This window comes from Pseudomonas sp. GD04015 (genome assembly GCF_029837675.1).
GTDB lineage: Bacteria > Pseudomonadota > Gammaproteobacteria > Pseudomonadales > Pseudomonadaceae > Aquipseudomonas > Aquipseudomonas paralcaligenes.
The window spans coordinates 1-45,040 of sequence record NZ_JAOEEE010000036.1 but is presented as its reverse complement, the minus strand read 5'-3'; the positions used below and the strand labels follow the sequence as shown (position 1 = coordinate 45,040).

Genomic DNA, 45,040 nt, shown 5'->3' with positions numbered 1-45,040 from the left:
ATTGGCTCGCCGCTGCTCAGTAGCCACCTTTCTTGCCGATGCCGGCGTAGGTGAAGTTGTATTCCAGCTCGCAGGGCTCGAACCAGGGCGCCACGCCGGTTTCCTTGTCGGTGTGGCGGCCGAAGGCGTGATGGCCGCCACCGGGCGCGGCGACGCGGTAGGTGAGCCGGTACTTGCCGGGGCCATCCAGCTTCACGTTGTCGCCGTAGTGCGGGCCGTCGCTGGCGACCATGGCGTGGAATTCGCCCTGGATCAGCTTGTCGCTGCCCACCCGCTGCAGGGTGTAGCTGATGGACAGATAGGGAACGAAGCTGCCTTCCTGGAAGCCGTGACGGTTGCTTTCCAGGGCGCTGATATCGGCCTCCATGTGCACGTCGGACTCGGTCGCCGGGCGCATCATCCCGGGCGGGTCCATCTCGATCGGCTGCAGGTACACGGCGCCGACCTCCATGCCGGCGCACTGTTGGGGCTCGCCGATGGGGTATTCCTTGGCGCTGGCGGAGGCGGCGGCGAAGAGGGCGATCAGGGGCAGCAGGGTAGAGGTCTTCATGCGCTGGGTTTCCGGTTCGGAGATGACCGGGCCAGCGTAGGAAGGTTGAGGATTATCGATAATGATTCTCGTCAATTTTTATGAAGAGAGAGAGGTATCACCATCGGGGTATGGCATGTTCGCCGCCTACGTCCGATCTTGGCGAAGGCCAATTTCCCGGAGCCGACAGGTGAAAGATCAGCAAGCGTTGCTCGCCGTCGTATGGCTGCTGCACCAGAACCAGGTCGCCCTGGCGGACTCGATGCAGCTGATGTCGCGCTGGTTCCTGCGCAGCGGCGTCTCCGAACTCACCCTCGAACTGCAACCGAAAATGGAGGAGATGCTGGACAACTGCATCTCCATCAACCACGCCCTGGTGGGGCTGGAGGAGCGCTTGGCAGGGCTTGGCGAAGGGCAGAGCGCTCATGCTCCGTAGGGTGCGCCGCGCGCACCAAGGACGTACATGGGCTTGCCGGTGCGCACGGCGCACCCTACGGCAATACCGCCACAGCCAATGACGGAGCCAAAAAAACACCCTGCCGGGGCAGGGTGTGGATTGGATTCAGTCCCTCTGCGAGAGGGTGGCCGAAGGCTCAGAAATCGTAGTCGTAGTCGCTCAGCTGCTTCTGCAGGCGGCGCTCGTCGAGCAGGTTGTCGATGATGCGGCGTTTGGTCAGGTTGGTCTTGGCGACCTCCACGGTACGCTCGCCAGCGTCTTCGCTGTCTTCGGCGACGAAATCGTCTTCGAGTTCGAGTTCTTCTTTGCCGGTGCTCATAGGCCCACTCCAAAGGTTCGGAGGCTGATGGCGCACCTTATAGCGGCAAAGCAGGGGTCGGTAAAAAAGATTTTTTCAATCGACGCATTGGTCGATTCAATGGCTCGTCAATCGTCCGAAGTCTTTGCCTTGTATTCGCACAGATCCTCTATCCGGCAGGCCCCGCAGCGCGGCTTGCGCGCCTGGCAGACGTAGCGCCCGTGCAGGATCAGCCAGTGGTGGGCGTCCAGCAGGAACTCTCCGGGCACGAACTTGAGCAGCTTCTTCTCCACTTCCAGCACGTTCTTGCCGGGCGCGATACCGGTGCGGTTGCTGACCCGGAAGATGTGGGTGTCCACCGCCATGGTCGGCTGGCGGAAGGCGGTGTTGAGCACCACGTTGGCGGTCTTGCGGCCGACGCCGGGCAGCGCCTCCAGGTCCTCGCGGTTGTCCGGCACCTGGCTGCCGTGCTTCTCGACGAGGATGCGGCAGGTCTCGATGACGTTCTTCGCCTTGCTGTTGTACAGGCCGATGGTCTTGATGTACTCGCTCAGGCCCTCCACGCCTAGGGCATGGATGGCTTCCGGGGTATTGGCCACCGGATACAGCCTGGCCGTGGCCTTGTTCACGCCCACGTCGGTGGCCTGGGCGGAGAGGATCACCGCGATCAGCAGCTCGAAGGGAGTGGTGTAGGCCAGTTCGGTCCTGGGTTCGGGGTTGTCTTCGCGCAGGCGGCGGAAGATCTCGTAGCGCTTGGCGGCGTTCATCGGGCGTCGTCTTGGTTGAAATGGCGGAACAGGGCGAGCAACAGGCCGAGCAGGATAAAGGCGCCGGCGGCGTGCGTCAGCAACGGCATGCCGCTCGACCATTGCCAGCCACTGAGCGCCGGACCCGGCAGCCAGTCGGCGTGGGCGAACAGGCTGCCATGGCCGAACGTCTCGCGCAGCGCGCCGAGCAGCACGGCGGCCAGGGCGAACAGCAGGCCGGGCCGGAGTCCCGCCAGGGCGCCCGTGGAATCGCCCAGGGCCAGCGCCAGGCAGGGCAGAATCAGCAGCGGCAGGAACAGTGCCAGCGCGCTCGCCAGTTCGGCGCTGAGCAGTTGCAGGACCAGGCTGGCGGCGCTGGCCAGGATGCCGCCCAGCAGCAGGGCCGCCAGCAGCAGGGCGTTGCCCGCCAGCCGCCCGCGCAGGGGCGCCAGCGCCAGGCCGCAGAGCGTGGTCACCAGCAGGCCGGCGACGCCGATGCCGAGGCCCTTGACCAGCAGGTCGGTGGCGCCCAGCAGGGGGGCCAGGGCGAGCAGTGGCAGGGCTCGTTTCATGGTCGGGTCTCCAGCAGCCGGTCGCGCTCGGCATCGAAGAAGCGCAGGGCGCGCCGCAGGGCCTCGGTGACCGCGCGGGAGGTGACCGTGGCGCCGGCGATCTGGTCGACTTCGCCCTGGTCCGCGCGCAGGGTCCAGGCGGCTTCGCCGTCGGTCGCCGTCCTGCCGTCGAAGCCGCGCAGCCAGCGGGCGCGCTCGGGCGTCAGGAGGTCGGCCAGGCCTGGGGTTTCCTGCTGCTGCAGCACCTTGCTGCCGAGCAGCCGGCCATCCGCGTCGATGGCTACAAGCAGGCGGATCGGCCCCTCGTAGCCGCGCGCGTCGACCGGCAGCAACACGGCGCTGGGCCGGCCGCCGAGGGTGGCGAGATGGCCCTGCTGCGCGCGGGCGTTACCCAGCAGGCCTCCGGCTGGCAGTGCGATGGGCTGCTGCAGCGGACGGTTGTCGTAGCTGCCGGCGGGCAGCAGGTCGAGCAGGGCGCGCTCGGCGGCGACCTGGCGCTGGGCCTCGATGCGCGGCGCGGCGAAGTGCTGGAGCAGCGCGAGCAGCCCGGCGCCGAGCAGGGCGATCGCCAGCAGCAGCGGCGCGGTGCGCTTCATCGCGGCGCTCCCAGGCGGTCCAGGCGGGTGACGCACAGGTTCATCAGCAGCACAGCGAAGGCCAGGCCGTCCGGGTAGCCGCCCCAGGTGCGGATGGCATAGGTCAGCAGGCCGACGCCGATGCCGAAGTACAGCCGCCCGCGCGGGCTGTCGGCGCCGCTGATCGGCTCGGTGACGATGAAGAAGGCGCCGAGCATGGTGGCGCCGCTGAACAGGTGCAGCAGCGGCGAGCCGTTGGAGTCCGAGCCGGAGCCGTTCCAGCACAGCAGGCTGGCGACGAACAGGGCGCCGAGCATGCCGGCCGGCGCCTGCCAGCGGATGGTCTTCTGCTGCAGGAGGAACAGGCCGCCGGCGAGAAACGCCAGGTTGACCCATTCCGCGCCGCGCCCGCCGATGCCGCCGAAGGCAGGGTGGCTGGCGAACAGTTCGTCGACGGTCAGGCGGTCGTTGTGGCGCAGGCTGTCCAGCACGGTGGCCTGGCTCCAGCCGTCCGGCAGGCCGGGGCCTATGGCGAATATCTGCTGCAGGCCGGCCAGCAGGTCGTGTCCGCCGCCCGGCGCGGGCCAGTGCACCATCTGCGCCGGGAAGGCCACCAGGGCGAAGGCGTAGCCGAGCATGGCGGGGTTGAACGGGTTGTGGCCGAAGCCGCCGAACAGCGCCTTGCCGAACAGGCTGGCGAAGGCGGCACTGGCGACTGTCAGCCACCAGGGCGCGTAGCCGGGCAGGGCCAGGGCCAGCAGCAAGGCCGTGACCAGGCCGCTGCCCTCGGCCAGCAGCGGCTGGCCGAACAGGCTGTGGCGCCCGTCGTGGCGTGGCCGGCCACGCAGGCGCCGGGCTAGCAGGTCGCAGGCGCAGCAGGTAAGGGCGGCCAGCAGCAGCTGGATCAGCAGTCCCCAGCCGTTGAACCAGAGCAGGGCCATGGCGCCGGGCAGGCAGGCGAGCAGCACCCGCTGCATGGCCGGGCGCGGGTCGAAGGTGAGTTCAGGGCTGCTGGTGGTCATGCAGGCGTCGCTCCGCATCTGCCAGACGCTGGCGGGCCCGCTGCAGGACGTCGGCCTCGACCGCCGCGGCGTTGGCCGCCAGGCGTCGCTCCAGGCGCTGCAGCTCGGCGCGGGCATAGGCGTGCTCGGTCTTCAGCTCGCGCAGCGCGGGATCGACCGGCCGCTTGTCGACGCGCACCAGCTCGGGCGCCGGCTTGCCGCTGGCGTCCTCGGCGGCATGCAGGGCCTGCGCCGCGGCGTCCAGCGCCCGGCGCAGCGCCTGCACCGTGGCGTCGTCGGCGCCCTGGCGCAGGGCCTTGTCCAGCTCGGCGCGGCGCAGGGCGAACTGAATCTTCGCCTGCTTGAGCGCGGCGACGCCCGCGCTGGGCGCGGCCGGGGCCGGCGGGGTGGCCTGGTCGAAGGCCTGCTGGGCCCGCTCGGCGGCGCGGCGCAGTTCGTCCACCTGGCGCTGCAGCTCGGGATTGCCGCGCTGGGCCAGCTGCTTCTCGGCCTTGGCCAGCACCACCTTGGCCATGGCCGCCTCGATCTTCAGGCGCTTGTAGGCGTCGTCACCGCCGGCCGGTGGCGGCGTCGGAGCGGCCACCACCACGACGGGCGCGCGGGCGGCACGCTCGGCCTGGCGCCTGGCCTCGTCGCGCGCAAGGCGGGCGAGGTGGGCCTCGTGGCGACGGCGGAACTGGTCGGCACGCTCGCGCTGCTGCTGCGCTTGCGCGGCGGCCAGCGGCAGGATGTCGATGCAGTCCACCGGGCAGGGCGCCACGCACAGTTCGCAACCGGTGCATTCGTCGCGGATCACAGTGTGCATCAGCTTGGCCGCGCCGACGATGGCGTCCACCGGGCAGGCCTGGATGCACTTGGTGCAGCCGATGCACTCGGCCTCGCGGATCAGGGCGATCTGCGGCGGTACTTCCGGCAGTTCCAGCGGCAGTTCCGGCACCGCGAGCAACTGGGCCAGGGCGTGAATGGTGGCGGTGCCGCCGGGCGGGCACTTGTTGATCGCCTCGCCGGCGGCGATGCCCTCGGCGTAGGGCTTGCAGCCCGGATGGCCGCACTTGCCGCACTGGGTCTGCGGCAGCAGGGCGTCGATGGCCTGGACGCGCGCGTCGATGCGCAGGGCGTTGTTCATGGCCATGCACCCGCAGACACTCGGGGGAGCGCACCTGTGGGAGCGGACTTGGCCGCGAAGCTTGGGTAATGGCAGCTAGAAGCTTGCGGACAAGTCCGCTCCCACAACAGCAGGATTGCGCCAGCAACAGGCACCGGGAGCATCGTCTGGTTCATGCCGCCCCCAGGCCGCCGAAGCCGAGGAAGGCCAGGCCCGTGAGGCCGGCGACCACCAGCAGGATCGGCGCGCCGCGGAAGGCGGCGGGCACGTCGCAGCGCCCGGTGCGTTCGATCAGGTCGCTCATCAGCTGCAGCACCAGCCAGAAGCCCAATCCGCCGCCGATACCGAGCGCCATCGAGCTGGCGAAATCGTCCAGGGTTGTGGCCAGGACCATGGCGCCCAGGCCGTTGCCGAGCAGCAGCGGCCACAGGCCGGTCAGGTCCAGCGCGGGGCGCAGGCGCGCCAGCAGGGCCAGGGAGAGCCAGCCCAGACCGGCCAGCAACGGCAGGCAGGCGAGCAGGTGGAGGTAGGCCAGCCCCGTTGCCGACAGTGCCTGCTGCACCAGCCAGGACACTGGCGCGGCGAACAGGATCAGCAGCGCGCCGGCCGGGCCCAGGGCCTGGACGCGGGCATGGCGCAGGGCGTCGGCGGCCAGCGGCAGGCCGAGAATCAGGTTGCTGACCAGCGCGGCGCCGATCAGGGCGAAGAGGAAGTCGGTCATAGAGGCGGCCTCAAGTCGCAAGCCACAAGCTGCAAGTAAAAGCGGAAAAGCATTTGACGGAGTTTCAGCCTGTACACTGATTCTTGCAGCTTGCAGCTTGCAGCTTGCAGCTTGCAGCTTGCTACTTCACCCGCTGGCCGGGCCTGGCGCCGCTGTCCGGGCTGAGCAGGTAGATTTCCTCGCCGCCCGGGCCGGCGGCCAGGACCATGCCCTCGGAGACGCCGAACTTCATCTTGCGTGGTGCCAGGTTGGCCACGTACAGGGTCAGGCGGCCTTCCAGCTTGCTCGGGTCCGGGTAGGCGGACTTGATGCCGGAGAACACGTTGCGCTTCTCGTCGCCGATATCCAGCGACAGGCGCAGCAGCTTGTCGGCGCCCTCGACGAACTCGCACTTCTCGATCAGGGCGATGCGCAGGTCCACGGCGGCGAAGGCGTCGAAGTTGATCTCGGCGGCCAGCGGGTCTTTCGCCAGTTCGCCATTGCCTTGGGGCTTGGAGGCTTCGGCGGCGAGGTCTTCCTTGGAGGCTTCGGTCATGGCTTCGATCTTCGCGGGTTCGATGCGGGTCAGCAGCGGGTTGAACGGGTTCAGCTGGTGGTCGGCCAGCGGCGTGGCCAGGTCGGTCCAGCCCAGCGGAGCGACGTTGAGGAAGGCCTCGGCGTCGCGGGCCAGGTTCGGCAGCACCGGCTTGAGCAGGATCACCAGCTGGCGGAACAGGTTGATGCCCAGGGCGCAGATTTCCTGCACCTCGGCCTGCTTGCCCTCGACCTTGTTCAGCGCCCAGGGCGCCTTGTCGGCGATCCAGGCGTTGGCGCGGTCGGCCAGGGCCATGATCTCGCGCATGGCGCGGGAGAAGTCGCGGGCCTCGTAGGCGTCGGCGATGCTCGGCGCGGCGGCCTGGAAGGCCTGCCACAGCTCAGGCTCGGGGTTGGCGTTGACCAGCACGCCGGCATTGCCCTTGTGGATGAAGCCGGCGCAGCGGCTGGCGATGTTGACCACCTTGCCGACCAGGTCGGAGTTGACCTTCTGCACGAAGTCCTCGAGGTTCAGGTCGAGGTCGTCCACGCCGCGGCCGAGCTTGGAGGCGTAGTAGTAGCGCAGGTATTCCGGGTTCAGGTGGTCCAGGTAGGTGCGCGCCTTGATGAAGGTGCCACGCGACTTGGACATCTTCTGGCCGTTGACCGTCAGGTAGCCATGCACGTTGACCGCGGTCGGCTTGCGGTAGCCGGCGCCTTCGAGCATGGCCGGCCAGAACAGGGCGTGGAAGTTGACGATGTCCTTGCCGATGAAGTGGTACAGCTCGGCAGTCGAGTCCTTGCCCCAGAAGGCGTCGAAGTCCAGCTCCGGGCGGCGTGCGCACAGGTTCTTGAAGCTGGCCATGTAGCCGATCGGCGCGTCCAGCCAGACGTAGAAGTACTTGCCCGGCTCGTCCGGAATCTCGAAGCCGAAGTAGGGCGCGTCGCGGGAGATGTCCCACTCCTGCAAGCCACCGTCGAGCCATTCGGCGATCTTGTTGGCCACGGCCTCCTGCAGGGTGCCGGAGCGGGTCCACTGCTTGAGCATGGCCTCGAAGTCCGGCAGCTTGAAGAAGAAATGCTGGGACTCCTTGAGCACCGGGGTGGCGCCGGAGATGGCGGATTTCGGGTTCTTCAGCTCGGTGGGCGCGTAGGTGGCGCCGCACTTCTCGCAGTTGTCGCCGTACTGGTCCTCGGCCGCGCATTTCGGGCAGGTGCCCTTGATGAAGCGGTCGGCCAGGAACATGCCTTTCTCGGGGTCGAAGTACTGGGTCACCGCGCGGGTGGCGATGTGGCCCCGGTCGCGCAGCGCCAGGTAGATGGCGGCGGACAGCTCGCGGTTCTCTTCCGAGTGGGTCGAGTGGTAGTTGTCGAAGTCCACCAGGAAGTCGGCGAAGTCGGCCATGTGTTCGGCGCGCACGTTGTCGATCAGCTGTTCCGGCGTGATGCCTTCCTTCTCGGCGCGCAGCATGATGGCCGAGCCGTGGGCGTCGTCGGCGCAGACGTAGATGGCCTGGTTGCCGCGCAGCTTCTGGAAGCGCACCCACATGTCGGTCTGCAGGTACTCGAGCATGTGGCCGAGGTGAATCGAGCCGTTGGCGTAGGGCAGGGCGCTGGTGACGAGTATCTTGCGGGCTTCGGACATGGTGAGCGGGCCGTACAGGTGAACCGAGGGAAGTCGGCCACTATATAGGCGCGGCGGTTTTTTTTCACCCGCGCGCCCCGATGACCCGCTGCGGCGAAAAGGACCTACGGTGGTTTTCCGCCCTGCTGTAAGATGCCCGCCTGTTTTGCTCAGTCTTTCGGAGTTGCCCATGAGCGCCGTCACCCGCGAAGCGGTCGAAGCCCGCCTGCGCCAGTTCACCGATCCCCATCTGAACCAGGACCCGGTTTCCGCCGGCTGCCTGCGCGAAATCGACATCCAGGGCGGCAAGGTCGCCGTGCGCCTTGAGCTGGGCTATGCCGCCGGGCTGTTCAAGAGCGGCTGGGCGCAGATGCTGCAGATGGCGCTGGAGGGGCTGGACGGCGTGGAGTCGGCCCAGGTGCAGGTGGACGTGGTGATCGAGCCGCACAAGGCCCAGGAGCAGGTGCCGGCGCTGGCCGGGGTGAAGAACATCATCGCCGTGGCCTCCGGCAAGGGCGGGGTGGGCAAGTCCACCACCGCGGCCAACCTGGCCCTGGCGCTGGCCCGTGAGGGCGCGCGCGTCGGCATTCTCGACGCCGATATCTACGGCCCCAGCCAGGGCATCATGTTCGGCATCCCCGAGGGCACCCGGCCCAAGGTACGCGACCAGAAGTTCTTCGTGCCGCTGGAGGCCCACGGCGTGCAGGTGATGTCCATGGCCTTCCTCACCGACGACAACACCCCGGTGGTGTGGCGCGGGCCGATGGTCTCCGGCGCGCTGCTGCAGCTGGTGACCCAGACCGCCTGGGACGAGCTGGACTACCTGATCGTCGACATGCCGCCGGGCACCGGCGACATCCAGCTGACCCTGGCGCAGAAGGTGCCAGTGGCCGGCGCGGTGATCGTCACCACCCCGCAGGACCTGGCCCTGCTGGACGCGCGCAAGGGCGTGGAGATGTTCCGCAAGGTCAACATTCCGGTGCTGGGCGTGGTGGAGAACATGGCCGTGCACATCTGCTCCAACTGCGGTCACGCCGAGCATCTGTTCGGCGAAGGCGGAGGCGAGAAGCTGGCCGCCCAATACGGCGTCGACCTGCTGGCCTCGCTGCCGCTGTCGATGGCCATCCGCATGCAAGCTGACGGCGGCAAGCCGACCGTGGTGGCCGACATCGAGAGCCAGATCGCCATGATCTACCAGGCCACGGCCCGCAGCGTTGGCGCGCGCATCGCCCAGGGCGGCCTGGGCAGCGGCGCCATGCCGATCATCGAGATCAGCGACGACTGAGCCTCAGTGCGCGATCAGCGTTCCCTCTGCGGTGGGGAACGCCAGGTCGCGCAGTTCCTCGGGGGTCAGCTCGCGGCCGGTCCAGATATACAGCGTGCGGATGCCGTTGGCCGTGAACAGCTCGGTGAAGGCGCGGATTTCCACCTGGGTCAGCCCGCCTTCCAGGCGCTCCCGTGGGTGCAGGACCAGCACGGGAGGGCGGTTCCAGGGAAAGCGCGGGCGCCAGCGGCGGAGGAACAGCTTCATCGTCTGCTCCGCGACGGGAAAGTCGGCCAGCAGCGTGCGTGGGTGATCGAAGCCGTTGACGATGCGGATTTCCGACCGCTCCTGCAGCTTCAGGGCCTCGGTGCCCATGGCGACGCCCTTGCGCGAGCCGTCGCGGGCGTGCTCGATGGCCAGCATCGGCAGCTCGTCGAATGCCTTGCCCGAGGGCAGGTGCAGGCCGCTGAGGCGCCGTGCGCCGAGCTTGAGGTAGAGCGTGGAACGGGCGAGCCTGAACATGAGGGTATCCTTCCGTGGATTGAGCAGGCGCGCAGCTTAAGGCCCGCGGCCCCGTTCCGTCGACTGGCCCTTGCAATCGGGTGAAGAGCCTGTGAATTCCGTCATTCCCGCGCACGCGAGAATCCATGCGCGGTGTTTCTGGGTCCCCGCCTGCGCGGGGATGACGGGGATCTAGGATATGCGTGCAGCCGGCCGGGACGGCCTTTGCGCGAAGCTGTGACCCCGGTAATATGCGCGATCATTTTTCAGCCACTGCTTTCAGGACGCCGCCATGAGCATCAAATCGGACAAGTGGATTCGCCGCATGGCCCAGGAACACGGAATGATCGAGCCCTTCGTCGAGCGCCAGGTGCGCACCGAGGGCAGTGAGCGCCTGATCTCCTACGGCGTCTCCAGCTATGGCTACGACGTGCGCTGCGCCGCCGAATTCAAGGTATTCACCAATATCCACTCGGCCGTGGTCGACCCGAAGAACTTCGACGAGAAGAGCTTCGTCGACATCAACAGCGACGTCTGCATCATCCCGCCAAACTCCTTCGCCCTGGCCCGTACCGTCGAATACTTTCGTATCCCGCGCGACGTGCTGACCATCTGCCTGGGCAAGAGCACCTATGCGCGCTGCGGCATCATCGTCAACGTCACCCCGCTGGAGCCGGAGTGGGAAGGCCACGTGACCCTGGAGTTCTCCAACACCACCAACCTGCCGGCGAAGATCTACGCCAACGAGGGCGTGGCGCAGATGCTGTTCCTGCAGTCCGATGAGGCTTGCGCAGTGTCCTACGCGGACCGGGGCGGCAAGTACCAGGGCCAGACCGGCGTAACCCTGCCGAAGACCTGATCGCTGGAGCAAGAGGGCCGGTCCATGCCGTATCCGAAGCAGCTCGGTACCATCGCTTGCCCCTGCGTGGTTTCCGGCGCCAGACCCGTGCTGTTCGTGTCCCGCGCCGGCGGCGACTGGCAGATGTACTGCCACTGGAAGAACCACGACTTCACCTGCGCTGACACCCTGGATCAGCTCCAGCTGGTCGGAGTCGCCCATCTGCTGGCGATGGACCCGACGCTCGAGGAACTGGCCGACCTGCCCGTGGACATGGGGGCTGAAAGAACCCATGTGGGTGGGGCATGGGAGCGCTACGAAGACAGGGACGACTAGCCTCTTGGCCTATGTCGACGATTACGCGGCATGCGAGAGCACCCACGTCGCGCTGTGCATCTATACGGGCTCGGTCGATCCCGATCTCGTGACTTCCTGCCTCGGCGTCCAGCCCACGAACTGGCAGAGGGTAGGCGAATGTCCGCACGTTGCGGACTCGCCGCGAGCGGGCCGCCCGGCAAAGCTCAGCGCCTGGTTCCTGTTGTCCAGGGATGAAGTGTCCTCGGGGGATGTCCGCCGCCATATCGACTGGATTCTCGATCGCCTGGAAGGCAGGGCGGAAGCGCTGTGCCTGCTGCGGGAGAAGGGCTGCGAGATGCACCTGAGCTGCTACTGGATGTCCGCGTGCGGGCATGGAGGACCGACGCTCTCTCCCTCCCAGATGGGCCGGCTGGCAGAATTGGGCCTCGACCTTGCCTTCGATATCTACGGGGCCTGACAGCCAGGATTCGCCCCCTCGCCAAATCCTTGAATTTCTTCCGCCCGGCCGAACTCTACCCTCAGAGTTCACAGCGGAGGACCTCACACCATGTTTGCAGCAACGATTTCCCCTCGGGCCTGGGCACAGAACGGCACGATTCCCGGACAGCCCGACCCGGATACCCCGGACCTGCCTCACGAGCCGGACCTGCCGCCGCCCCCGGGCGAGCCGACCATCCCCGATCAGCCGCCGCCCGTGCCCGTTGCCCGCCATTGAGGCGGGCACGGATGGCCGTGTAGCCCGGATGCAATCCGGGAAGACAGGTTCGGCCCAGGTCAGGGAACCAGCGGCAGCTCGCGCTTGTGGCGGGTGTTGTCGTAGGTGCGCACGATGGTGGTGTAGGCCTCGTCGCTGACCTTCTCGCCATGCAGGAAGGCGTCGATCTCGGCATAGGTCACGCCGTGGGCCTCTTCGTCCGGCTTGCCCGGGCGCAATTCCTCCAGGTCGGCGGTCGGTGTCTTCTGCACCAGATGCTGGGGCGCGCCGAGGTACTTGGCAATGGCGCGTACCTGGCTCTTCACCAGGCCGGAGAGCGGGGCCAGGTCGCAGGCGCCGTCGCCGAACTTGGTGAAGAAGCCCATCACCGCCTCGGCGGCGTGGTCCGTGCCGATCACCAGGCCGTTGTTGGCGTTGGCGATAGCGAACTGGGCGACCATGCGGATGCGCGCCTTGATATTGCCGTTGACGAAGTCGCGGCGGGCCTCCGTGAGTTTCTGCAGGTGCGCGACCTGCTCACCCAGGCCGCGCACGCTGCCGGCGATGTTGACGGTGTCGTTCTCGTCGGCGCCGACGAATTTCAGCGAATCCTGGGCGTCGTGTTCGTCGTGCTGGGTGCCGTGGGGCAGGCGGACCGCGATGAAGCGATACTCCGGGTCGCCGGTCTCGGCGCGCAGCTCCTCCACCGACAGCTGGGCCAGGCGGCCGGCGGTGGTGGAGTCCACGCCGCCGCTGATGCCCAGCACCAGCACCTTCAGACCGGCGTTTCTCAGGGTGTCCTTGATGAAGCGTTTGCGGCGCTCGATCTCCGCGACCAGCGCGGCTTCGTCGGCAAAGGGCGGTACCACGTCCAGCGCGGCGGCGATTTCGGCTTGGCGGTTGCTCATGGCGAGGTCCTCATACGCGGAAAACGTGTTTCAGGTAGCTGACGAAGTTCTCGTCGCGGCACTGGGTCTTGCCCGGTGTGTCGGAAATCTTGGCGACCGGCTGGCCGTTGCAGGCGGTCATCTTGATCACGATGTTCATCGGCTCTACGCCGGGGATGTCGCAGGTCAGCCGGGTGCCGACGCCGAAGCTTACGTTGATACGACCGGAAAGTGCACGGTAGAGCTGCAGCGATTTTTCGAAGTCGAGACCGTCGGAGAACACCAGGGTCTTGCTCATGGGGTCGATGCCGAGCGTCTCGTAGTGGGCGATGGCCTTTTCCGCCCACACCAGCGGGTCGCCGGAGTCGTGGCGCAGGCCGTCGAACAGCTTGGCGAAGTACAGATCGAAGTCGCGCAGGAAGGCGTCCATGGTGATGCAGTCGGTCAGGGCGATGCCGAGCAGGCCGCGGTACTCGCGCACCCAGCAGTCCAGCGCGGCGATCTGGCTGTCGATCAGGCGCGGGCCGAGCTGCTGGTGGGCCATTAGCCATTCGTGGGCCATGGTGCCGAGCGGCTTGAGGTCCAGCTCGCGGGCCAGGTGCACGTTGCTGGTGCCGACGAAGCGACCGGGGAAGTCGCGCTTCATGATCTTCACCATCTGCTCCTGCACCCGGTAAGAGAAGCGCCGGCGGGTGCCGAAATCGGCGACCTGGAAACCGTCCAGCTCGGCGGCCGAGGCTTCGCGCTTGAGCCAGTCGAACTTGTCGTACAGGCGCTCGCTGGCCTGTTCCAGTAGCACTTCGCGGTAGCGATAGCGGTTGCGCACCTCGCTGATGATCGCCAGCAGCGGGATTTCGTAGAGGATCACGTGCAGCCAGGGGCCACGCAGGCGGATACACAGCTGGCCATCCTCGATGCCGGTCTGCACATGGCGCGGGTTGAAGCGGAACAGGCCGAGGAAGCGGATGAAGTCGGGCTTCATGAACGGGATGCGTTCGAGGAAGGCCAGCTGGTCGGCGGTGGCCTCCAGTTCGGCCAGGCGCTCGATCTGGTAGCGGATCTCGGCCAGGTAGGGCGCCAGGTCTTCGCTGTTGCGGCAGCGGAATTCCCACTCGACCTCGGCGTTGGGGTAGTTGTGCAGCACCGCCTGCATCATCGTCAGCTTGTAGAAGTCGGTGTCCAGCAGGTTCTGCACGATGCGCTCGGCGAATACGCTCTCGGTCATCTCAGTCGTCTCCAAGGTTCAGCGCTGCGTCCAGCTCGTCCAGGCTGGCGTGCAGGGCGATGCCCGCGGCGCGCATCTCGGCGCAGGCGCTGTCGGCGGTGTCTGCGGCGATGGCCCGGCAGGCCGGCAGGAACACGTCGACCGCGAAGCCGGCGCGACGCAGTTGCAGGGCGGTGGTCTTGACGCAGTAGTCCAGGGCCAGGCCGCCGACCAGCACGCGTTGCACGCCATTGTGCCGGAGAAACTCGATGGCGCCCGTGCTGCGCTTCTCGGCCAGGTCGTGGTAGCAGGCGCCGTAGGGGTGCAGGTCAGGCTCCACGCCTTTCCACACGAAGTAGTCGTAGTCCAGCGGAGCGGGCAGGCCGTCGAGCAGTTCGAAGCCCGGCGTGCCTGGCACGCAGTGGCTGACCCAGGACAGGTCGGCGTTGGCCAGCGGCAGGGGCTGGAGCATCTCGGCATGGCTCGGTGCCACCCAGGCGGCCTGCGGGCTGTGCGCGTCCTTGCTGCCCAGGCGCAGGCTGGCGCGCTCGGCCAGTTGGTTGAGGGCCGGGGCGATGGCGTCGCCGCCGGGAACCGGCAGCTCGTCCGGGCACAGGGGAGTGAAACCCTTTTGCGCATCGACGTCGAAGCTGGCGATTTTCATCTTGGCACTCCTCGTTGCCGTGAAGGTGGTTACATATTCCATCTGATGAAATAAGTTGTCCAGCGGTTTTACCCGGCAGAGGTGAAAAGTTGTGAGTTATTCGTCAAGATGAAATAAGTCCGCTGACATCGAGGAGGGAGCATGGCATCCGCGGAAGTGCTGGCCGGCGTGGACATCGTGGCCCTGCGCCTGGGCGAGGCGGGCAGGCTGGAACTGCTGCTGGGGCGGCGCGCCCAGGAGCCGTTCGCGGACCAGTGGGCGCTGCCCGGCGTGCTGGTCAACGGCCGCTGCGCCGATGCGAGCCTGGATGCCGCCGCCGGGCGTGCCCTGCAGGACCGGGCGCGGATCGTGCCGGCCCACCTGGAGCAGGTGGCCACGGTCGGCAACGCGGCGCGCGACCCGCGCGGCTGGTCGCTGTCGACCTTCTACCTCGCTTTGCTGGCTCCCGATGTGCGCCTGCCGGGCGAGGACCTGCGCTTCGTCGCCTTGGAGGAGGTGCTGGACGGGCGGCTGTCGCTGCCGTTCGACCACGCCCAGTTGGTGGCCCAGGCCACCGAGCGCCTGGCCGGCAAGGCGGTGTACACCTCGCTGCCGCTGTACCTGCTGACGCCGTGCTTCACCGTCACCGAGGCCCTGACCGCGTTTCAGGCCGTGCTGGGCCAGACGGTGCAGCACACCACACTGCGCGGGCGCCTGGACAAGATGAAGCAGCACGGCTGGATCGCCGATACCGGCGAGAAGAACCAGCCGAAGATGGGCCGCCCCCAGCACCTGCTGGCGCATCGGCCGCAGGCGCCCGGTGGCTTCATCTTCGATCGCAGCGTGCTGTCGTGAGGCGTGGTTCGGAAAATGCCGGTGCGCGTGGCGCACCCTACATGGCGCAGCGTGGGCCGAGGCCTGCCAGGCGACGGGCCTGGAGGGCGAGGTAGAAGAAGGTTTCGTAGGCCAGAGACTCTGCCTTGGTGTTCCAGCTGCGGTAGCGGCTGGTGGGCGTCGGCGAGGCGTGGGCGTGCAGGCCGATGTCCTCGGCCAGGGTCATGGCGCGTTGCATGTGCAGCGGGTCGCTGACCAGCAGGGCGCTTTCCAGGCCGTGGCGTTTCATCAGCGCGCAGGCCTCGGCCAGGTTCTCGGCGGTGACCCGGGAGGCGGACTCGGTGAGGATGCGCTCGGCTGGCACGCCGGCGGCAATGGCGTACTGGCGGGCGACGTTCGACTCGGCGCGGCCGCCCTCGGCACCGATGCCGCCGGTCAGGATCAGGTAGTCCGCGGCACCCTCCGTGACCAGTCGCACGCCGTGCCTGATCCGCTCCTCGAAGACCGGCGAGGGCCGGTCCTGCCACACGGCAGCGCCGAGTACGATGGCCGCGTCGGCCCTGGCGGGTGGCGTGCCAGGATCATGCAGCGCGATGCGCAGCGCCGCCGTGGTCGCCGCGACGACCAGCAGCGCGACCAGCACCAGGCATAGCCGCAGGAGCAAGCTCAGCGCTGCTCCACGCGCTGGTGCAACTGCTGCGACAGTTGCTCCAGGCGCTTGCCCAGGTCGACCAGCGACTCCTGGGCGTCGAGCAGCTCGGCGCTGGCGGCGCGCTGGCGCTGGCTCGCTTCCCGCTGCCCGGCGCTGTGGTCGCGCACCTGCACCAGTTGCCGGTGGGCGTTGTCCAGGGCCTGGCTGTGCTCAAGGATGGCGCTGGACAGGCTGGCGGTCAGCTCGGCGTTCTCGCTCAGCGCCTCGCCCACCTCGGTGACCTGGCGGGCGCCGGTGCCTACGGTCTGCTCGGATTGGCCGAGCACACTCTGCACGGTGTCGGCGGTCTGGTTGCTGCGCTGGGACAGCGAGCGCACCTCGTCGGCGACCACGGCGAAACCGCGGCCGTGTTCCCCGGCCCGGGCGGCTTCGATGGCAGCGTTGAGGGCGAGCAGGTTGGTCTGCTGGGCGATGGCGCTGATCATCTGCATGGATTCGGCGATGCGCTGGTTGCTCGCCTGGATCGCCTGCATGCTCTCCTGGGCCTGCTGCATGCGGCTGGCGCAGGCGTTGACCTGGCCGCTGCTGTCCTGGGTATCGCGGCTCAGCTGCTGCATGTGCTCGGTGCTCTGCGCCAGGCTGGCGAGCACCTCGTGCACGGCCGCGTCCAGCTGGTGCATGGCGTCGGCCTGGCGCTGCACGTCGCCGTCGATGCTCTGGCAGCGCTGGCGCATGTTGTCGAGGGTCTGGTAGAGCTGCTGGGAGAGCTGGCGCAAATCGCCGGCGCTGAGGCGCACCTCGTCGAGCAGGCTGGCCAGCTGCTCGGCGCCGCTGGTCGCGGCCCGGCCGACCCGTTCGGCTTCCTTCAGGTGCTGCTCGGCGCCGTCCAGCGCCTGCTGGCGCATCCGCGCGCTGTACCACTGGGCCAGCCACATGGTGATCACCGGCAGCAGGTAGCCCGAGTATTCGTTGACCAGCGCGTCGCGCGGACTCAGTTCGAACTGGGGAAGGATGGCGCCGGAGCGATCCAGGCGGATCAGCCAGAATACGAAGATCAGCTGCAGCAGCCCCCAGAACGCTGCACTGCGCCCGCCTAGCAGCAGGTAGGCGAAGCTGATCACTACCAGCGGCCAGAAGATGTGCGCCGAATGGAGCCCGCCGAGCTGGTAGATGAGGATCATCGCGTAACTGCTGATCAGCGCCATGGCGAAGTTGGCCGCGCCGCGGGCCGGCAGCCAGGCCTGGCGCAGCGTCAGCAGCGCCAGCGGCATGCCGAGAATCAGCAGCAGCGAGCCCTGGACCAGGGCGTCGTTGCCCAGGCGGGCCCACTTGATGCCGCTGTACAGGCCGATGGTGATGCCGCACAGGCAGAAGAAGGCGAGCATGCGGCTCACCAGCTGGTCGCTGGGGTTCTGCTCGGTCTGAGGCATGAGAATGGCTAACAGCCCTTGCTGCATGGGACTCGCTCCGTTCTTGTTCGTTATCGAGCGTATCGGCGAGGATCGCGTCGGCTTGACCGCGCTTCGCCGATTGATGGCACATGGCCCGCCGGCAGATTACCCAGTCCGGCCGGCGCCGGCTAACCCTTCGCGACAAAACGTCGAGGCGAACGGCCGTTTCGCTGCCGGAAAAGGCGGATAAGCCGCCTCATCCTACGCCAGCACGACCAGCCGGTCGTCGACTGGCGCAGAACCGCGTCGGCCGGGATGGGTCTTTCTGCTGCCTCGACGGAATTTTCACCTGCCGCGCAGGAGAATTCCCAATCGGCACAATGCCTTCCGTTTCAAAGACTGGACTTTCCCTAGCATGCCTTCAGTGGACGCCACCCGTTCCTCCGCTATTCCCGCTGCGCGCCTGCAGCCCAACCTCGCCAGCCACCTGACCTTCACCCTCGCCAGCGCGCTGGTGCTGATGCTGATGTACTCGTCGCTGCGCCTGGCGTTGCTTCATCACAACAGCGAGCTGATCGCCGATGTCAGCCGCAGTGACCTGTTCGAGGCGTTCTTCAACGGCCTGCGCTTCGACCTGCGGGTGGTGGTGTACGCCGTGGCGCCGTTGCTGCTGTCGCTGCTCAGCCCGCGCGCCATGGCCGCACGCACCGCCCACGTGGTGTGGCTGACGGTGGTGGCCAGCCTGACCCTGCTGCTCGGCGTGGTCGAGCTGGACTTCTACCGCGAGTTCCACCAGCGCCTGAACAGCCTGGTGTTCCAGTACCTGGAAGAGGACCTGGGCACCGTCGCCAGCATGCTCTGGCACGGCTTCCCGGTGGGCCGCTACCTACTGGCGTGGGCGCTGGCGACCCTGGCCCTGGGCATGCTCTTCCACTGGCTGGAAGGCGCCACCCGGCCTCGCCGGGCCAAGCTCGCGCTGGCCTGGTACTGGCGCCTGGCGGTGTTCTTCGTGTGCCTGGTGTTGGCGGTGATCGCGGCGCGCGGCACCCTCAAGCAGGGGCCGCCCCTGCGCTGGGGCGACGCCTTCACCACCGACTCGATGTTCGCCAACCACCTGGGCCTAAACGGCGTGCTGACCCTGGTCGACGCTGCCGAGAACAGCTTCTCCAGCCACCGCGACAACGCCTGGAAGGCCAGCATGCCGGAGGACGAGGCGCTGCAAACGGTGCGCGAGATGCTGCTCACCGAGCGCGACACGCTGGTGGATGCCGACAGTGCGGCGCTCCGCCGCGACTCCACGCCGGCCGCCGAAGGCACGCTGCCGGTCAGGCACGTGGTGGTGATCCTGATGGAGAGCTTCGCCGGGCGCTGGGTCGGCGCTCTGGGCAGCGACGCCAACATCACGCCCAACTTCGACCGCCTGAGCCGGGAGGGGCTGCTGTTCACCCGTTTCTTCTCCAACGGCACCCACACCCACCAGGGCATGTTCGCCACCATGGCCTGCTTCCCCAACCTGCCGGGCTTCGAGTACCTGATGCGCACGCCGGAGGGCAGCCACAAGTTCTCCGGCCTGCCGCAGCAGCTCAGCGCGCGCGGCTACGACGACCTGTACGTCTACAACGGCAACTTCCAGTGGGACAACCAGTCCGGCTTCTTCGGCAACCAGGGCATGCGCAACTTCATCGGCCGCGAGGATTTCGTCGACCCGGTGTTCATCGACCCGACCTGGGGCGTGTCCGACCAGGACATGTTCGACCGCGCCGCCACCGAGCTGGCCAAACTCGACCCGCAGAAACCGTTCTACGCGCTGCTGCAGACGCTCTCCAACCACACCCCCTACGCACTGCCGGAAAGCCTACCGGTGGAGCCGGTGACCGACCGTGGCTCGTTCAACCAGCACCTCACCGCCATGCGCTACTCCGACTGGGCGCTGGGGCGCTTCTTCGAGCAGGCGAAGCAGTCGCCGTACTACCAGGACACCCTGTTCGTGATCGTCGGCGACCACGGCTTCGGCAGCCCGGAGCAGCTCACCGAGATGGACCTGTTCCGCTTCAACGTGCCGCTGCTGCTGATCGCCCCGGGCATGCAGGAGAAGTTCGGCGAGCGCCGCGACACGGTCGGCACCCAGGTCGACGTGGTGCCGACCATCATGGCCCGCCTGGGCGGCGAGACCCGCCAGCAGTGCTGGGGCCGCGACCTGCTCGGTCTGCCCGAGGGCGACCCGGGTATCGGCGTGATCAAGCCCTCAGGCAGCGACCAGACGGTGGCCATCGCCAACGGCGAGAAGATCCTGGTGCAGCCCAAGGGCCTGCCGGCCAAGCTGTACCGTTACCAGCTCGGCGCCCAGCCCGGGGTCGAGGTGGTGCAGGGCGACGATGACCAGGCCGGGTTGCAGAAGCGCCTGGAAGCCTTCCTGCAGGTAGCGACGCAGAGCCTGCTGCAGAACACCGCCGGCGCCACGGGCGGCAGCGCCGTACGCTGAGCGTTTAGAGCCTGTTTACGAGCTGCTGAATTAGAGCCAGACAAGGCAAAGTCGCCGAAAAAGCGCAGTTTACGCAGTGTAAATGAGCATTTTGAGGCGACTTTCAGCGCCGTATGGCCGACAGCGCGTAGACAGGTTCTCACGCGCCGCGCTGGAAACGGCGCGGCGCCACGCCCTTCCAGCGCTTGAAGGCGTGGATGAAGTTGGACACCTCGCCGTAGCCGAGGCGTTCGGCGATCTCCTCCAGCGTCAGCCCGCCGGTGGCCAGCAGCTCCTCGGCCAGGGCCTGGCGCACCTCGTCCAGCAGCAGGCGGAAGTTGCTGCCTTCCTCGTCCAGGCGCCGGCGCAGGGTGCGCGAACTCATGTTCAGGCCGGCCGCCACCTGTTCCATATCCGGCAGGCGCCCGGGACGTTCCAGCAGCAGGGCGCGGATGCGCCCGGCCAGGCCGCCGTGCTGGCTGCGCTTGGCCAGCAGGCGCTGGCACTGTTCCTCGCACAGCTGCGCCGCCTGCGGATGGGCGCCGGCCAGGGGCCGGTCGAGCAGGTAGCGGGGGAAGACGAAGCGGTTCTCGGCCTGGCCGAACAGCGGCGCCACGCCGATCTCGTCGCGGTACACGGCGGGGTCGTCCGGCGGCGGCAGGCGCAGTTCCACCCGCAGCAGCGGCGGCTCGGCGCCCAGTACCTCGCGCAGCACCTGCAACATGCCCGCCAGGTCGCGCTCCAGCAGGAAGCCGCGCAGTTCCTCGGGCACGTCCCGGTCGTCCAGCAGCAGGTGGACTTCTTCGCCATGCTCTTCCAGCCTCATGCCGTGGTAGGCGTAGGTCAGGCCGAGGTAGCGCAGGCCCAGGCGCGCGGCGTCGCCGTAGGTCGGGCTGGCGAGCAGGGCGAAGCCCCAGATGCCGTAGCTGTTGAGCTGGTAGCGGCGGCCCAGGGGCAGGCCGAGGCCGGGGCGGGCGCCGCAGGCGGCGATCAGGTTGCGCACCAGGCGCAGCTCCTGTTCGGCGTCCACTTCGGCGGCGGGGTCGGCCAGCCGCAGCCAGTCCAGGCCGGTGCCATGCAGGCAGGCATCGAGGGACAGGCCATGATCCAGGCCGTACTGGGTGAGTAGCTGGACGCTGACGGCGCTGCGGCGAGGGCGGGGCATAGGTTGTCCGAAAGTCACAATTCTGTGGCCGACTATGCCATAAACCGGGCGCCGGGAAAGCCCTAGGATGGCCTCGACCGCACTATTGGCGGCTCATGGAGATAACAATGACCAACAACACTCCCGAGCAGGCACCCTTGCGCGTGCTGATCATCGGCGCCGGCTTCGCCGGCCTCGGCCTGGCGATGCGGCTGCGGCAGCAGGGCCACGAGGATTTCCTGATCCTCGAGAAGGGCGAGGAACCCGGCGGCACCTGGCGCGACAACCATTACCCCGGCGCCGCCTGCGACGTGCCCTCGCACCTGTATTCCTTTTCCTTCGAGCCAAAGCTCGACTGGAGCCGGCGCTACGCGCCGCAGCCGGAGATCTTCGCCTACGTGCGCCAGTGCATCGAGCGCCACCGGCTGGCGCCGCACATCCGTTGCCGCAGCGAGGTGGCGGAGGCCTGGTTCGACGAGGCGGCCGCCCTGTGGCGGGTCACCACCACGGACGGCGCTGTCTTCAGCGCGCGGGCGCTGGTCAGTGCCTGCGGCCAGCTCAACCGGCCTCTGTACCCGAAGCTGCCGGGGCTGGAGCGCTTCGCCGGCGAGAGCTTCCATTCGGCGCGCTGGCGCCACGACGTGGAGCTGGCCGGCAAGCGGGTGGCGGTGATCGGCACCGGCGCCAGTGCTATCCAGTTCGTGCCGCAGATCGTGCCGAAGGTCGCCCGGATGCACCTGTTCCAGCGCACGCCGGCCTATGTCATGGCCAAGCCGGACCGCGCCTACCGCCCCTTCGAACTGGCGCTGATGAAGCGCTGGCCCTGGACGCAGAAGCTCGACCGGGCCTGGCAGTACCTGTTCCACGAGGCGCGCGGCGTGGCCTTCTTCCTCTGGCCGTGGGTCATGAAGCTGCAGCGCCTGCTGGTGCTGCGCCACCTGGCCCGGCAGGTCCCGGAGCCGGGCCTGCGAGCGAAGCTCACCCCGGACTACCCGCTGGGCTGCAAGCGCATCCTGATCAGCAATGACTACTACCCGGCGCTGCGCCAGCCCCGGGTGGAGGTGGTGAACGAGGCGATCCGCGAGGTGACCGAGCGCGGCATCGTCACCGCCGACGGCGTGGAGCGGGAGGCGGACGTGCTGATTTACGGCACCGGCTTCGCCGCCAGCGACTTCCTGGCGCCGATGCACATCCGCGGCCTCGGCGGCCTGGACCTGAACCAGGCCTGGCGCGACGGCGCCGAGGCGTACAAGGGCATCAGCGTCAGCGGCTTCCCCAACCTGTTCATCCTCTACGGACCGAACACCAACCTCGGCCACAACTCGATCATCTACATGCTGGAGAGCCAGTTCCCCTACGTGCTGGACTGCCTCGCCAGGCTCGACCAGGGCGTGCGCTACCTGGATGTGCGCCGCCACGTGCAGGACGCCTGGAACCGCCAGGTGCAGCGCGACATCGCCGATTCGGTGTGGGAGCAGGGCTGCAGCAGCTGGTACAAGAACGCCGCCGGCAAGCACACCAACAACTGGTCGGGCTTCACCTTCAGCTACCGTCACCACACGCGCCGGCCGCGTTGGAGCGACTATGAACTGGTCCGCTGAGCTGCCCCGACCGGGCCTTGGCCAGCGCCTGCTCACCGGCTGGCTGCGGGCGAGTACCTGGCTGGTGTTCCGCAGCGGCATGCACCCCGTGGTGCCACCGCGCGTGCAGCGCGGGGTGCTGCGCCTGGCGACCCTGACCGCGCCGCGGGCACGGGGCGTGCGTATCGAGCCCGGAGTGCTCGGCGGCGTGCCCTGCGAATGGCTGAGGGGCGAGCGGGACAACGGCTGGGTGCTGCTGTACCTGCACGGTGGCGCCTTCATGGTCGGCTCGCCGCGCACCCACCGGGCGATCACCAGCCACCTGGCCAGGCAGTCCGGGGCGCGGGTCTGCGCCCTGGACTACCGCCTGGCGCCTGAACATCCCTGGCCGGCGGCGGCGGACGATGCGCTGGATGCCTACCGCGCGCTATTGGAACAGGGCCAGTCGCCAGACAGGATCGTGATTGCTGGCGACTCGGCGGGCGGGCACCTGGCCCTGACCACCGCGCTGCGGCTGCGCGACGCCGGGCTGCCAGGGCCGGCGGCGCTGGTCTGCTTCTCGCCGGTCACCGACCTGAGTGGGGCGACCTGGCACGAACCGGCGGGTGGCGACCCGCTGATCACCACGGCCTGGGTGGAGCAGGGCGTGAATGGCTACTGCCCGCCGGGCGTGGATCGCGCCGCGCCGCTGCTGTCGCCGCTGCATGCCGACCTGGCCGGGCTGCCGCCGCTGCTGGTGCAGGTCGGCGAGGACGAGCGCCTGCTGAACCAGAGCCTGGGGCTGCGCGAATGCTCCGGGCTGGACCTGCGCCTGGAGGTCTATCCGGGCCAGTGGCACGTGTTCCAGATCAACTGCGGCCTGCTGCAGGTCGCCGCGCTGGCGATGCGGCGGGTCGCCGGATTTCTTGGAGAGAGGGGCTGCCAATGAAGCACATTCTGATCACCGGCGCCGCGTCGGGCATCGGCGCGGCCAGCGCCCGGCTGTTCCACGCCCGCGGCTGGCGGGTCGGCCTGCTGGACGTGGGCGCAGAGCCGCTGGCGGCCCTGGCCGCCGAGCTGGGCGGCGCCTGGCACCAGGCACTCGACGTGACCGACGGCGAGGCGCTGAGCCAGGCCCTGGCCGCTTTCTGCGGGGAGGGCGGGGCGCTGGACGTGCTGTTCAACTGCGCGGGGGTGCTGCGTTTCGGCTTCTTCGAGGAGATCGCGCTGGAGGAGCACGCGCGCATCCTGCAGATCAATGTGTTCGGCCTGCTCCAGGCCACCCATGCCGCGTTTCCCTACCTGAAGGCCGCGCGCGGCCAGGTGATCAACATGGGCTCGGCCTCGGGGCTCTACGGCACGCCACACATGGTCAGCTACTCGGCCTCGAAGTTCGCCGTGCGCGGGCTGACCGAGGCGCTGGAGCTGGAGTGGCGGCGCCACGGCATACGGGTCGGCGACCTGATGCCGCCGTTCGTCGCCACGCCGATGGTCGACAGCCAGCGCTTCACCCCGCCGACCCTGCGCCGCCTGGGCGTCAAGTTGCGTGCTGAGGATGTAGCCGAGGCCGCCTGGCAGCAGGTCCGGGCGCCGCGGGTGCACCGGGTCATCCACTGGCTGTTCAAGCTGATGTACTGGTCCGGTCAGCTGTCGCCGCCGGCGACCAACCGGGCCGTGATGGGCTGGCTCTCCCGCGACTGAGGCCCGCGACCGGTGGTCGATGGCCGGGCACATCCGCCATTCAGGCACTACCCTCAAGGAATGGCGGCTCGGGCACGCATTCGCGAAACCAGCCGCCTGCGGGCGTTCGCGCCCGTCGCGACAGACCAGGCAGCATTGCCTGGTTCTCGGGCGGCACCCCCTGGTGTCGCGATGCCGCCAACGGCGGCTGCGGTCGATCCATCGCCTGAGAGGAGGTCCTTCCATGAGTACAGCCTTCCAAGATGATGTCAGCACTAACGTTCTGCGCCGCATGAAAGAGGGCGGTTTCGATTTCGCCCGTGTCCATCCCATCGAGTTCTACGCCATCTTCCCGAACGAGGAACGGGCCAGAGAGGCGGCAAGGCAGTTTCGCGGTGAATCCCTGAATGCCCAGGTCAGCGTCCGCGAGGACGGTGCCTGGCACCTGCAGGTGAGCAAGGTGATGTATGCCACCCATGCCGGCATCGGTGACTTCGAGCAGGATCTGGAGGCCCTGGTGATGCCGCTCGGCGGTGTGCTGGACGGTTGGGGGGTGACCCAGGAGGTCCGCCTCGACGCTCAGCTCTCCGGCCGGCTCTGAGCATGGTGGACGCCGGCCAGCCTGCGGGCGGCCGGCTGCCGGCGTTTTCCCCTGGTTGTCAGACGACGGTGCGCTGGTGCAGCGCCTCGATGAAGGCGGTCACGTCCGGCGCGCCGGCCAGGCGCAGGCCCTCGCCCAGCGCGTTGGCCTCCTCGGAGCTTTTCGGCAGCAGGAGGAACTCCGGCGCGTCCGGGTAGCGCAGCAGGGAAAGGCGGGCGTAAGGCAGGCCGTGGTCGAGCAGCAGGCTCATGAAGGCGGGTTCGCTCCAGGCCTGCACCGGCATCGCGGTCATGTGGTAGCGCCGGCGCAGCTCGGCCAGGCCGCTGGCGCTCAGCCGGTAGTGGGTCAGCTCGGCCGGCAGGGTGACTTCCAGGCCGCGCAGGCGGGCGTAGGCGATGGCGCAGGCGAACGCCTCGCCATGCTGGTCGCCTGCCCAGAAGATGCGTTCGCCGAACCAGCTGGCCTGGCGCAGTTCGATGGCCTCGGCGGCGAGGAAGCGCGGCACGGCCTGGCTGATGGTCTTGAGGAAGTCCTTGTAGCTGATGATGCGGGCGCAGCGGCCCAGCGGGCTGGCGGCCAGCTCCTCGAAGCTGGTCAGCCTGTCGTCGGTGTTCGCCGGCGGGCTGCAGAGGCCATCAATGGTGCGCAGGTCGAAGTTGTCCAGGTGTTCCGTTTCCCGCTCCACCACGCCCATCAGCACGGCGCGGGCGGCGGCTTTGTCTTCCTGCACCGGCCCCGAGAGCGCGTCGCGGGGCAGGTCGACCAGCCGGTGCAGCGGCGGTCCCGCCTGCCACCAGAGGCTCGGCTCCGGCAGCGGCAGCGGCTGGAACGGCAGTCGCAGGCCACGGGCGCGCTCGAACACCACGCGCGGCACACGCCCTTTCAGGCCCAGGCGCTGGGCCAGGGCGGAAAGGCGCGAGACGAGTGTGAGGGATTCGGTCAAGCTCACTGGCAACGGACTCCGGGTACTACCGGGTCAGTGTGGCAGAGCCGTCGATGGCGCGCACTACCCGTGCGCCCGTTGTCGCGGGGGTGGGAGCCGGAGGTCGATGCCGCCGACTGTGGCAGAATGGTGCCGATCACTACGAGGATGCCTCCATGCCCAGCCTGGTGCTGGATATCGCCTTGCCTGCGGAACGCTTCCTGGCCGTCTACCAGGGGCGCGCCAACCGGGTCCTGCTCTATAGTCGCGATGGCCGCAAGGTCAGCCTGCCGGCCCATCACCTGCGCCCGTTCCTGCGCCACGACGGCATAAATGGCGTGTTCGAGCTGGAGTTCAGCACGAGCGGGGAACTGCTCGACCTGCGCCAGCTACGATGACGATCAATGGGGCCGGCGCTCCTTATTACTCCGTTGCCTCGCCTGAGGCTAGTGCCGGTGGCTATAATCGCGCCCTGTTTCCCACTGTCTTCCTATCCGAGCCGATCCGCCCATGTACGACCTGGCCCGCGCGCTGCTGTTCCGTCTCGCTCCCGAAACTTCCCATGAGCTGTCCGTCGACCTGATCGGCGCCGGCGGCCGCCTGGGCCTCAACGGCCTGCTGTGCAAGGCGCCGGTCCGCCTGCCGGTGCAGGTGATGGGGCTGGAGTTCCCCAACCCGGTGGGCCTGGCCGCCGGCCTGGACAAGAACGGCGACGCCATCGATGGCTTCGCCCAGCTCGGCTTCGGCTTCATCGAGATCGGCACCGTGACGCCGCGCCCGCAGCCCGGCAACCCCAAGCCGCGCCTGTTCCGCCTGCCGGAGGCGACGGCCATCATCAACCGCATGGGCTTCAACAACCACGGCGTCGAGCACCTGCTGGCCCGGGTCCGCGCGGCCCGTTACCAGGGCATCTTGGGCATCAACATTGGCAAGAACTTCGATACCCCGGTCGAGCGCGCGGTGGACGACTACCTGATCGGCCTGGACAAGGTCTATGCCAACGCCAGCTACGTCACCGTCAACGTCAGCTCGCCGAACACCCCGGGCCTGCGCAGCCTGCAGTTCGGCGACCAGCTCAAGGCACTGCTCGAGGCCCTGCGCCAGCGCCAGGAAGACCTGGCCGAGCAGCACGGCCGGCGCGTGCCGCTGGCGATCAAGATCGCCCCGGACATGACCGACGAGGAAACCGTGGAAGTGGCCCGCGCGCTGGTGGAAACCGGCATGGACGCGGTGATCGCCACCAACACCACCCTGGGCCGCGAAGGCGTCGAGCACCTGCCGTTCGGCGGCGAGGCGGGCGGCCTGTCCGGCGCTCCGGTGCGCGACAAGAGCACCCACACCGTGCGGGTGCTGGCCGGCGAGCTGAAGGGCCGTCTGCCGATCATCGCCGTGGGCGGCATCACCGAGGGCGCCCACGCGGCCGAGAAGATCGCCGCCGGTGCGAGCCTGGTGCAGATCTATTCGGGTTTCATCTACAGGGGGCCGGCGCTGATCCGCGAGGCGGTGGACGCCATCGCCGCGCTGCCTAAGGCGTAGGGTGCGCCGTGCGCACCTGGCGATGTAAGGGCGAGCTTGCTGGTGCGCGCGGCGCACCCTACAACGGCGGTCTCGGGGGCATGGCCAAATGTACCCGTTACGTGTTGGTGGCGTAATTCTGCTCTTGTGGGGGCGGCTGGGCGGCATTCCGATTGGCCGCGAAATTCGCGGATAAATCCGCTCCCACAAGGCGTGCAACAACTAACGGGGACAGAGCCAATAAAAAAGGGCCCCGGAGGGGCCCTCGGGCTCTCGCCCACCGCCCGGATGGGACGGTCTGGTGAAGTCGGGGTGATCCTGATTCAGCCGACGGCGTGAAGTTCGTTGAGTCTGTGGATACCGGCGGTGCCGGTCAGTCCGTCCCAGTTGTCACCGCGGCCCTCCCGCCAGCCGTTGATCCAGGCTTGCCGAGTGGAGGGGTGGGTGAAGGGGCACATATCGCGGGATTTGCCATGAATGCCGTGCTGATAGCCGCGCAAGAATGCTCGTTCCAACGGATCACGCTTAAGTCTTCTCATAGGGTGTTGCCCTCACTGTTGACTGTTATGTCCCGTTGGCCCCTTGATGGGGCCGGGCAGAGAATGCTCTGCCAGCGGGGCCCGCTGCCGGCGTGGCGGGCCACCTCGTCGGCACCGTTGCGGTGTCGACCTGGGTTGATTTCTAGCGAATGCCTTCCACCCTGTGAATGATCGTTTTGTCATAAGGACGTAACGCGAGTGGGATGGGAGCCATAAGGTTCAACTCTTTTTTCGTTCGCCGATTGCCCTGGGCCGCGTGGTTGGGGAGTCTCGGCGGGGCAGGCAGGCGTATTGCCATTGCGAATGGCTCTCGTCTGTATGGCTCTTTTATTCCGACGAAGGGTCGCGAATGCGACCTTCCGCCACATGGGCTGGCGCCCGATTACTGGATACCTCATGTCTGACCGCTACGAACTGATCCTCACCTGTCCCAAGAGCCTGGAAGGCCTGCTGCTCGAAGAAGCCAGCGGCCTGGGGCTGGAAGAAGCCCGCGAGCAGACCGCCGCCGTGCGCGGCTTCGCCCCCATCGAGGTGGCCTACCGCCTGTGCCTGTGGTCGCGCCTGGCCAACCGGGTGCTGCTGGTGCTGCGCCGCTTCCCGGTGAGCAACGCCGAGGAGCTGTACCAGGGCGTGCTGGCGGTGGACTGGGCCGAGCATCTGGACCCGGCCGGCACCCTGGCGGTGGAGTTCAGCGGCCACGGCGCCGGCATCGACAACACCCACTTCGGCGCGCTCAAGGTCAAGGACGCCATCGTCGACAAGCTGCGTACCGCCGATGGCACCCGTCCCTCGATCGACAAGGTCGACCCGCACCTGCGCGTGCACCTGCGCCTGGACCGGGGCGAGGCGGTGCTGTCGCTGGACCTCTCCGGGCACAGCCTGCACCAGCGCGGCTACCGCCTGCAGCAGGGCGCCGCGCCACTCAAGGAGAACCTGGCGGCGGCCATCCTGATCCGCGCCGGCTGGCCGCGCATCGCCGCCGAGGGCGGCGCGCTGGCCGACCCCATGTGCGGCGTCGGCACCTTCCTGGTCGAGGCGGCGATGATGGCGACCGACATGGCGCCCAACCTGCGCCGCGAGCGCTGGGGTTTCTCCGACTGGCTGGGCCACGTGCCGGCGATCTGGAAGAAGCTGCATGCCGAGGCCGAGCAACGCACCGCCGCCGGCCTGGCCAGGCCGCCGCTGTGGATTCGCGGCTACGAGGCCGATCCGCGGCTGATCCAGCCGGCGCGCAACAACATCGACCGCGCCGGCCTGGGCGAGTGGGTCAAGCTGTACCAGGGCGAGCTGGCGACCTTCGAGCCGCGCCCGGACAAGAACCAGACCGGCCTGATCGTCAGCAACCCGCCCTACGGCGAGCGCCTGGGCGACGAGGCGAGCCTGCTGTATCTCTACCAGAACCTCGGCGAGCGCCTGCGCCAGAGCTGCCTGAACTGGGAGGCGGCGGTGTTCACCGGCGCGCCGGAGCTGGGCAAGCGCATGGGCCTGCGCAGCCACAAGCAGTACGCGTTCTGGAACGGCGCGCTGCCGTGCAAGCTGCTGCTGTTCAAGGTGCTGCCGCAGCAGTTCGTCACCGGTGAGCGTGGCGACCGCCGCCAGGCCGGCGAGGAGGGCGCCGCCGCGCCGGTGGCCAGCGAGCCGGCGCGCCTGTCCGAAGGCGGCCAGATGTTCGCCAACCGCCTGCAGAAGAACCTCAAGACCCTCGGCAAGTGGGCGAAGAAGGCCGGCATCGAGTGCTACCGCCTGTACGACGCCGACATGCCGGAGTACGCCCTGGCCATCGACCTGTACCGCGACTGGGTGCATGTGCAGGAGTACGCGCCGCCGCGCTCCATCGACCCGGACAAGGCCCAGGCGCGCCTGCTCGACGCCCTGGCCGCCATTCCGGTGGCGTTGGGCATCGCGCCGGACAAGGTGGTGATCAAGCGCCGCGAGCGCCAGGCCGGTACCAAGCAGTACGAGCGCCAGGCCGCGCAAGGCCAGTTCATGGAGGTGAACGAGGGCGGCGTGCGCCTGCTGGTCAACCTCACCGACTACCTGGACACCGGCCTGTTCCTCGACCACCGCCCGCTGCGCCTGCGCATCCAGAAGGAGGCCGCCGGCCAGCGCTTCCTCAACCTGTTCTGCTACACCGCCACGGCCACCGTGCATGCGGCCAGGGGCGGTGCGCGCAGCACCACCAGCGTCGACCTGTCGAAGACCTACCTGGACTGGGCGCGGCGCAACCTGTCGCTGAACGGCTTCTCCGACAAGCAGCGCCTGGAGCAGGGCGACGTGATGGCCTGGCTGGAAGGCGACCGCGGCGAGTACGACCTGATCTTCATCGACCCGCCGACCTTCTCCAACTCCAAGCGCATGGAGGGGGTGTTCGACGTGCAGCGCGACCACGTGCGCCTGCTCGACCTGGCCATGGCCCGGCTGGCGAAGGGCGGCGTGCTGTACTTCTCCAACAACTTCCGCAAGTTCCAGCTCGACGAGAGCCTGGCCGAGCGCTACGCGGTGGAGGAGATCAGCGGCCAGACCCTCGACCAGGACTTCGCCCGCAACCCGAAGATCCACCGGGCCTGGCGCCTGACCGCCAAGGGCTGACGGACCGCCGCCGATGATCGACGACATCCGCTACCTGATCGTGTTCGCGAAGATCGCCGAGGTCGGCTCCATCTCCGGCGGCGCGGAGGCCCTCGGGCTGAGCAGCGCCACCGCCAGCCTGCACCTGTCGCGGCTGGAGAAGAACCTGGGTTGCGCGCTGCTCTACCGCAACACCCGCAAGCTGTCGCTGACCCAGGACGGCGCCGGCCTGCTGGAAACGGCGCGGTCGATGCTGGAGCTGTACGAGAAGGGCGTGATCGAGTTCAAGCAGCGCTCCGTCGCCACCCGCGACAACCTGCGCATCGCCATGCCGGCGCTGTTCATCAACAGCGACTTCACCCGGCACATCGCGGCCTTCGCCCGGGATTACCCGGAGGTGGTGCTGAGCATCGCCTGCGACGACAGCCGCAACGACATCATCGGCGAGGGCATCGACGTCGCCTTCCGCATCGGCGAGCTGCCGGACAGTTCGCTCAAGGCGCGCCACCTGTTCGTGCTGCCGCGCAGGGTGGTGGCGACCCGGGAGTTCCTCGCCGGCTACGCGCCGCCTAGCCACCCCAGCGACCTGGCTTCTATGAAGTGGATCGGCCTGACCATGCGGCCGAACCTGCGCGTGTTCCGCCACGTCGATGGCGAGGAGGCGGAAGTCGCCTACACCCCAGGCGTGCGGGTGGACAATGTGGAAGCCTCCTGCCGGCTGGCCTGCCTGGGCGTCGGCCTGGCCGCGCCGCCCAACTACCTGACCGACGAGGCCATCCGCCGCGGCGAGCTGGTGGCCGTGCTGCCGGAGTGGGCGCTGGAGCCGCTGAAGGTCTATGCCGTGTGGCCGTCCAACGTGTCGACCAGCAGCATCGCCTACACCCTGATCAACCGCCTCTACGACGCCTTCAGCTCCCGCTCGCTGGAGTGAGCTGGGTCCACAGCATGTAGCCGGCGGTGGCGATCAGCGTGCCGCCCATCGCCAGGTTGAACAGGCGGATGCGCAGCCGGCTGCCGAGCAGCAGCGAGAGGCGGTCGCCGAGCACCGCCCAGGCCGCCAGCGACAGGTAGCAGACGACGAAGTAGATGGCCACGAAGGCGATCAGCAGCGCCGGCGTGTGCGGGCTGGCGAACAGCGCCGCGCCGGAGGCGCAGGCGATCCAGGCCTTGGGATTGAGCCACTGCAGCAGCGCGCCCTGGACGAAGCCGGGCCGCTCGGCGCGCGCCACCGCCAGCTCCGCGGGCGCCGTGGCGATCCGGTAGCCGACGTGGATGATGAACAGCGAGCCGGCCACCCCGAGGTAGCGGAAGAACAGCGGGTAGTGCTCGATCACCGCGAGAAACCAGAAGCCGACGAACACCAGCAGCAGGGTGAAGCCCAGAGTGGCGCCGGATACGAACGGCAGGGTGCGGCGGAAGCCGTGGTTGGCGCCGGAGGCGACGATCACCATGTTCACCGGGCCGGGTGAGATGGACATGCCCAGGGCGAACAGGCCCATCGCCAGGATCAGAGTCGGTTCCATGGGCGATCTCCTCTAAAGCCGCGCGCTCAGCGCAGCAGTCCCAGGTTGCCGGTCAGCCGGGTCACCAGCTGCCTGTCGCCGAACAGGCCCAGCCCCTGGTAGCGGATCGCCTCGTCCGGGCCCTGGGCCAGCACGGCGGCGTACTCCTCGTAGGAACGGGTGGTGCGGGTGGCGTCGATCAGGTCCACCACCAGCAGCTCCGGTTCGAATTCGCGCAACTGCTCGCGCATGTGCTTGAGCCGCTCGGCGGTGCCCTTGAGGATCGGCAGGGCGAGGGTGGTGATGCCTTCGTGCGCCTGGCCCCGGTGATCGACCAGGTCGTGACCGATCATCTCCGGGTAGAGTCTGCCGAGGCTGGCGGCGATCACGGCGGCGGTGTTGGCGATGACGCCGAGGGGAAGGTGTTCGTCGATGACGATGACGCACTTGTGGTCGGGCATGGGCTTTCTCGATAGCTCGTTCGCGAGAGCCCGGCCGTGTTCGCCGGCCGGGCGGTGAGCGCAACGTTATCGGGAAAGGCCCGGCGGATTAACGGGCAATCCTCTAAGGCTGTCTTTGATTCCGGCCCTTACCAGGGCAGGGTCTGGCGCTGGTAGTCGACGAAGTGGCAGCCGCCGGCGCCCCGGTGGGCGGCGATGGTGGTCACCAGGCCGGCGACGCTCTGCTCCACGCTCAGCGGCGCGCCGGTGCCGCCCATGTCGGTCTTCACCCAGCCCGGATGCAGCGCCAGCAGCGTGGCCGACGGCGGCTCGGCCGAGTGGCTCCAGCTCTGCAGCAGGCTGTTCAGCGCTGCCTTGCTGGCGCCGTAGAGCGGCATGCTGGCGGAGAGGGCCAGTTCCACGCTGCCCATCTGAGAACTCATGAAGGCCAGCACGCCGTCGCGTTCGACGCGTGGTGCCAGGGCCTTGGCCAGGCGCAGCGGGGCGATGGCGTTGACCAGGAACAGCTCGGCCAGCTCGTCGCGGGTCGCCTGGCGCTCGTCCTGGTGGGCCGGGCCGGAGATGCCGGCGTTGAAGAGCGCGACATCGAGACGGGCGTCGCCCAGGGCGTCCGCGATCTCGACCGCCGCCCGTTCGCCGGCCAGATCGCAGATCTGCACCTGGAGCTGGCCGGGATGGCGCGCGGCGAGTTCGGCCAGCGCGGCGTTGCCTGCGCTGCGCACGATGGCGTGGACCCGGTCGCCCCGGGCGAGAAAGGCCTGTACCAGGCCGAGACCGAGGCCCCGGGAGGCTCCGGCGATGAGGACGTGCTGCATGGTCGCGGTTCCTGTGTGTGGCAAGGGGAAGCGCCATGGTAGCGCAGGCGGCGCGGCCGTCGGCGGGGCCGGCGCAATCGCCATCGGCATCGTGTGGGCTTTGTCCGGCGGACAACAGCCTTTCAGCAAGCTGTTCCGCCAGGCCTATCGGCAACTGTTGGCCGTCGTCGGCAAGTGACTGTCCCGCAAGGAAAAAACCTCATGGCACATGGGTTGCTCAAGGACCCGGCGAGGGATGCGCCGCATCTTCGACAACAACATATGCAAGGGGGAGCGAATGAACAGGGCAGCACGCGAATCACGACCGGGGCGGGTGGCCACATGGGCGCTCGGAAGCCTGCTGGCGGCCACGGCCGGCGCCGGCCACGCCGCCGATGACCCGCGCCTGGCGACGGTGGTGGTGCAGGGCAGCAAGGCCAGCGAGGCCGAGCAGGCGAAGCAGGAACTGAAGAAGGTGGCCGGCGCGGTCGGCGTGGTGGACAACCGGGAAGTCGAACGGGGGCGGGCGCAGAACGCCGAGGACGTGCTGGCCTACCAGCCCGGCGTGTTCGCCCAGGCCACCAGCGGCACCGGCGCCAACAAAATCTCCATCCGCGGTTCCGGCCTCAACACCTTCTACCAGGGCTACGTCATGGGCATCAAATTCCTCTACGACGGCCTGCCGATCACCGGCCCCGGCGGCACCCAGGAAGACATGCTGAACATGGCCGGCGTCGACCACACCGAGGTGCTCTACGGCGCCAACGCCTTCGCCCACACGGCGCTGTCCCTGGGCGGCGCGATCAACTTCGTCACCCACACCGGCTACACCTCGCCGGGCGCCTACCTGCGCCTGGACGTCGGCCCCTACGGCTACCACAAGCAGCAGCTCAGCTACGGCGGCGTGTCGGGCGACAGCGACTTCTACGTCTCGCTGCTGCACAACGAGCGCGACGGCTTCCAGGACGACACGCCCAACCGCGGCAAGGACTTCATCGCCAACTTCGGCCATGCGTTCAGTCCCCGGCTGGATACCCGGCTGATCGTTCGCTACCGTGAGGAGCGGCTGCTCAACGGCAGCACCCTGACCAAGGCGCAGATCGAGGACGACCCGAGCCACAACCGACTGCTGTCCGACCGCCGCAAGGACGGCACGACGCTGGTCGCCAGCAAGACCACCTACACCTTCGATGACGACTCCAGGCTGGAAGTCGGCCTCGGCTACAACAACTACCCGCTGCTCAACGGCTGGCGCTACGCTGCCACGGCGCAGGACTGGCGTTCCACCGACCTGAGCACGGTGATCCGCTACCTGCGCAGCGGCGACCGCCTGTTCGGCCTGCCCAGCGACACCACCCTGACCTTCAGCGACACCCGCCTGATCGACGGCGACGTCACCGGCTACCGCCAGAGCGACTGGACCAAGGTGCGCTACACCGACTACACCGGCTCGCGGGACACCGTGCTCGCCCTGGGCAACGAACTGCAGCTGGCCGAGGACTACTGGCTGTCGTCCGGCCTGTCGCTGATCAACATCGACCGCACTGCGCGGATCAAGTACTCGATCAACGCCAACACCAGCGACTTCCCCGACCGCGTCAGCTACGACGAGTGGCACGTGGCGCCGCGCCTCGGCCTGCGCTACCAGCTCAGCCCCGAGGTGCAGCTGTTCGCCAACGTCAGCCGCTCCATCGACCCGCCGGTGACCTGGCAGCACGGCAGCACCGCCAACCCCTATCTGCGCCCGCTCGACCCGCAGAAGGGCACCACGGCCGAGTTCGGCATCCGCGGCGCGGCCGGCATCTTCGAGGGCACCCTGGCGCTGTACCGCTCGTGGATCAGCGACGAGCTGCTGACCGTGGTCATCAGCCCCGCCACGCCCACCGCCGACGCGGTGACGGCCAACGCCAACGCCAGCGACACCATCCACCAGGGGCTCGAAGCCGGGCTCGACACCCGGCTCTGGGAGGGCGCCGGCGGCCATCGCGTCACCCTGCGCCAGGCCTACACCTTCAACGACTTCTTCTACCGGGACGACGACGCCTTCGGCGACAACGAGCTGCCCAGCCTACCGCGCCACGTCTACCAGGCGGAGCTGGAATACCGACACCCGCAGGGCTTCTACGCGTCGCTCAACCTGCGCTTGGCCTCCGCCTACTACGTGGACTACGCCAACACGCTCAAGGCGCCGTCCTACACCCTGTTCGGCGCGAAGCTGGGCTATGACGACCCGGCCGAGCGCTGGAGCCTGTTCCTCGACGCCCGCAACCTCACCGACGAGCACTACGCGACGGCGGCCAACACCGCCTACGACCTCAAGGGCGTGGACTCGCCGAACTTCTACCCCGGCGACGGCTTCGGCGTGTACGCCGGCGCCTCGTACCGCTTCGACTGAGCGGGGCCGCCGCCATGCAGGATACCGTCGAGTTCACAGAAAACCTCCGCCGCGCCTGGACCTGGCTGGTGGCGCTGGCCTTGCTGTCGCTGCTGCTGCCGGGCTGCGGCGACGAGCCGGGGCACAAGGAGGGCACCGCCGGGCCGGCGCCCGCCAGCGCCATCTATCCCGCCAGCGACTACTTCGAGCAGGCGCCGGGCCGGCGCGGGGGCACCTTGCGGGTGTCCGTGGCGCTGGACACCGGGTCGCTCGATCTGCACGCCCTGTCCCACACCAACACCCAGTGGCTGGGCCGACTGATCCACGACAACCTGGTCTACCTGGACGAGCAGGGCCGGGTCACGCCCTGGCTCGCCCGGTCGTGGGACATCTCCGAGGACGGCAGGACCTACACCTTCCACCTGCGCGACGACGTTACCTTCAGCGACGGCGCCCGCTTCGACGCCGAGGCGGTGCGGGTCAACCTGGAGCACATGCGCGACCCCGCCACCAAGGCGCCGCTGGCCGCCGCCTACATCGCGCCCTACGTGGACGGCGAGGTGGTCGACGCCTTCACCTTCCGTGCCCACCTGCGCGAGCCGTACACGCCGTTCCTCCACGTCCTGGCCCAGTCCTACCTGGCCATGCTGTCGCCCAGGGCCATCGTGGAGAACCCAGGCGCGCTGGCCGAGGCGCCGGTCGGCTCCGGCCCGTTCGTGGTGGAGCGCTACACCCGCCAGCAGGGCATCCGCCTGGTGCGCCGGGAGGACTACCACTGGGCACCCGATCATCTGCGCCACGCGGGGCCGGCCTACCTGGAGCGGATCGACATCGACTTCGTGCCCGAGCCGCTGATCCGCTACACCTCGCTGGCGGCCGGCCAGTACGACTTCACCCTGGACGCGCCGACCCAGAACGCGGCGGCCATCCGCGCCGACGACCGCCTGCTGTTCGACAGCCGCATCCGCCAGGGCAACCCCAATCGCGGCATCACCTTCAACACCGAGCGGTTTCCCTTCGACGACGTGCGCGTGCGCCGGGCCTTCGCCCTGGCGGTGGACCGCGAGGGCATCGTGCGCATCAGCGGCTTCGGCGAGTTCAGGCCCAAGAGCGACTTCCTGGCCGCCAACACCCGCTACTACGACCCGGCCTTCCAGGATGCGCTTCGCCACGACCCGGAGGCCGCCGGCCGGCTGCTGGACGAGGCGGGCTGGCACGAGCGCGACGCGCAGGGGTACCGGATAAAGGAGGGAAGGCGGCTGGAGGCCGAGGTGCTGCTGGCCGAGGGGCTGGTGACGACCACCGACGCGGTGGCGATCCAGGCCGACGTGAGGAAGATCGGCTTCGCCCTGCGCATCGCCCAGCTGCCGCCGCTGCACATCATCGAGCGGCGCGCCGCCAACGACTACCAGGCCACCGGCTCCGGCGTCTGGCACACCAACACGCCGGACGGCCTGTACATCCTCTACCACAGCGACGAGATCATCTCGCCCAGGCGCATCGGTCAGAACGTGGCGCGCCTGCGCGACCCGCTCCTCGACGACCTGCTCGGCCGCGCCCGGCGCAGTGCCGACGACGCGCTGCTGCGCAGCCTGTACAGCCAGGCCCAGCAGCGGCTGACCGAACTGGTGCCCGGTGTGCCGCTGTACGAGAACCACAGCCTGACCGCGCGGGGCGCCCATGTGAAAGGGATCATCTACGACACCTCGCACAACACGCCGATCTTCACGGGGGCCTGGCTGGACGAGGAGGGACGCTAGGCGGGACCAATGAAAAGGCGATGTCCCCGTGAGTCGCTGCATACCTTGTGGGAGCGGCCTTGGCCGCGAATGTCGCGGCCAATCGGAATGCCGCCCAGCCGCTCCCACAAACGCAGGATTGCGCCACCAACACGCAACGGGGACATAGCCAATGAAAAAGCGGTGTACCCGTTACCTGTTGCAGCTCCTGACCCCTTCTGGATCCCCGCCTGCGCGGGGATGACGAGGTAGGGGTGGAGTTTCTTCCGCAGCCGTCATTCCCGCGCAGGCGGGAATCCAGGGCAGGCAGCTGTAGTGTCTGCAACCCGAAGCGTGGGCATGGCCAATGAAAAACTGTGTACCCATTACCTGCTGTAGCCCCCTGACCCCTTCTGGATTCCCGCCTGCGCGGGGATGACGAGGTAGGGGTGGGGTTTCTTCCGCAGCCGTCATTCCCGCGTAGGCGGGAATCCAGGGGCGGGCAGCTGTCTGCAACCCGAAGCGTGGGCATGGCCAATGAAAAGCTGTGTACCCGTTACCTGTTCGTAGCTCCTGACCCCTTCTGGATCCCCGCCTGCGCGGGGATGACGAGGTAGGGGGGAGTTTCTTCCGAAACCGTCATTCCCGCGCAGGCGGGAATCCAGGGGCAGGCAGCTCCAGCGATGACCACGCGACGCGCAGAAGTGGGTTAGGCACAGGCCTTAACCCACTCCTGCGCGGAGCATGGACTTTGTGTTTTCCAGTTGTTTATTGGCGAATAAAACAGCACCTGCTGTTTTTCGCGCACAAGCATATAACCGAAACCACTGTTCGCCGAAAAACAGTTGTTCAACATTCTGTTATCCGAATCGAATTCAAGTTTGTTCGTGAGTTTTCTCAAGATACTGATTTTGCTGGTTTTTATAAGTTGGAACGGCGCTTGCTAAATGGACAGGTAAGAGAGCTACACAACAACAAGAAGCTCATCGACATGACCTTGTCTTTATAGGAGTAAGTTTAGGTGCGCTGGGTTTCTTTGATGGGGGAAGTGAGTGAAAAGGGCAAACCGAGTCCGCTGTGGATGGCGGTGGGCATCGGTTCTCTGATGATGGCTGCGGGCCAGGGCGCGAGCGCCGCTGAGCCGGCGAGCGAGAAGGAGCAGCGGCTGGAGACCGTGGTGGTGCGGGGCGAGCAGAAGACCGAGGCGCAGAAGGCCAAGGTCAAGCTGGAGGAGGTCGCCGGGGGCACGAGCCTGGTGGACAACGCCGAGGTGGAGAAGGGCCGCTCTTCCACCCTGGAAGACGTGCTGGCGTTCCAGCCCGGGGTGATCGCCCAGGCCGCCGGCGGCAACGATGCGATCAAGATTTCCATCCGTGGCTCGGGGGCCAACGCCTCGCCCGGCTATTTCCGCGAGGGCACCAAGTTCCTGTTCGACGGCCTCGCCCTGACCGGACCGGGCGGCACGCCCTACGAGCTGCTGGAGATGTCCGGCGTCAACTACACCGAGGTGCTGCGCGGCGCCAACGCCTTCGACTACACCGCGCTGTCCCTGGGCGGCGCGATCAACATGGTCACCCACACTGGCCACAGCTCGCCGGGCAACTACGCCCGCTTCGAGGCCGGCAGCTTCGGCTGGCGCAAGCAGCAGCTGAGCACCGGCGGCGTGGTGGACGACGCCGACTACTACATCAGCCTGTCCAATTCCGAGCGCGAGGGCTACCAGGACTACACCTTCAACAAGGCCAAGGGCGTCGTCTCCAACTTCGGCTACCGCTTCAGTCCCAAGCTCGATACGCGCCTGATCGTGCGCTACCGCGAGCAGTACCACGAGAACGCCAGCACCCTGACCCGGGCCCAGCTCAAGGACGACCCGAGCCAGCCCAACCCGACCACCGTCGCCCAGCGCGGCGACTCGACCAAGAACGGCTCGATCTGGGTCGGCAGCAAGACCACCTACACCCTCGACGACGACTCGCAGGTGGAACTGGGCCTGGTCTACCACAACTACCGCCAGATCCTCGGCAAGAAGAGCCCGGTGATCCCCAACCACTGGCAGTGGCGCGACCTCAACAGCTCCCTGCGCTACCTGCGCAGCGACCGGCTGTTCGGCCTGCAGAGCAACACCACCCTGAGCTTCAGCAACACCCTGCACGACCGCGCCGAGGTCAAGACCTACGACGGCGTGAGCCGCAAGCTGCTCAAGGAGACCAACTACAGCGGCTCGTTCGACACGGTGTTCGCCGCCGGCAACGAACTGGAGCTGACCGAGCGCCTGTGGCTGTCCAGCGGCCTGTCCCTGGTCAACATCCGCCGCGACGTGGACGTCAACTTCTCCGACCGGGCCAACACCAGCCCGTACCCGCAGCACTACAAGTACGACAACTGGAGCCTTGCGCCGCGCCTCGGCCTGCGCTACTTCCTGACCCCGGACATCCAGCTGTTCGGCAACGTCAGCCGTTCCATCGACCCGCCCAGCGCCTGGTCTATCTCGCCGTCCGGCCCGACCAACAACTACGCCAAGACCCTGGTGGAGCAGAAGGGCAACACTGTCGAGATCGGCATCCGCGGCGCGCGCGGCCCGCTGTCCGGCAGCCTGGCGCTGTACCGCAGCTGGCTGCACGACGAGCTGCTCAACGTCGAGATCATCCCGGCCCGCGGCAACTCGCCGGCGGTGACCTCCACCTCCAACGCCAGCGCGACCATCCACCAGGGTGTCGAGGCGGGGCTGGACGCCGAGCTGTGGCGGGGCGTGCGCGGCGACACCCTGGTGCTGCGCCAGGCCTACACCTTCAACGACTTCTACTACCGCAACGACGACGAGTTCGGCGCCAACGAGCTGCCCGGCCTGCCGCGCCACATCTACCAGGCCGAGCTGAAGTACCAGCACGCCAGCGGCTTCTACGCCGGGGTCGACGTGCGCACGGCGTCGAGCACGCCGGTGGACTACGCCAACTCGTTCCAGGCCCCGTCCTACACGGTGTTCGGCGCCAAGCTCGGCTACGAGGAGCCGGGCCAGCGCTGGCAGGTGTTCCTCGACCTGCGCAACCTCACCGACGAGCACTACGCCACCACCATCAGCCCGATCTACAACGCCCGCGGCAACGATGCGGCGGCGCTCTACTCGGGCGACGGCTTCGGCGCGTTCACCGGCGTGGCCTTGCGTTTCTGAACCCGGGCCGCGGGCACTCCCGCGGCCGCTCACCGCACTTTCAGGAAACCGCGTTATGCAACCAACTCCAGGCACAGGCTCCCACGGCAGGCCGGCCGGCGCATTGCGCCGATTCGGCGCGCTGCTCGGTGCCCTGCTGATCCTCGCCGGCTGCTCGCCCGCCGAGGAGCCCACCGCCGGCCAGGCGGGCACCGGCACCGGCGCCGCGCCCGCCAGCGGCCAGGTCGTCGACGGCCTGCTCAGCTACCCGGCCAGCGACTACCACGAGCAGGGGCCGGGCAAGCCGGGCGGCGTGCTGCGCGCCTCGGTGACGCTGGATACCGGCACCTTCGACGTCCACTCCATCGCCCACGGCAACGTGCAGTGGCTGGGGCGGATCGTCTACGACGGCCTGGTCTACCAGGACGAGCAGGGACGCATCTCGCCCTGGCTGGCCAAGTCCTGGGAGATTTCCGCGGATGGCACCGTGTACACCTTCCACCTGCGCGACGACGTGACCTTCAGCGACGGCACCCGGTTCGACGCCGAGGCCGTGCGCGTCAACCTGGAGCACATGCGCGATCCGGCCACCAAATCGCCCCTGGCGGCGGCCTACATCGCGCCGTACCTGCAGGGCAGGGTGGTCGACCCGTTCACCTTCGAGGCGACCCTGCGCGAGCCGTACTCGCCGTTCCTCGACGTGCTGGCCCAGTCCTGGCTGAGTATGATCTCGCCGAAGCAGATCCTCGAAGACCCGAAATCCATCGCCGAGCGGCCGATCGGCTCCGGCCCGTTCGTGCTGGAGAGCTACACCCGCGAGCAGGGCGCCACCTTCGTGCGCCGCGAGGACTACGCCTGGGCGCCGCCGGTCACCCGGCACCAGGGCCCGGCGTACCTGGAGCGCATCGAGCTGACCTTCGTCCCCGAGTCGATGATCCGCTACAGCTCGCTGCTGTCCGGCCAGCACGACTTCACCCTGGACGCGCCGACCCAGAACGCCGCGGCCATCCGCGCCAACCCCGAGCTGGTGTTGCACAGCCGCATCCGCAAGGGCAACCCGTTCCGCAGCCTGACCTTCAACGTCGAGCGCTTCCCGTTCGACGACGTGCGGGTGCGCCGGGCGCTGACCAGGGCGGTGGACCGCGACGGCCTGGCCTGGATCGTCGGCTTCGGCGAATACCAGCCGAAGAGCGACTTCCTGGCCGCCAACTCGCGCTTCTACGACCCCTCGTTCACCGAGTCGCTGAAGTACGACGTGGCCGAGGCCGGACGCCTGCTCGACGAGGCCGGCTGGGGCGAGCGCGACGCCGAGGGCTACCGGGTGAAGGAGGGCAGGCGCCTGGCGGCGACCCTGCTGATGAGCGAGAACCCGGCGTTCCCCAGCAGCGTGGCGGTGGCGATCCAGGCCGACGCGAAGAAGATCGGTTTCCAGATCGAGCTGGAAGTGCTGCCCCTGGCCCAGGCCACCGACCGTCGCTACGCCGGCGACTACCAGGCGCTGGGCGGCGGCTACTGGCACACCAACACGCCGGACGGCCTGTTCATCCTCTACCACAGCGCCTCGATCTCCACGCCGCAGCTGATCGGCCAGAACAGCTCGCGCCTGCGCGACGCCGAGCTGGACGACCTGCTGTCCCGCGCCCGGCGCAGCACCGACGAGAACGAACTGCGCAGCCTGTACGGCCAGGCCCAGCGGCGCCTCACCGAGCTGGTGCCGGCGGCGCCGTCCTACGAGAGCCACCACATCGTCGCCCACCATGCGTACGTGAAGGGGCTGATCTTCGACACCTCGCACAACACGCCTTTCTTCACCAGCGTCTGGCTGGACAAGGAGCGGCCATGATCGTCCTGCGACGGGTCCTGTTGCGCCTGCTGGCGGGCGTGGCGGTGTTGTGGGGCGCGGCCACGCTGACCTTCGTCGGCCTCAACGTCACCGGCGGCGACCCCGCCCTGGCCATCCTCGGCGGGCCGGATGCGATGCCCACGGCCGAGGCGCTGGCCCAGGTGCGCCGCGAATACGGCCTGGACCAGCCGCTGGTGGTGCAGTACGCCAGCTACCTGGGGCGCCTGGCCCAGGGCGACCTGGGCGAGTCCTACCGCCTGCGCATCCCGGTGACCCGGGCCATCGGCGAGCACATTGGCGCCACCGTGTGGCTGGCGCTGTGGGCCGCCCTGGTGGCGGTGCTGCTGTCGGTGGTGGTGGCCACGCTGACCGCGCGCCGCGGCCGCCACGTCGGCGCGCTGTCGTCGGGCACCGAGCTGGTGCTGTCGTCGATGCCCTCGTTCGTGCTCGGCATCCTGCTGTTGCTGGTGTTCTCGTTCCAGCTGCGCCTGCTGCCGCCGACCGGCTCCAGCGGCTGGAAGACCATGGTGCTGCCGACCCTGACCCTGGCCCTGCCGGTGGCGGCGGTGCTGACCCAGGTGCTGCGCCAGGAGCTAGAGGACATCCTCGAACAGCCCTTCATCATGATGGCCCGCGCCCGCGGGCTGTCCGAGGCCGGCGTGCGCCTGGGCCACGCCCTGCGCCACGCGCTGATCCCGCTGGTGACCCTGTCCGGCTTCATCCTCGCCAGCCTGCTCGGCGGCGCGGTGATCACCGAGACCCTGTTCGCCCGCCAGGGCGTGGGCCGCCTGATGCTCGACGCGGCCAACGGCAAGGACGTGCCCATGGTGCTCGGCATCACCCTGCTGGCGGCGCTGATCTACGTGGTGGTCAACCTGGTCGTCGACCTGCTGCTGCCGCTGATCGATCCCCGGGTGAACGCGCGATGAGCATGAGCACCCAGATCGCCCTGCATCGACTGCGCGCGCTGTTCGACGAAGACAGCGCGCCGTCCCCGCTCCAACTTCACGACATCGTCAAGGATTCCGAAATGATCTTCAGCGAGCCCGAGACCCTGCTCACGGCCAGCGACGCCGTGGCGGCGCCCACCGACGACCAGCTGCTGGCCCGGTTCAACCCCATCTTCGAACGCATCGCCGAAGGCGCCATCGCCCGCGAGCAGGAACGCGAGCTGCCCTACGAGGCGGTCAACTGGCTGCGCGACGCCGGCTTCGGCCGCCTGCGCGTGCCGCAGCGCCACGGCGGCTTCGGCGCCAGCCTGGAGCAGCTGTTCCGCCTGGTCAGCCGCCTTGCCGAGGCCGACTCCAACCTGCCGCAGATCTTCCGCGCCCACTTCGGCTTCGTCGAGGGCCGCCTCAACGACGAGGACGAGCAGGGCAACGCGCGCTGGTTCCAGCGCGTGGTCGCCGGCGAGCTGTTCGGCGCGGCCATGGCCGAGCGCACCGAGACCACCGGCAACAGCGTCAACCTGACCGAGGACGGCGAACGCTGGCTGCTCGACGGCGAGAAGTACTACTGCACCGGCACCCTCTACGCCGACTGGATCGCCGTGTCGGCCAACCAGGGCGACGAGCACGTGGCCATCGCCGTGCCGACCACCGCGCCCGGCGTCACCCGCCTGGACGACTGGGACGGCTTCGGCCAGCGCCTGACCGCCAGCGGCACCACCCGCTTCGAGCGGGTCGAGGTCGGCGAGGAACAGATATTCCGCCGCTTCAAGCTGGGCGAGGGACGGACCGACTCCTACATCAGCGCCTTCTACCAGCAGGTCCACCTGGCCACCCTGGCCGGCATCGCCCGCGCCGTGCAGCGCGACGCCATCGCCTTCGTCCAGGGCCGTACCCGCACCTTCGGCATTCCCGGCCAGTCCAGCCCGCGCCACGACCCGCTGGTGCAACGGGTGGTCGGCCGCCTGTCGAGCCTGGCCTTCGCCAGCGAGGCGCTGGTCGAGAAGGTCTCGCGCAGCCTGGACCAGCTGTGGCACGCCTGGCTGGCCGGCACCGCCACGGCCGAGCAGTACGCCGAGGCCGACATCCGCACCTTCCAGGCGCAGCAGATCGTCATCGGCCAGGTGCTGGAGGCCACCACCCTGTTGTTCGAGGTCGGCGGCGCTTCCGCCGCGAGCAGCGCGCGGCGCCTAGACCGGCACTGGCGCAACGCGCGCACCCTGGCTTCGCACAACCCGGCGATCCTGCGCGAGGCCTACCTGGGCGACTACTACCTCAATGGCACCGTGCCGAGCAAAGCCTGGGCCGAGCGCTTCGCCGAGGCCAAGGCGAAGGACCCGGCGCAGCCGGTGCAACCGGCGGTCAACGAGGGGGACCTGGCATGAGCGGCGGCAAGCGGCAGATGAGCATCGGCATGAACATCCTCGGCTTCGGCGCCCACGCCGCGGCCTGGCGCACCGGCGAGGCGCCGGCCCATGCGCTGACCGATCTCGACTACTTCACCCACATCGCCAAGGTGTCCGAGCGCGGCACCCTGGATGCGATCTTCCTGGCCGACGGCCCGGCGCTGGCCGGCGACGTGTCCCGCCAGCCCTCGGGCCGGCTGGAGCCGACCGTGCTGCTCACCGCCATCGCCCTGGCGACCCGCCACATCGGCGTGATCGCCACCGCCTCCAGCACCTTCAACGAGCCGTTCAACCTGGCCCGGCGCCTGGCCTCGGTGGACCACGTCAGCGGCGGGCGCGCGGCGTGGAACGTGGTCACCACCTACAACGACGCCGCCGCGCAGAACTTCGGCCAGGCGGGTTCGGCGCTGCATGCCGAGCGCTACGGCCGCGCCGAGGAATTCGTCGAGGTGGTGCAGAAGCTGTGGGAC

At 68.4% G+C, this 45,040-nt stretch carries 44 protein-coding genes; 23 read left to right on the top strand and 21 right to left on the bottom strand.

Annotated elements, in window-relative coordinates:
* Window positions 1-16: 16 nt before the first annotated feature.
* Window positions 17-550, bottom strand: a complete 534-nt coding sequence (locus N7640_RS21825) for an iron transporter (RefSeq protein ID WP_279902329.1) — start codon at window positions 548-550, stop codon at window positions 17-19.
* Between the two features lie 169 nt (window positions 551-719).
* On the opposite strand from N7640_RS21825, the gene N7640_RS21820 reads away from it, so the two are divergent.
* Window positions 720-965, top strand: a complete 246-nt coding sequence (locus N7640_RS21820; RefSeq protein WP_279902330.1) for a hypothetical protein — start codon at window positions 720-722, stop codon at window positions 963-965.
* A 157-nt stretch (window positions 966-1,122) separates the two neighbouring features.
* On the opposite strand, the gene N7640_RS21815 is transcribed toward N7640_RS21820, so the two are convergent.
* The 8 genes from N7640_RS21815 to metG form a co-directional block, all read right to left on the bottom strand.
* On the bottom strand, window positions 1,123-1,305 hold the full coding sequence (locus tag N7640_RS21815; protein ID WP_220815088.1) for a hypothetical protein: 183 nt from the start codon (window positions 1,303-1,305) through the stop codon (window positions 1,123-1,125).
* Window positions 1,306-1,412: 107 nt separating this feature from the next.
* Window positions 1,413-2,051, bottom strand: a complete 639-nt coding sequence (nth, locus tag N7640_RS21810; protein ID WP_220815087.1) for an endonuclease III — start codon at window positions 2,049-2,051, stop codon at window positions 1,413-1,415.
* Entirely contained in the window at window positions 2,048-2,602 is a 555-nt protein-coding gene (locus tag N7640_RS21805) for an Rnf-Nqr domain containing protein (RefSeq protein ID WP_279902331.1), read from the bottom strand. The genes nth and N7640_RS21805 overlap by 4 nt, the downstream gene beginning before the upstream one ends.
* Window positions 2,599-3,198, bottom strand: coding sequence for an RnfABCDGE type electron transport complex subunit G (locus N7640_RS21800; RefSeq protein WP_279902332.1), 600 nt, complete (start codon window positions 3,196-3,198; stop codon window positions 2,599-2,601). Before N7640_RS21800 ends, N7640_RS21805 begins: the two co-directional genes overlap by 4 nt.
* Complete coding sequence (locus tag N7640_RS21795; RefSeq protein ID WP_279902333.1) at window positions 3,195-4,199, bottom strand: RnfABCDGE type electron transport complex subunit D; 1,005 nt, start codon at window positions 4,197-4,199, stop codon at window positions 3,195-3,197. The genes N7640_RS21800 and N7640_RS21795 overlap by 4 nt, the downstream gene beginning before the upstream one ends.
* Window positions 4,180-5,325, bottom strand: coding sequence for an electron transport complex subunit RsxB (gene rsxB, locus N7640_RS21790; protein WP_279902334.1), 1,146 nt, complete (start codon window positions 5,323-5,325; stop codon window positions 4,180-4,182). The genes N7640_RS21795 and rsxB overlap by 20 nt, the downstream gene beginning before the upstream one ends.
* A gap of 151 nt (window positions 5,326-5,476) precedes the next feature.
* Complete coding sequence (locus tag N7640_RS21785) at window positions 5,477-6,025, bottom strand: Rnf-Nqr domain containing protein (protein ID WP_279902335.1); 549 nt, start codon at window positions 6,023-6,025, stop codon at window positions 5,477-5,479.
* 121 nt (window positions 6,026-6,146) lie between these two features.
* On the bottom strand, window positions 6,147-8,183 hold the full coding sequence (metG, locus tag N7640_RS21780) for a methionine--tRNA ligase (protein ID WP_279902336.1): 2,037 nt from the start codon (window positions 8,181-8,183) through the stop codon (window positions 6,147-6,149).
* 169 nt (window positions 8,184-8,352) lie between these two features.
* Between metG and apbC the strand changes: the two genes are divergently transcribed.
* Window positions 8,353-9,447, top strand: a complete 1,095-nt coding sequence (gene apbC / locus N7640_RS21775) for an iron-sulfur cluster carrier protein ApbC (protein WP_279902337.1) — start codon at window positions 8,353-8,355, stop codon at window positions 9,445-9,447.
* A 3-nt stretch (window positions 9,448-9,450) separates the two neighbouring features.
* On the opposite strand, the gene N7640_RS21770 is transcribed toward apbC, so the two are convergent.
* Window positions 9,451-9,948: a hypothetical protein gene (locus N7640_RS21770; protein WP_279902338.1), complete on the bottom strand. Its 498-nt coding sequence runs from the start codon at window positions 9,946-9,948 to the stop codon at window positions 9,451-9,453.
* A gap of 271 nt (window positions 9,949-10,219) precedes the next feature.
* Between N7640_RS21770 and dcd the strand changes: the two genes are divergently transcribed.
* Genes dcd through N7640_RS21755 form a run of 3 tightly spaced genes read left to right on the top strand, consistent with a single transcriptional unit; the run spans window position 10,220 to window position 11,540 of the window.
* Entirely contained in the window at window positions 10,220-10,786 is a 567-nt protein-coding gene (dcd, locus tag N7640_RS21765) for a dCTP deaminase (protein ID WP_279902339.1), read from the top strand.
* A 24-nt stretch (window positions 10,787-10,810) separates the two neighbouring features.
* Window positions 10,811-11,101 (top strand): hypothetical protein, encoded by a 291-nt coding sequence (locus tag N7640_RS21760; RefSeq protein WP_279902340.1) that lies wholly within the window; start codon window positions 10,811-10,813, stop codon window positions 11,099-11,101.
* Window positions 11,102-11,105: 4 nt separating this feature from the next.
* Window positions 11,106-11,540: a DUF4279 domain-containing protein gene (locus N7640_RS21755; protein WP_279902341.1), complete on the top strand. Its 435-nt coding sequence runs from the start codon at window positions 11,106-11,108 to the stop codon at window positions 11,538-11,540.
* 317 nt (window positions 11,541-11,857) lie between these two features.
* Here N7640_RS21755 and nadE read toward each other — a convergent pair whose 3' ends face one another.
* Genes nadE through N7640_RS21740 form a run of 3 tightly spaced genes read right to left on the bottom strand, consistent with a single transcriptional unit; the run spans window position 11,858 to window position 14,532 of the window.
* Window positions 11,858-12,685, bottom strand: coding sequence for an ammonia-dependent NAD(+) synthetase (gene nadE / locus N7640_RS21750; RefSeq protein WP_279902342.1), 828 nt, complete (start codon window positions 12,683-12,685; stop codon window positions 11,858-11,860).
* A 10-nt stretch (window positions 12,686-12,695) separates the two neighbouring features.
* Complete coding sequence (gene pncB, locus N7640_RS21745) at window positions 12,696-13,889, bottom strand: nicotinate phosphoribosyltransferase (RefSeq protein ID WP_279902343.1); 1,194 nt, start codon at window positions 13,887-13,889, stop codon at window positions 12,696-12,698.
* 1 nt (window position 13,890) lies between these two features.
* A complete protein-coding gene (locus N7640_RS21740; protein ID WP_279902344.1) occupies window positions 13,891-14,532 on the bottom strand; it encodes a nicotinamidase in 642 nt (213 codons plus the stop codon).
* A gap of 141 nt (window positions 14,533-14,673) precedes the next feature.
* Here N7640_RS21740 and N7640_RS21735 point away from each other — a divergent pair, with 141 nt between their 5' ends.
* On the top strand, window positions 14,674-15,366 hold the full coding sequence (locus N7640_RS21735) for an NUDIX hydrolase (RefSeq protein ID WP_279902345.1): 693 nt from the start codon (window positions 14,674-14,676) through the stop codon (window positions 15,364-15,366).
* 37 nt (window positions 15,367-15,403) lie between these two features.
* Here N7640_RS21735 and N7640_RS21730 read toward each other — a convergent pair whose 3' ends face one another.
* Window positions 15,404-16,009, bottom strand: a complete 606-nt coding sequence (locus N7640_RS21730; protein WP_279902346.1) for a YdcF family protein — start codon at window positions 16,007-16,009, stop codon at window positions 15,404-15,406.
* A gap of 2 nt (window positions 16,010-16,011) precedes the next feature.
* Window positions 16,012-17,454 carry a methyl-accepting chemotaxis protein gene (locus N7640_RS21725; RefSeq protein ID WP_279902347.1) on the bottom strand — a complete coding sequence of 481 codons (1,443 nt, stop codon included), beginning with the start codon at window positions 17,452-17,454 and terminating at the stop codon, window positions 16,012-16,014.
* 349 nt (window positions 17,455-17,803) lie between these two features.
* Here N7640_RS21725 and N7640_RS21720 point away from each other — a divergent pair, with 349 nt between their 5' ends.
* The gene (locus N7640_RS21720) at window positions 17,804-19,870 is read left to right on the top strand and encodes an LTA synthase family protein (protein WP_279902348.1); all 2,067 of its coding nucleotides are present in this window, start codon (window positions 17,804-17,806) and stop codon (window positions 19,868-19,870) included.
* A 139-nt stretch (window positions 19,871-20,009) separates the two neighbouring features.
* On the opposite strand, the gene N7640_RS21715 is transcribed toward N7640_RS21720, so the two are convergent.
* Window positions 20,010-21,014, bottom strand: a complete 1,005-nt coding sequence (locus N7640_RS21715; RefSeq protein WP_279902349.1) for an AraC family transcriptional regulator — start codon at window positions 21,012-21,014, stop codon at window positions 20,010-20,012.
* 107 nt (window positions 21,015-21,121) lie between these two features.
* Here N7640_RS21715 and N7640_RS21710 point away from each other — a divergent pair, with 107 nt between their 5' ends.
* The 4 genes from N7640_RS21710 (at window position 21,122) to N7640_RS21695 (ending at window position 24,833) form a co-directional block, all read left to right on the top strand.
* Complete coding sequence (locus tag N7640_RS21710) at window positions 21,122-22,594, top strand: NAD(P)/FAD-dependent oxidoreductase (RefSeq protein WP_279902350.1); 1,473 nt, start codon at window positions 21,122-21,124, stop codon at window positions 22,592-22,594.
* Window positions 22,578-23,501: an alpha/beta hydrolase gene (locus N7640_RS21705; RefSeq protein WP_279902351.1), complete on the top strand. Its 924-nt coding sequence runs from the start codon at window positions 22,578-22,580 to the stop codon at window positions 23,499-23,501. Before N7640_RS21710 ends, N7640_RS21705 begins: the two co-directional genes overlap by 17 nt.
* The gene (locus N7640_RS21700; protein WP_279902352.1) at window positions 23,498-24,253 is read left to right on the top strand and encodes an SDR family oxidoreductase; all 756 of its coding nucleotides are present in this window, start codon (window positions 23,498-23,500) and stop codon (window positions 24,251-24,253) included. The genes N7640_RS21705 and N7640_RS21700 overlap by 4 nt, the downstream gene beginning before the upstream one ends.
* Window positions 24,254-24,476: 223 nt before the next feature.
* Complete coding sequence (locus N7640_RS21695; protein ID WP_220814024.1) at window positions 24,477-24,833, top strand: ribonuclease E inhibitor RraB; 357 nt, start codon at window positions 24,477-24,479, stop codon at window positions 24,831-24,833.
* Between the two features lie 58 nt (window positions 24,834-24,891).
* On the opposite strand, the gene N7640_RS21690 is transcribed toward N7640_RS21695, so the two are convergent.
* Entirely contained in the window at window positions 24,892-25,782 is an 891-nt protein-coding gene (locus tag N7640_RS21690) for a DUF6685 family protein (RefSeq protein ID WP_279902353.1), read from the bottom strand.
* Between the two features lie 149 nt (window positions 25,783-25,931).
* Between N7640_RS21690 and N7640_RS21685 the strand changes: the two genes are divergently transcribed.
* Together N7640_RS21685 and N7640_RS21680 are read left to right on the top strand one after the other, a co-directional pair.
* Entirely contained in the window at window positions 25,932-26,153 is a 222-nt protein-coding gene (locus N7640_RS21685; RefSeq protein WP_220814026.1) for a DUF2835 domain-containing protein, read from the top strand.
* Window positions 26,154-26,265: 112 nt separating this feature from the next.
* Window positions 26,266-27,291: a quinone-dependent dihydroorotate dehydrogenase gene (locus N7640_RS21680; protein ID WP_279902354.1), complete on the top strand. Its 1,026-nt coding sequence runs from the start codon at window positions 26,266-26,268 to the stop codon at window positions 27,289-27,291.
* 302 nt (window positions 27,292-27,593) lie between these two features.
* On the opposite strand, the gene rmf is transcribed toward N7640_RS21680, so the two are convergent.
* Window positions 27,594-27,809, bottom strand: coding sequence for a ribosome modulation factor (gene rmf / locus N7640_RS21675; protein WP_192319738.1), 216 nt, complete (start codon window positions 27,807-27,809; stop codon window positions 27,594-27,596).
* A 396-nt stretch (window positions 27,810-28,205) separates the two neighbouring features.
* Between rmf and rlmKL the strand changes: the two genes are divergently transcribed.
* On the top strand, window positions 28,206-30,398 hold the full coding sequence (gene rlmKL, locus N7640_RS21670; RefSeq protein ID WP_279902355.1) for a bifunctional 23S rRNA (guanine(2069)-N(7))-methyltransferase RlmK/23S rRNA (guanine(2445)-N(2))-methyltransferase RlmL: 2,193 nt from the start codon (window positions 28,206-28,208) through the stop codon (window positions 30,396-30,398).
* 13 nt (window positions 30,399-30,411) lie between these two features.
* On the top strand, window positions 30,412-31,308 hold the full coding sequence (locus tag N7640_RS21665; protein ID WP_279902356.1) for a LysR family transcriptional regulator: 897 nt from the start codon (window positions 30,412-30,414) through the stop codon (window positions 31,306-31,308).
* On the opposite strand, the gene N7640_RS21660 is transcribed toward N7640_RS21665, so the two are convergent.
* The 3 genes from N7640_RS21660 to N7640_RS21650 form a co-directional block, all read right to left on the bottom strand.
* Window positions 31,286-31,900, bottom strand: a complete 615-nt coding sequence (locus N7640_RS21660) for a LysE family translocator (RefSeq protein ID WP_279902357.1) — start codon at window positions 31,898-31,900, stop codon at window positions 31,286-31,288. The two genes, N7640_RS21665 and N7640_RS21660, sit on opposite strands and share 23 nt — an antisense overlap.
* 26 nt (window positions 31,901-31,926) lie before the next feature.
* Window positions 31,927-32,340, bottom strand: a complete 414-nt coding sequence (locus N7640_RS21655; RefSeq protein WP_279902358.1) for a DUF2000 domain-containing protein — start codon at window positions 32,338-32,340, stop codon at window positions 31,927-31,929.
* Between the two features lie 128 nt (window positions 32,341-32,468).
* Entirely contained in the window at window positions 32,469-33,155 is a 687-nt protein-coding gene (locus N7640_RS21650; protein WP_279902359.1) for an SDR family oxidoreductase, read from the bottom strand.
* On the opposite strand from N7640_RS21650, the gene N7640_RS21645 reads away from it, so the two are divergent.
* The 8 genes from N7640_RS21645 to N7640_RS21610 all read left to right on the top strand — a co-directional run.
* Window positions 33,154-33,333: a hypothetical protein gene (locus N7640_RS21645; RefSeq protein WP_279902360.1), complete on the top strand. Its 180-nt coding sequence runs from the start codon at window positions 33,154-33,156 to the stop codon at window positions 33,331-33,333. The genes N7640_RS21650 and N7640_RS21645 overlap by 2 nt on opposite strands.
* Window positions 33,334-33,432: 99 nt before the next feature.
* Window positions 33,433-35,529, top strand: coding sequence for a TonB-dependent receptor (locus N7640_RS21640; RefSeq protein ID WP_279902361.1), 2,097 nt, complete (start codon window positions 33,433-33,435; stop codon window positions 35,527-35,529).
* A 14-nt stretch (window positions 35,530-35,543) separates the two neighbouring features.
* Window positions 35,544-37,268: an ABC transporter substrate-binding protein gene (locus tag N7640_RS21635; protein WP_279902362.1), complete on the top strand. Its 1,725-nt coding sequence runs from the start codon at window positions 35,544-35,546 to the stop codon at window positions 37,266-37,268.
* A gap of 979 nt (window positions 37,269-38,247) precedes the next feature.
* Entirely contained in the window at window positions 38,248-40,395 is a 2,148-nt protein-coding gene (locus N7640_RS21630) for a TonB-dependent receptor (RefSeq protein ID WP_279902363.1), read from the top strand.
* 55 nt (window positions 40,396-40,450) lie between these two features.
* Complete coding sequence (locus N7640_RS21625; protein WP_279902364.1) at window positions 40,451-42,217, top strand: ABC transporter substrate-binding protein; 1,767 nt, start codon at window positions 40,451-40,453, stop codon at window positions 42,215-42,217.
* The gene (locus tag N7640_RS21620; RefSeq protein ID WP_279902365.1) at window positions 42,214-43,146 is read left to right on the top strand and encodes an ABC transporter permease; all 933 of its coding nucleotides are present in this window, start codon (window positions 42,214-42,216) and stop codon (window positions 43,144-43,146) included. The genes N7640_RS21625 and N7640_RS21620 overlap by 4 nt, the downstream gene beginning before the upstream one ends.
* Window positions 43,147-43,148: 2 nt before the next feature.
* Window positions 43,149-44,549, top strand: a complete 1,401-nt coding sequence (locus tag N7640_RS21615) for an acyl-CoA dehydrogenase family protein (protein WP_279902579.1) — start codon at window positions 43,149-43,151, stop codon at window positions 44,547-44,549.
* Window positions 44,546-45,040: LLM class flavin-dependent oxidoreductase (locus N7640_RS21610; protein WP_279906233.1), on the top strand; the 495-nt coding region annotated here is incomplete at its 3' end. The genes N7640_RS21615 and N7640_RS21610, both read left to right, overlap by 4 nt.

Coding starts and splice junctions, on each gene's coding strand:
- N7640_RS21825 (WP_279902329.1), bottom strand. CDS start 550: ATGAAGACCTCTACCCTGCTGCCCCTGATCGCCCTCTTCGCCGCCGCC.
- N7640_RS21815 (WP_220815088.1), bottom strand. CDS start 1,305: ATGAGCACCGGCAAAGAAGAACTCGAACTCGAAGACGATTTCGTCGCC.
- nth (WP_220815087.1), bottom strand. CDS start 2,051: ATGAACGCCGCCAAGCGCTACGAGATCTTCCGCCGCCTGCGCGAAGAC.
- N7640_RS21805 (WP_279902331.1), bottom strand. CDS start 2,602: ATGAAACGAGCCCTGCCACTGCTCGCCCTGGCCCCCCTGCTGGGCGCC.
- N7640_RS21800 (WP_279902332.1), bottom strand. CDS start 3,198: ATGAAGCGCACCGCGCCGCTGCTGCTGGCGATCGCCCTGCTCGGCGCC.
- N7640_RS21795 (WP_279902333.1), bottom strand. CDS start 4,199: ATGACCACCAGCAGCCCTGAACTCACCTTCGACCCGCGCCCGGCCATG.
- rsxB (WP_279902334.1), bottom strand. CDS start 5,325: ATGAACAACGCCCTGCGCATCGACGCGCGCGTCCAGGCCATCGACGCC.
- N7640_RS21785 (WP_279902335.1), bottom strand. CDS start 6,025: ATGACCGACTTCCTCTTCGCCCTGATCGGCGCCGCGCTGGTCAGCAAC.
- metG (WP_279902336.1), bottom strand. CDS start 8,183: ATGTCCGAAGCCCGCAAGATACTCGTCACCAGCGCCCTGCCCTACGCC.
- apbC (WP_279902337.1), top strand. CDS start 8,353: ATGAGCGCCGTCACCCGCGAAGCGGTCGAAGCCCGCCTGCGCCAGTTC.
- N7640_RS21770 (WP_279902338.1), bottom strand. CDS start 9,948: ATGTTCAGGCTCGCCCGTTCCACGCTCTACCTCAAGCTCGGCGCACGG.
- dcd (WP_279902339.1), top strand. CDS start 10,220: ATGAGCATCAAATCGGACAAGTGGATTCGCCGCATGGCCCAGGAACAC.
- N7640_RS21760 (WP_279902340.1), top strand. CDS start 10,811: ATGCCGTATCCGAAGCAGCTCGGTACCATCGCTTGCCCCTGCGTGGTT.
- nadE (WP_279902342.1), bottom strand. CDS start 12,685: ATGAGCAACCGCCAAGCCGAAATCGCCGCCGCGCTGGACGTGGTACCG.
- pncB (WP_279902343.1), bottom strand. CDS start 13,889: ATGACCGAGAGCGTATTCGCCGAGCGCATCGTGCAGAACCTGCTGGAC.
- N7640_RS21740 (WP_279902344.1), bottom strand. CDS start 14,532: ATGAAAATCGCCAGCTTCGACGTCGATGCGCAAAAGGGTTTCACTCCC.
- N7640_RS21735 (WP_279902345.1), top strand. CDS start 14,674: ATGGCATCCGCGGAAGTGCTGGCCGGCGTGGACATCGTGGCCCTGCGC.
- N7640_RS21725 (WP_279902347.1), bottom strand. CDS start 17,454: ATGCAGCAAGGGCTGTTAGCCATTCTCATGCCTCAGACCGAGCAGAAC.
- N7640_RS21720 (WP_279902348.1), top strand. CDS start 17,804: ATGCCTTCAGTGGACGCCACCCGTTCCTCCGCTATTCCCGCTGCGCGC.
- N7640_RS21715 (WP_279902349.1), bottom strand. CDS start 21,014: ATGCCCCGCCCTCGCCGCAGCGCCGTCAGCGTCCAGCTACTCACCCAG.
- N7640_RS21710 (WP_279902350.1), top strand. CDS start 21,122: ATGACCAACAACACTCCCGAGCAGGCACCCTTGCGCGTGCTGATCATC.
- N7640_RS21705 (WP_279902351.1), top strand. CDS start 22,578: ATGAACTGGTCCGCTGAGCTGCCCCGACCGGGCCTTGGCCAGCGCCTG.
- N7640_RS21700 (WP_279902352.1), top strand. CDS start 23,498: ATGAAGCACATTCTGATCACCGGCGCCGCGTCGGGCATCGGCGCGGCC.
- N7640_RS21695 (WP_220814024.1), top strand. CDS start 24,477: ATGAGTACAGCCTTCCAAGATGATGTCAGCACTAACGTTCTGCGCCGC.
- N7640_RS21685 (WP_220814026.1), top strand. CDS start 25,932: ATGCCCAGCCTGGTGCTGGATATCGCCTTGCCTGCGGAACGCTTCCTG.
- N7640_RS21680 (WP_279902354.1), top strand. CDS start 26,266: ATGTACGACCTGGCCCGCGCGCTGCTGTTCCGTCTCGCTCCCGAAACT.
- rmf (WP_192319738.1), bottom strand. CDS start 27,809: ATGAGAAGACTTAAGCGTGATCCGTTGGAACGAGCATTCTTGCGCGGC.
- rlmKL (WP_279902355.1), top strand. CDS start 28,206: ATGTCTGACCGCTACGAACTGATCCTCACCTGTCCCAAGAGCCTGGAA.
- N7640_RS21665 (WP_279902356.1), top strand. CDS start 30,412: ATGATCGACGACATCCGCTACCTGATCGTGTTCGCGAAGATCGCCGAG.
- N7640_RS21660 (WP_279902357.1), bottom strand. CDS start 31,900: ATGGAACCGACTCTGATCCTGGCGATGGGCCTGTTCGCCCTGGGCATG.
- N7640_RS21655 (WP_279902358.1), bottom strand. CDS start 32,340: ATGCCCGACCACAAGTGCGTCATCGTCATCGACGAACACCTTCCCCTC.
- N7640_RS21645 (WP_279902360.1), top strand. CDS start 33,154: ATGGTCGCGGTTCCTGTGTGTGGCAAGGGGAAGCGCCATGGTAGCGCA.
- N7640_RS21650 (WP_279902359.1), bottom strand. CDS start 33,155: ATGCAGCACGTCCTCATCGCCGGAGCCTCCCGGGGCCTCGGTCTCGGC.
- N7640_RS21640 (WP_279902361.1), top strand. CDS start 33,433: ATGAACAGGGCAGCACGCGAATCACGACCGGGGCGGGTGGCCACATGG.
- N7640_RS21635 (WP_279902362.1), top strand. CDS start 35,544: ATGCAGGATACCGTCGAGTTCACAGAAAACCTCCGCCGCGCCTGGACC.
- N7640_RS21625 (WP_279902364.1), top strand. CDS start 40,451: ATGCAACCAACTCCAGGCACAGGCTCCCACGGCAGGCCGGCCGGCGCA.
- N7640_RS21620 (WP_279902365.1), top strand. CDS start 42,214: ATGATCGTCCTGCGACGGGTCCTGTTGCGCCTGCTGGCGGGCGTGGCG.
- N7640_RS21615 (WP_279902579.1), top strand. CDS start 43,149: ATGAGCACCCAGATCGCCCTGCATCGACTGCGCGCGCTGTTCGACGAA.